54 protein-coding genes and 1 other RNA gene (2 of these 55 cut by a window edge) are annotated in these 56,491 nt (G+C 63.3%); 37 read left to right on the top strand and 18 right to left on the bottom strand.

Going from position 1 to position 56,491, the window contains the following annotated elements:
• On the top strand, window positions 1–786 hold the 3' portion of the coding sequence (locus AAF358_06920; protein MEM7705266.1) for an NAD(P)-binding domain-containing protein. 15 nt of this gene lie to the left of the window's left edge; 786 of the gene's 801 nt are visible here — the last part of the coding sequence; the start codon falls outside the window, past its left edge; its stop codon occupies window positions 784–786.
• 46 nt (window positions 787–832) lie between these two features.
• Here AAF358_06920 and AAF358_06915 read toward each other — a convergent pair whose 3' ends face one another.
• The gene (locus tag AAF358_06915) at window positions 833–1,279 is read right to left on the bottom strand and encodes a nuclear transport factor 2 family protein (protein MEM7705265.1); all 447 of its coding nucleotides are present in this window, start codon (window positions 1,277–1,279) and stop codon (window positions 833–835) included.
• Complete coding sequence (locus AAF358_06910) at window positions 1,279–1,764, bottom strand: ASCH domain-containing protein (GenBank protein ID MEM7705264.1); 486 nt, start codon at window positions 1,762–1,764, stop codon at window positions 1,279–1,281. Before AAF358_06910 ends, AAF358_06915 begins: the two co-directional genes overlap by 1 nt.
• 161 nt (window positions 1,765–1,925) lie before the next feature.
• On the opposite strand from AAF358_06910, the gene AAF358_06905 reads away from it, so the two are divergent.
• The 13 genes from AAF358_06905 to AAF358_06845 all read left to right on the top strand — a co-directional run bounded on the left by AAF358_06905 (window position 1,926) and on the right by AAF358_06845 (window position 20,761).
• Entirely contained in the window at window positions 1,926–2,870 is a 945-nt protein-coding gene (locus tag AAF358_06905; GenBank protein MEM7705263.1) for a hypothetical protein, read from the top strand.
• Between the two features lie 51 nt (window positions 2,871–2,921).
• On the top strand, window positions 2,922–3,773 hold the full coding sequence (locus AAF358_06900; GenBank protein MEM7705262.1) for an alpha/beta fold hydrolase: 852 nt from the start codon (window positions 2,922–2,924) through the stop codon (window positions 3,771–3,773).
• A gap of 104 nt (window positions 3,774–3,877) precedes the next feature.
• Complete coding sequence (gene aceE, locus AAF358_06895; protein ID MEM7705261.1) at window positions 3,878–6,547, top strand: pyruvate dehydrogenase (acetyl-transferring), homodimeric type; 2,670 nt, start codon at window positions 3,878–3,880, stop codon at window positions 6,545–6,547.
• A 10-nt stretch (window positions 6,548–6,557) separates the two neighbouring features.
• The gene (gene aceF, locus AAF358_06890; protein MEM7705260.1) at window positions 6,558–8,237 is read left to right on the top strand and encodes a dihydrolipoyllysine-residue acetyltransferase; all 1,680 of its coding nucleotides are present in this window, start codon (window positions 6,558–6,560) and stop codon (window positions 8,235–8,237) included.
• Window positions 8,234–8,746 (top strand): TIGR02281 family clan AA aspartic protease, encoded by a 513-nt coding sequence (locus tag AAF358_06885; protein MEM7705259.1) that lies wholly within the window; start codon window positions 8,234–8,236, stop codon window positions 8,744–8,746. The genes aceF and AAF358_06885 overlap by 4 nt, the downstream gene beginning before the upstream one ends.
• Before the next feature lie 22 nt (window positions 8,747–8,768).
• Window positions 8,769–10,568, top strand: coding sequence for a dihydrolipoyl dehydrogenase (gene lpdA / locus AAF358_06880; protein MEM7705258.1), 1,800 nt, complete (start codon window positions 8,769–8,771; stop codon window positions 10,566–10,568).
• Between the two features lie 13 nt (window positions 10,569–10,581).
• On the top strand, window positions 10,582–11,133 hold the full coding sequence (locus tag AAF358_06875; GenBank protein ID MEM7705257.1) for a YSC84-related protein: 552 nt from the start codon (window positions 10,582–10,584) through the stop codon (window positions 11,131–11,133).
• Between the two features lie 78 nt (window positions 11,134–11,211).
• Window positions 11,212–11,643 (top strand): DUF3429 domain-containing protein, encoded by a 432-nt coding sequence (locus tag AAF358_06870; protein MEM7705256.1) that lies wholly within the window; start codon window positions 11,212–11,214, stop codon window positions 11,641–11,643.
• Window positions 11,644–11,770: 127 nt separating this feature from the next.
• Window positions 11,771–13,933, top strand: coding sequence for a lipase (locus AAF358_06865; GenBank protein ID MEM7705255.1), 2,163 nt, complete (start codon window positions 11,771–11,773; stop codon window positions 13,931–13,933).
• 10 nt (window positions 13,934–13,943) lie between these two features.
• Complete coding sequence (locus tag AAF358_06860) at window positions 13,944–15,740, top strand: DUF1302 domain-containing protein (protein ID MEM7705254.1); 1,797 nt, start codon at window positions 13,944–13,946, stop codon at window positions 15,738–15,740.
• A gap of 12 nt (window positions 15,741–15,752) precedes the next feature.
• The gene (locus AAF358_06855) at window positions 15,753–17,102 is read left to right on the top strand and encodes a DUF1329 domain-containing protein (protein ID MEM7705253.1); all 1,350 of its coding nucleotides are present in this window, start codon (window positions 15,753–15,755) and stop codon (window positions 17,100–17,102) included.
• 69 nt (window positions 17,103–17,171) lie between these two features.
• Window positions 17,172–18,251: a YCF48-related protein gene (locus AAF358_06850; protein ID MEM7705252.1), complete on the top strand. Its 1,080-nt coding sequence runs from the start codon at window positions 17,172–17,174 to the stop codon at window positions 18,249–18,251.
• Window positions 18,248–20,761, top strand: a complete 2,514-nt coding sequence (locus tag AAF358_06845) for an MMPL family transporter (protein MEM7705251.1) — start codon at window positions 18,248–18,250, stop codon at window positions 20,759–20,761. The genes AAF358_06850 and AAF358_06845 overlap by 4 nt, the downstream gene beginning before the upstream one ends.
• A gap of 32 nt (window positions 20,762–20,793) precedes the next feature.
• Here AAF358_06845 and AAF358_06840 read toward each other — a convergent pair whose 3' ends face one another.
• Window positions 20,794–21,249 (bottom strand): Mpo1-like protein, encoded by a 456-nt coding sequence (locus AAF358_06840; protein ID MEM7705250.1) that lies wholly within the window; start codon window positions 21,247–21,249, stop codon window positions 20,794–20,796.
• 84 nt (window positions 21,250–21,333) lie between these two features.
• Window positions 21,334–22,227 carry a phosphoribosylaminoimidazolesuccinocarboxamide synthase gene (locus AAF358_06835; GenBank protein MEM7705249.1) on the bottom strand — a complete coding sequence of 298 codons (894 nt, stop codon included), beginning with the start codon at window positions 22,225–22,227 and terminating at the stop codon, window positions 21,334–21,336.
• A 151-nt stretch (window positions 22,228–22,378) separates the two neighbouring features.
• Here AAF358_06835 and djlA point away from each other — a divergent pair, with 151 nt between their 5' ends.
• The 3 genes from djlA to AAF358_06820 are packed head-to-tail and all read left to right on the top strand — an operon-like array spanning window position 22,379 to window position 24,365.
• The gene (gene djlA / locus AAF358_06830) at window positions 22,379–23,137 is read left to right on the top strand and encodes a co-chaperone DjlA (protein MEM7705248.1); all 759 of its coding nucleotides are present in this window, start codon (window positions 22,379–22,381) and stop codon (window positions 23,135–23,137) included.
• A 14-nt stretch (window positions 23,138–23,151) separates the two neighbouring features.
• Window positions 23,152–23,817 carry a ribulose-phosphate 3-epimerase gene (rpe, locus tag AAF358_06825; GenBank protein ID MEM7705247.1) on the top strand — a complete coding sequence of 222 codons (666 nt, stop codon included), beginning with the start codon at window positions 23,152–23,154 and terminating at the stop codon, window positions 23,815–23,817.
• Window positions 23,818–23,825: 8 nt separating this feature from the next.
• Window positions 23,826–24,365 (top strand): RDD family protein, encoded by a 540-nt coding sequence (locus AAF358_06820; GenBank protein MEM7705246.1) that lies wholly within the window; start codon window positions 23,826–23,828, stop codon window positions 24,363–24,365.
• Here AAF358_06820 and AAF358_06815 read toward each other — a convergent pair.
• From AAF358_06815 to AAF358_06805, 3 genes are all read right to left on the bottom strand, one after another.
• Window positions 24,343–24,993: a DUF2959 domain-containing protein gene (locus AAF358_06815; GenBank protein ID MEM7705245.1), complete on the bottom strand. Its 651-nt coding sequence runs from the start codon at window positions 24,991–24,993 to the stop codon at window positions 24,343–24,345. The genes AAF358_06820 and AAF358_06815 overlap by 23 nt on opposite strands.
• Before the next feature lie 70 nt (window positions 24,994–25,063).
• Window positions 25,064–25,663, bottom strand: coding sequence for a class GN sortase (locus tag AAF358_06810; GenBank protein MEM7705244.1), 600 nt, complete (start codon window positions 25,661–25,663; stop codon window positions 25,064–25,066).
• Window positions 25,663–27,642 (bottom strand): VIT domain-containing protein, encoded by a 1,980-nt coding sequence (locus tag AAF358_06805; protein MEM7705243.1) that lies wholly within the window; start codon window positions 27,640–27,642, stop codon window positions 25,663–25,665. The genes AAF358_06810 and AAF358_06805 overlap by 1 nt, the downstream gene beginning before the upstream one ends.
• A gap of 266 nt (window positions 27,643–27,908) precedes the next feature.
• Between AAF358_06805 and pdsR the strand changes: the two genes are divergently transcribed.
• The 7 genes from pdsR to trpC all read left to right on the top strand — a co-directional run bounded on the left by pdsR (window position 27,909) and on the right by trpC (window position 36,696).
• Window positions 27,909–28,607, top strand: a complete 699-nt coding sequence (gene pdsR, locus AAF358_06800) for a proteobacterial dedicated sortase system response regulator (GenBank protein MEM7705242.1) — start codon at window positions 27,909–27,911, stop codon at window positions 28,605–28,607.
• Window positions 28,608–28,707: 100 nt separating this feature from the next.
• Complete coding sequence (locus tag AAF358_06795; GenBank protein ID MEM7705241.1) at window positions 28,708–30,717, top strand: ATP-binding protein; 2,010 nt, start codon at window positions 28,708–28,710, stop codon at window positions 30,715–30,717.
• Between the two features lie 79 nt (window positions 30,718–30,796).
• Window positions 30,797–32,269, top strand: a complete 1,473-nt coding sequence (gene trpE, locus AAF358_06790) for an anthranilate synthase component I (GenBank protein MEM7705240.1) — start codon at window positions 30,797–30,799, stop codon at window positions 32,267–32,269.
• A 120-nt stretch (window positions 32,270–32,389) separates the two neighbouring features.
• Window positions 32,390–34,207: an EAL domain-containing protein gene (locus AAF358_06785; protein MEM7705239.1), complete on the top strand. Its 1,818-nt coding sequence runs from the start codon at window positions 32,390–32,392 to the stop codon at window positions 34,205–34,207.
• Window positions 34,208–34,249: 42 nt separating this feature from the next.
• A complete protein-coding gene (locus tag AAF358_06780; protein MEM7705238.1) occupies window positions 34,250–34,846 on the top strand; it encodes an aminodeoxychorismate/anthranilate synthase component II in 597 nt (198 codons plus the stop codon).
• Window positions 34,839–35,912 (top strand): anthranilate phosphoribosyltransferase, encoded by a 1,074-nt coding sequence (trpD, locus tag AAF358_06775; GenBank protein MEM7705237.1) that lies wholly within the window; start codon window positions 34,839–34,841, stop codon window positions 35,910–35,912. Before AAF358_06780 ends, trpD begins: the two co-directional genes overlap by 8 nt.
• A complete protein-coding gene (trpC, locus tag AAF358_06770) occupies window positions 35,905–36,696 on the top strand; it encodes an indole-3-glycerol phosphate synthase TrpC (GenBank protein ID MEM7705236.1) in 792 nt (263 codons plus the stop codon). The genes trpD and trpC overlap by 8 nt, the downstream gene beginning before the upstream one ends.
• Window positions 36,697–36,705: 9 nt before the next feature.
• On the opposite strand, the gene crp is transcribed toward trpC, so the two are convergent.
• Window positions 36,706–37,380, bottom strand: a complete 675-nt coding sequence (gene crp, locus AAF358_06765) for a cAMP-activated global transcriptional regulator CRP (protein MEM7705235.1) — start codon at window positions 37,378–37,380, stop codon at window positions 36,706–36,708.
• Between the two features lie 337 nt (window positions 37,381–37,717).
• Here crp and speD point away from each other — a divergent pair, with 337 nt between their 5' ends.
• Window positions 37,718–38,518 (top strand): adenosylmethionine decarboxylase, encoded by an 801-nt coding sequence (gene speD, locus AAF358_06760; GenBank protein MEM7705234.1) that lies wholly within the window; start codon window positions 37,718–37,720, stop codon window positions 38,516–38,518.
• A gap of 19 nt (window positions 38,519–38,537) precedes the next feature.
• Here speD and AAF358_06755 read toward each other — a convergent pair whose 3' ends face one another.
• Window positions 38,538–39,098 (bottom strand): GNAT family N-acetyltransferase, encoded by a 561-nt coding sequence (locus AAF358_06755; GenBank protein ID MEM7705233.1) that lies wholly within the window; start codon window positions 39,096–39,098, stop codon window positions 38,538–38,540.
• Entirely contained in the window at window positions 39,095–39,751 is a 657-nt protein-coding gene (coq7, locus tag AAF358_06750; protein ID MEM7705232.1) for a 2-polyprenyl-3-methyl-6-methoxy-1,4-benzoquinone monooxygenase, read from the bottom strand. The genes AAF358_06755 and coq7 overlap by 4 nt, the downstream gene beginning before the upstream one ends.
• A 93-nt stretch (window positions 39,752–39,844) precedes the next feature.
• On the opposite strand from coq7, the gene AAF358_06745 reads away from it, so the two are divergent.
• From AAF358_06745 to AAF358_06730, 4 genes are all read left to right on the top strand, one after another.
• Window positions 39,845–40,561, top strand: a complete 717-nt coding sequence (locus AAF358_06745; GenBank protein ID MEM7705231.1) for a DUF481 domain-containing protein — start codon at window positions 39,845–39,847, stop codon at window positions 40,559–40,561.
• A gap of 174 nt (window positions 40,562–40,735) precedes the next feature.
• Window positions 40,736–41,164: a 50S ribosomal protein L13 gene (rplM, locus tag AAF358_06740; protein ID MEM7705230.1), complete on the top strand. Its 429-nt coding sequence runs from the start codon at window positions 40,736–40,738 to the stop codon at window positions 41,162–41,164.
• 15 nt (window positions 41,165–41,179) lie between these two features.
• The gene (gene rpsI / locus AAF358_06735) at window positions 41,180–41,572 is read left to right on the top strand and encodes a 30S ribosomal protein S9 (protein MEM7705229.1); all 393 of its coding nucleotides are present in this window, start codon (window positions 41,180–41,182) and stop codon (window positions 41,570–41,572) included.
• 127 nt (window positions 41,573–41,699) lie between these two features.
• A complete protein-coding gene (locus AAF358_06730; protein MEM7705228.1) occupies window positions 41,700–42,761 on the top strand; it encodes a cyclic nucleotide-binding domain-containing protein in 1,062 nt (353 codons plus the stop codon).
• A gap of 25 nt (window positions 42,762–42,786) precedes the next feature.
• On the opposite strand, the gene rpiA is transcribed toward AAF358_06730, so the two are convergent.
• From rpiA to AAF358_06700, 6 genes are all read right to left on the bottom strand, one after another.
• Complete coding sequence (gene rpiA, locus AAF358_06725) at window positions 42,787–43,440, bottom strand: ribose-5-phosphate isomerase RpiA (protein MEM7705227.1); 654 nt, start codon at window positions 43,438–43,440, stop codon at window positions 42,787–42,789.
• A 6-nt stretch (window positions 43,441–43,446) separates the two neighbouring features.
• Window positions 43,447–43,908, bottom strand: a complete 462-nt coding sequence (locus tag AAF358_06720) for an EVE domain-containing protein (GenBank protein ID MEM7705226.1) — start codon at window positions 43,906–43,908, stop codon at window positions 43,447–43,449.
• A complete protein-coding gene (locus AAF358_06715; protein ID MEM7705225.1) occupies window positions 43,905–44,507 on the bottom strand; it encodes a 5-formyltetrahydrofolate cyclo-ligase in 603 nt (200 codons plus the stop codon). Before AAF358_06715 ends, AAF358_06720 begins: the two co-directional genes overlap by 4 nt.
• A non-coding RNA gene (gene ssrS, locus AAF358_06710) (6S RNA) lies at window positions 44,504–44,690 on the bottom strand. Before ssrS ends, AAF358_06715 begins: the two co-directional genes overlap by 4 nt.
• A 122-nt stretch (window positions 44,691–44,812) precedes the next feature.
• Complete coding sequence (locus AAF358_06705) at window positions 44,813–45,109, bottom strand: cell division protein ZapA (GenBank protein ID MEM7705224.1); 297 nt, start codon at window positions 45,107–45,109, stop codon at window positions 44,813–44,815.
• The gene (locus AAF358_06700; protein ID MEM7705223.1) at window positions 45,106–45,330 is read right to left on the bottom strand and encodes a TIGR02449 family protein; all 225 of its coding nucleotides are present in this window, start codon (window positions 45,328–45,330) and stop codon (window positions 45,106–45,108) included. Before AAF358_06700 ends, AAF358_06705 begins: the two co-directional genes overlap by 4 nt.
• Window positions 45,331–45,486: 156 nt before the next feature.
• Between AAF358_06700 and AAF358_06695 the strand changes: the two genes are divergently transcribed.
• From AAF358_06695 to AAF358_06680, 4 genes are read left to right on the top strand one after another with little or no spacing between them, the layout of a single operon-like run.
• Window positions 45,487–46,047 carry a UPF0149 family protein gene (locus AAF358_06695; GenBank protein ID MEM7705222.1) on the top strand — a complete coding sequence of 187 codons (561 nt, stop codon included), beginning with the start codon at window positions 45,487–45,489 and terminating at the stop codon, window positions 46,045–46,047.
• Window positions 46,044–47,339: an aminopeptidase P N-terminal domain-containing protein gene (locus tag AAF358_06690; protein MEM7705221.1), complete on the top strand. Its 1,296-nt coding sequence runs from the start codon at window positions 46,044–46,046 to the stop codon at window positions 47,337–47,339. The genes AAF358_06695 and AAF358_06690 overlap by 4 nt, the downstream gene beginning before the upstream one ends.
• Window positions 47,336–48,586, top strand: a complete 1,251-nt coding sequence (ubiH, locus tag AAF358_06685; GenBank protein MEM7705220.1) for a 2-octaprenyl-6-methoxyphenyl hydroxylase — start codon at window positions 47,336–47,338, stop codon at window positions 48,584–48,586. Before AAF358_06690 ends, ubiH begins: the two co-directional genes overlap by 4 nt.
• On the top strand, window positions 48,583–49,806 hold the full coding sequence (locus AAF358_06680; protein MEM7705219.1) for an FAD-dependent oxidoreductase: 1,224 nt from the start codon (window positions 48,583–48,585) through the stop codon (window positions 49,804–49,806). Before ubiH ends, AAF358_06680 begins: the two co-directional genes overlap by 4 nt.
• 30 nt (window positions 49,807–49,836) lie before the next feature.
• Here the strand turns inward: AAF358_06680 and AAF358_06675 are convergent, their stop codons facing one another.
• Window positions 49,837–51,162: a mechanosensitive ion channel family protein gene (locus AAF358_06675; protein ID MEM7705218.1), complete on the bottom strand. Its 1,326-nt coding sequence runs from the start codon at window positions 51,160–51,162 to the stop codon at window positions 49,837–49,839.
• 337 nt (window positions 51,163–51,499) lie between these two features.
• On the opposite strand from AAF358_06675, the gene AAF358_06670 reads away from it, so the two are divergent.
• Together AAF358_06670 and AAF358_06665 are read left to right on the top strand one after the other, a co-directional pair.
• Complete coding sequence (locus AAF358_06670; protein ID MEM7705217.1) at window positions 51,500–51,721, top strand: hypothetical protein; 222 nt, start codon at window positions 51,500–51,502, stop codon at window positions 51,719–51,721.
• A gap of 158 nt (window positions 51,722–51,879) precedes the next feature.
• The gene (locus tag AAF358_06665; GenBank protein ID MEM7705216.1) at window positions 51,880–53,400 is read left to right on the top strand and encodes an AAA family ATPase; all 1,521 of its coding nucleotides are present in this window, start codon (window positions 51,880–51,882) and stop codon (window positions 53,398–53,400) included.
• Between the two features lie 26 nt (window positions 53,401–53,426).
• Here AAF358_06665 and AAF358_06660 read toward each other — a convergent pair whose 3' ends face one another.
• Window positions 53,427–54,338, bottom strand: coding sequence for a LysR substrate-binding domain-containing protein (locus AAF358_06660; protein MEM7705215.1), 912 nt, complete (start codon window positions 54,336–54,338; stop codon window positions 53,427–53,429).
• Between the two features lie 52 nt (window positions 54,339–54,390).
• On the opposite strand from AAF358_06660, the gene AAF358_06655 reads away from it, so the two are divergent.
• Window positions 54,391–56,259, top strand: coding sequence for an alpha/beta fold hydrolase (locus AAF358_06655; protein ID MEM7705214.1), 1,869 nt, complete (start codon window positions 54,391–54,393; stop codon window positions 56,257–56,259).
• A gap of 45 nt (window positions 56,260–56,304) precedes the next feature.
• Window positions 56,305–56,491: the beginning of a tryptophan--tRNA ligase gene (gene trpS, locus AAF358_06650; GenBank protein MEM7705213.1), read on the top strand. It continues 830 nt past the right edge of the window; the window shows 187 of its 1,017 coding nt (coding positions 1–187); the start codon lies at window positions 56,305–56,307; its stop codon lies off the right edge, out of view.

Below are 56,491 nucleotides of genomic sequence, written 5' to 3'. Positions count from 1 at the left end.
AACATCTCAACACCGGCCGTCGCGGCTGGCCGTTGGCTTACCACCGCGCTGCTGCTGGTCGCCGCGGCGGCGGCTTGTTTCACAACCGGCCCGGTCAGGGCAGAGGAGAATCGCGTGATTGCAGTGCTGGGTACAGGGCGCGTCGGAAACGCGCTGGGGCCCCGTTTCGCCGAACTCGGCATGCGGGTGGTATATGGATCTCGGGATCCGCAGCGGGAGGACGTGCAGTCGTTGGTGGAGAAAACCGGCGGCGACGCGTCAGCGGCGACGACCGCTGAAGCGGCGGCCCAGGCGGATGTGGTGGTGATCGCGACACCCTTCCGGGCGATGGAGGCGGTGCTCGGTGAACTAAGCGGCCTGTCGGGAAAGATCATTATCGACGTCAGCAACGCGCTGGTTCCGACCGAAGATGGCCTGATGGCGATGGCCACCGATCGGTCAGCCGGCGAAGCGATCCAGGAGGCGTTGCCGGATTGCCAGGTGGTCAAAGCCTTTAACACCGTAGGCTTTCACGTGATGGCCAACCCGGCCGCTGCCGGTGGTTCGGTGTCGGTGCCACTGGCCGGAGACAGCGTTGAGGCAAAGGAGCAGGTGTCGGAGCTTGTTGAGAAGCTCGGGTTTGAGACGGTGGACGTCGGGCCCATTCGCCACGCCCGCTACCTCGAGGGTATGGCGGCACTCTATATCGTTCCGTATCTCCAGGGTCGGCGCGATCAGGCGTTTGAGTTTTACCTGCGTAAGGGCGCCAGCCCGAAGAAAAGTACCGGGGTCAGGGCGGCCAACTGATGTCCCTGAAGCCGGGATCTTTGGCTCACGGTGCGGGGCGCCGCCCTCAGCCGCGGGTGTTGGCCTGGTAGGCTCGACGCACAAAAGGCAGCGCGCCCAGCGGGGCCTCCACGTAGTGAATAAAGCGCCACTGACCCTCACGCTGCCGGAGTATCGAGCTGACGCGCACGTCGATGCCCAGAGGCCTCACGCCGCGGGCGGCTGAACCGGTCAGGCTGGCGTCGACGTGCATGTCGAACGTCGCAACCTGAAGGTCGTCGGCCAGCGGCTTCAGGTTCAGGCCGTCGACCCAAAGCTGCACCGACTCGACGGCGGCGGTGGTGAGGTCAAAATACTTGGAGACCTCATCGAGGCTCACCATCGGCTTTTCGAACTCTTCTGCCAGGTAATAGATCTCGGCCTCGCTGTGGTCCCAGAGCCGGAGCAGCGCCGAGAAGTTCATGGCGTTCCAGGCCTCTCGGTATGCCTCGATGGTCGACTCAGCCGTATCCATCAACGGTCTTGCGCCAGCGGCGGGTAGCACACGCGAAACGTCTCGAAGGCGATGATCGTGTCGTCGTCACAGCGCTGGTCGTAGGGTGCCAGCACGCTGTCAAACCAGCCTTTGTGGGTTGCTTGCCAGGCGTCCAGCGCTCGGACGCGGGGTCCGTCCAGGCTCGTGTGCTGTTCCGTAATCTCTCCGTAGGGAACGTCGTCGATGTTGGTGATCATTACCGCCCGGGCTGCGGCACCCTCGGCATCCTGAAAGATGATGCCGTCGCCGACCGCCGGCCTGGGCCGGTCAAGCTGCCGATAGATCTCGGGCAGGCTCACCGTACCCGTTTTGTTGCCGCTGGCAATCGCGTCCAGGATGGCCGCATTGATGGCGGGCTGGCTGCCGATCTGCCGGCAGGTGAAGGCGTCTGGCAGCTCCGGGCAGTGCCGTCGGGCCTCCTCCCAAAAGTTCTCCATGGCTTGGGTCACAGGTTGTTCGTTCAAGGCCGATCCAGGCGGTTCAATTCACCGCTGATCATACCGCAGGGCGGCGATTCTGCGAGGCCTGTGGCATAGTGCGGTGGTGATGTTTTCCTCCATTCAGGAACGACGTTTGGCGGTGCCGACCGGTTTCGCCAGCCGCTTGACGCCAGGGGTTTCGTTGCATGGCTGAGCGCCACCAGATTTTTGGTCCGGTGGTTTCCAGTTCAGACCTCGATTGGCATCTCGGGCTCTTCACCGAAGTGTTTGGGCTCGCGCTGACGCACGAATACCCGCTCGACTCGGCGACGCTGCCGCGCGCCTGGGGCGTGACGGGCGAGGGTGCCCGCGTGGCGATACTGCAAACGCCGGGCAGCAGCTACGGCGTCCAGCTGATTCAGTTCGAGCCGCAGTCCGACGCAACGATTCGTCACCGCAGTCGCGGGCTTGTCCCGGGAGCCGCCAAGGTGATCGACTTTTTTGTGACCCACCTGGAACCCGCCCTTGAGCGGGCCCGCGAGTATGGGCTGACCATCAACGACGAGATCGCCAGCTATGATTCGCCGGACGGACCGGTGCGGGAAGCGCACGCCTGGGTGCGGGACGAGGTGGTCTGCGCCATGATCGAGCCGCCTCCGGCTATGGTGAACAGGTTCTCCAGCGGTCTGGGTCGCCCGGTGTCTGAACCGCAGAGTATTTCGGGACCGACGCTGGCGCTCGAGGAAAGCGCGGCCTACTTTCGTCGGATTCTCGGCTTCGACGTGATCTACGAGTACGAGGTCAAAGACTCCAACTTTGGCCAGATGATCGGTAGCGACGAGCCGGTCCATATCCGGGCAAAAAACATCGGCTGGAATCTGAAGGCACCCTATATCGGCATGATCGACTACGGACTGGCCAAGCCGGGGGATGAGACCATCGATCCAGTGGTTCCGCCGGTGCGAGGCCTGCTGGGAGTGACCGTGCGCGTCGACGGACTACAGGCGGTGGTGCGCGAAGCGGAGAAGACTGACAGCGTAGTGGTGCCGCTGGCCAGGCAAGTCGGTGTGAAGGGTCCATGGTCCGGGACCGATAGTGCGGTGCTGCGTGCCCCGAACGGCATGCTGCTTCAGCTGGTCGGGGAGGGCTGAGCAATGCCTGTCCTCAGCCGGCGGGATTGGCTGCGCCTGGTTGGAGCCAGCGTGACCGTAGCACCTTTTGCAAAACGCCGTCTCGGCGACGCGCCGGTGACGGTCAGCCGCGGGTTTCAGCGCGTGGGATACGGGCAGCTCCATTATCGTCTGGCGCGTCCGCTGGACGCTGCCGCTGAGCGGCGCCGGCCGGTGGTGTGCTTTCACCAAACGCCGAACTCCTCGCAGGTGTTTATTGAGTTCATGGCAGAGCTGGCCGTCGACCGGGCTGTCTATGCGGTCGACACGCCAGGACTCGGAGAGTCGGACCTGCCTGCGGCAGCGCCGGAGATCGAAGACTACGCGCGCGCGATGGGTGAATTTACGGCTGCTCAAGAACTGGAAGAATTCGACGTGGTTGGCTATCACACCGGCGCTTCGATCGCCGCGGAACTCGCGCGAGCAGAAGACGCGTCGATCCACGCGATGCTGCTGGTGGGGCTGGCGCTGTTTGACGCCTCCGAACGCGAGGGTTTCTTTGATCAGCCATGGCCCAAACCCATCAGCTCGAACGGCAGCCACCTGCTGGATGAGTGGCAGCGATCACACCGGTGGCGAGGTGCTGGGCAAAGCGACCGCTCGGTCCAGCGCACCTTTATCGAAAAGATCCAGGCGGGAGATACGGCCTGGTGGGGCGCCAGGGCCGTCATGCGACATGATCTTGCCGGGGCGCTCAAGGCCATCAAGGTTCCCTTCACGGCAGTCAGCCCGGCTGATGATCTTGAAAACATCACCCCACGACTGACCGACCTGCGGCCTAAGGTGGAGCTGGTTTTGTTGCCGAAACTGGGTTTTGGCCTGTTTGAAGCAGAGCCTGAGCTGATGGCCCGGCTGGCGCGAAAAACCTTCGACCGCACGCCCTGAAGGCGCTGAAACAAGGGCTTATTTTATTTAGCTTAGCTAAGTAATGCGTTTTTAACCGACTGCCTCTACACTAGCGTTCCCACGCCACCGGTGAAGGAATGCCCATGTCATCCGACCTCCAACCCCAGACCGACCTGGATCCGCAGGAAACCCAGGAGTGGCTGGATGCCCTGTCGGCCGTGATCAACGCTGACGGCCCGGAGCGAGCTCATTATTTGCTGGAGCAGATGGTGGACCTGGCACGTCGGTCGGGGGGTTACCTGCCGTACGACGCCACCACGGCCTACGTCAACACGATTCCCCCCAACCTGGAAAAGCGCAGCCCGGGTGACGCGGAGCTGGAGTGGCGACTGCGCTGCTGGATCCGGTGGAACGCCATGGCGATGGTGGTCAGAACGAATCGTGCGGACAGCAGCCTGGGTGGGCATATCGCGAGCTTTGCGTCCGCCGCAACCCTTTACGACGTCGGCTTCAATCATTTCTGGCATGGTCCGACGGAAGACCACGGTGGCGACCTGGTTTATATGCAGGGCCACTGCTCGCCGGGGATTTATGCCCGGGCGTTTCTTGAGGGACGCATCAGCGCAGCACAGATGGATAACTTCCGGCGCGAAGTGGATGGCGACGGTTTGTCCTCCTACCCGCACCCCTGGCTGATGCCCGACTTCTGGCAGCTGCCGACCGTGTCCATGGGACTCGGGCCGCTGATGGGGATTTACCAGGCGCGGTTCTTAAGCTATCTGCACGACCGGGAGCTGGCGGACACGGCAAAACGCAAGGTGTGGGTGTTCTGCGGCGATGGGGAAATGGACGAGCCGGAGTCGCTCGGAGCCATATCGCTCGCCGGTCGGGAAAAGCTCGACAACCTGGTGTTTGTGATCAACTGCAACCTGCAGCGCCTCGACGGGCCGGTGCGTGGCAACGGCAAGATCATCCAGGAGCTGGAGGGGGTGTTTCGAGGTGCGGGCTGGAACGTTATTAAGGTGATCTGGGGATCCTACTGGGATCCGCTGCTGGCCAAGGACACCAAAGGCCTGCTGCGCCAGCGAATGGAGGAGGCGCTGGACGGCGACTATCAGAACTACAAAGCCCACGGCGGCGCCTATACGCGCGAAAATTTCTTCGGCAAATATCCGGAGCTGAAGGAAATGGTCTCGACCATGTCGGATGAGGACATCTGGCGGCTCAATCGGGGCGGCCATGACCCGCACAAGATCTACGCTGCCTACGCGGCTGCCGTGGCCCACCAAGGCCAACCGACGGTGATTCTTGCCAAGACCGTCAAAGGCTACGGCATGGGCCTGGCCGGTGAGGCGCAGAACACGACCCACCAGCAGAAAAAGATGGACGTCGATTCGATTCGCGAATTTCGGGATCGCTTCAACGTGCCGATCGCTGACGAACAGCTGGAGGAGCTGCCCTACTACATGCCGGCAGAAGACAGCCCGGAGCTCAAATACATGCGCGAACGCCGGACCGCGCTCGGCGGCTCGCTGCCGCGGCGCGACTATTACCAATCAGACCCGCTGCCGGTGCCGGATCTGAAGCCGTTCGACGCGCTCCTGAAAGATTCCGGTGAACGCGAAATGTCGACCACGATGGCATTTGTGCGCTATCTGTCGATCCTGCTGCGCGACAAGACGCTGGCGCCGCGCATTGTGCCGATCCTCTGCGATGAAGCGCGGACCTTCGGCATGGAGGGGATGTTTCGTCAGCTTGGCATTTACTCGTCGGTCGGACAGCTCTACCAGCCTGAAGACTCCGATCAGTTGCTCTTTTATAAGGAAGACGTCAAAGGGCAGATCCTGCAAGAAGGCATCACGGAGGCGGGCGCGATCTCGTCGTGGATCGCCGCCGCAACGGCCTACGCCAGCACGGGGATCCAGATGATCCCTTTCTATATCTACTACTCGATGTTCGGGTTTCAGCGCGTCGGCGACCTCGCCTGGGCGGCCGGCGACCTGCGCGCCCGCGGTTTCCTGCTGGGCGGCACGTCGGGGCGTACCACGCTCAACGGCGAGGGACTGCAGCATGAAGATGGCCACAGTCACCTTCTGGCGGGCACTATCCCCAACTGCGTGAGCTATGACCCGACCTTCGCTTACGAGGTGGTGGTGATCCTCAACGAGGGTATGCGCCGGATGTATGCCGAGCAGGAGGACGTGTTTTTCTACGTCACGCTGATGAACGAGAACTACCCGCAGCCGGCCATGCCCGAAGGGGCCGAGGAGGGCATCCGCCGGGGTCTGTACCGGATCCGTGAGGGCGGGAAGGCGGAGCTGAGAGCCCAGCTGCTGGGCAGCGGCACAATCCTTCGCGAATCAATTGCTGCGGCCGACATGCTGGCCGCCGATTTCGACGTTGAGTGTGACGTCTGGAGCGCAACCAGCCTAAACGAGCTCGGCCGTGAAGGTGCGTCGGTGGCGCGCCACAACCGGCTGCATCCATCGACAAAGCCCAAGCAGAGCTACGTAGAAAGCTGCCTGGCCGATACCGAGGGCCCGGTGATTGCAGCCACCGACTACGTTCGGGCCTACGCGGACCAGATCCGCGAATTTGTACCGCGAAGCTATCACGTGCTGGGCACCGACGGCTTTGGTCGGTCGGACACCCGGCCCAAGCTGCGGGAGTTCTTTGAGGTCAATCGCAACCACATCGCGTACACGACCATCTACGCGCTCTATCGAGAGGGGAAGGTGACCAAGCGAACGCTCAACGCGGCCCAGAAAAAGTATGACATCGATTCGGCTAAGCCCGATCCGGTAACGGTATAAGGCGCTGACCATGACAGAGCAGAACATCGTTAAGGTGCCGGACATCGGCGACTTTGAAAACGTCGAAGTGGTTGAGGTGCTGGTGGCCCAGGGTGACCAGGTCAGCGCGGAACAGTCGCTGATCTCCTTGGAAAGCGACAAGGCGACCATGGAGATCCCGAGCCCCGCCGACGGCGTGGTGGCCGAGCTGTTGGTGGCGGTGGGCGATCGCATTTCAGAGGGTGACGCGATCCTGGCGTTGGGCGCCAGCGAGGCGGCATCGCCAGCTCCGGCTGAGCCCGACCCGGTGGCCGAAGCGGCACCCGCCGCAGAAGCCGTAGCCTTGAGCGCGCCGGCCGAGGCGCCGGCGCAGCCCACGGCAGCGGCTTCGGCTGAGCCGGTACAGGTGATTGTGCCGGATATCGGCGATTTCGATGCCGTGGACGTGGTTGAGGTCCTGGTGGCGGTCGGTGATGAGGTGGCGCAAGAGCAGTCGTTGATCAGCCTTGAGAGCGACAAGGCCACCATGGAGGTCCCCAGCAGTGAGGCGGGGACCGTGCTGGAGGTTCACGTTGCCGTAGGCGAGCAGGTCGGTCAGGGAGCACCGGTGGTGACGTTGCAACCTGTCGGTGCTGCTGCAGCGCCCGCACCAGCGACGCCGGCTCCGACCCCGGAAGCGCCTGCCGCACCGGCCCCAGCGGCCGCCGCCGCGCCATCAGGCAAGCCTGAGTCGGATGCGGGTAGTCGCCGGGAGCCACCGATGGCATTCGACGCCAGCACCCAGAAACCCGGCGCTGTGCCTCACGCCAGCCCATCGGTGCGGCGCGAAGCGCGGGAGCTAGGGGTGGATTTGACGGAGGTTACCGGCACCGGTCGTAAGGGTCGGATCACCACCGAAGACGTTCGTCAGTTCGTGAAGGCGGTCATGCAGCGTAAAGGCAGTGGCACCTCCGAGACCGCCGGTGGCGCGGGCTTAAGCCTGTTGCCCTGGCCGAAGGTGGATTTTTCGCAGTTTGGCCCGGTCGAATCCCAGCCGCTGTCGCGCATCCAGAAAATCTCGGGCGCCAACCTTGCCCGCAACTGGGCGATGATTCCCCACGTCACGCAGCACGACGAGGCGGACGTGACCGATATGGAAGGGTTTCGGAAGGGCCAGGGCGAGGCCGCGAAAGCTGCCGGCGTGAAGCTGACGCCGCTGGCGTTCCTGATCAAGGCTGTGGTTGCGGCGCTCAAGCAGTTTCCTCAGTTCAACGCCTCGCTGGAAGAAAGCGGCGAGACGCTGATCCTGAAGCAGTACTTCCATATCGGTGTGGCCGTGGACACACCCGACGGACTGGTGGTGCCGGTGATTCGGGACTGCGACCAGAAGTCGCTGTTCCAGCTGGCCGGCGAGGTGGTTGAGGCCAGCGTCAGGGCTCGCGACAAGAAACTGTCGCCTAAGGACCTGCAGGGCGGCTGCTTTTCGATCTCCTCTCTGGGCGGCATCGGCGGCACATCATTTACCCCGATCATCAACGCGCCCGAAGTGGCGATTCTCGGCGTATCGAGATCTCGTCAGCAGCCGGTCTGGGACGGCAGCCAATTTGCGCCGAGGCTGATGCTGCCGCTCAGCCTGTCCTATGACCACCGTGTCATCGACGGTGCAACCGCCGCGCGCTTCACCCGTTACCTCGCGGATATGCTGACCGACATTCGTCGCCTGCTTCTATGAGCGGACGGCAACGTCGGCTGGGCCGGGGCATGATCCTGGTGGCGGCGCTGGGTGCCCTGGGACTGCTGACGCTGCTCTTCGATCAGCTGATCGCCGGGCAGCGCAACCCCAACCAGCGCCCCCTGAGCAGCACTGGCGACGGCTATGCCGAGGTTACGCTGCAGGCGAACCGCCAGGATAGCTATGTCGCGGCGGCGCTGATCAACGGCAGTGAAGCGGAGGTGCTGGTCGACACCGGGGCAACTCAGGTCGCGGTGTCCGACAGCCTTGCCCGCCGGCTCGGTCTGCCTCGCGGGGCATCGTTCACGGTGTCCACGGCGAACGGCTCGGCAACGGCTTACCAGACGCAGATCACCTCTATTCGGCTCGGCCCGATCGAGCTTCGGGATGTGTCGGCGGCGGTGGTGCCCAACATGAGGTCACCGGACGTGCTGCTGGGCATGAATTTTCTACGCGAGCTAGAGCTCGTGCAAAGCCGTGGCCAGCTCGTGCTGCGGCAGTATCAATAACCCCTCGACTTAGGAAAGGTCTATGAGCAAATCTGTCACGGTCAAGGTTCCGGACATCGGTGATTTCGCCGACGTGCCGGTGGTCGAGGTGCTGGTGGCTGCGGGTGATGAGGTGGAGCAGGAGCAATCGCTGATTTCGCTGGAGAGCGACAAAGCCACTATGGAGATCCCCGCGCCACAGGCGGGGACGGTGAGCGAGGTGCTAGTCCAGGTCGGCGATTCGGTTTCCGAAGGCACGCCGATCATCGAACTTATGGCCAGCGCGGAGGCCGGCGCAACGGACAAGGCAGCGCCAGCATCGCCGGCGAGCGCCGCGCCGCCCGCGCCGACTCCGGCCCAGAAACCAACCCAGGCACCGCCCCAGCCAGTCGGTCAGGCATCGGGCGGATTACCGGATGAAGGCGCCGACATAAGGGCCCAGGTGGTGGTGCTCGGCTCCGGTCCCGGCGGCTATACCGCAGCGTTTCGCGCCGCAGATCTGGGGCTGGAAACCGTGCTCATCGAACGGTACCCGGCACTCGGCGGCGTTTGTTTGAACGTCGGCTGCATTCCCTCCAAGGCGCTGCTGCACACCGCAGCGGTCATTGACGAGGCGGCGGCGATGGCGGAACACGGCGTCAGCTTCGGGACTCCCGCCATCGATCTGGACAAGCTTCGCCAGTTTAAAGACTCGGTGGTAGGCCAGCTGACCGGCGGCCTGAAGGGGCTGGCCAAAAAGCGCAAGGTGACGGTCATCAAGGGCTATGGGCGCTTCAGCTCTCCCAATACCATCGAGGTATCCGACGGCGAGCAGGTGACCCGGGTTGGCTTTGAGAAGGCGATCATCGCGGCGGGCTCGCAGGCGATCAAGCTGCCGGGCATGCCCTGGGATGACCCGCGGCTGATGGATTCGACCGACGCCCTGGACCTCAGCGACATCCCCGAGCGTATGCTGATAATCGGCGGCGGTATCATCGGCATGGAGATGGCCAGCGTGTACGCGGCGCTGGGCACCCGGGTGACCATCTGCGAGCTGATGGACCAGCTGATGCCGGGCGCGGATTTGGATCTGGTGAAGCCATTTCACCGCTTCGTCAAAGGCCGCTACGAAAACATCTTTCTGAAGACCCGGGTGACGACGGTGGTGGCCGAAGATGCGGGGCTCAAAGCGAGCTTTGAAGGTGATCAGGCGCCCGCCGAGGACACCTTCGACCGGATCCTCGTCGCCGTGGGGCGCAGCCCCAACGGCAAGAACATCGGTGCCGAGCTGGCGGGCGTCAACATTTCTGATCGTGGTTTTATCAGCGTGGACCGCCAGCTGCGCACCAACGTCCCGCATATCTTCGCCATCGGCGACATCGTCGGTCAGCCGATGCTCGCGCACAAGGCGACTCACGAGGGCAAGGTGGCGGCAGAGGTCTGCGCGGGCATGAAGAGCGCCTTTGAGGCGCGGGTCATCCCGTCCGTGGCCTACACCGATCCGGAGGTGGCGTGGGTTGGGCTCACCGAACTGGAGGCCAAAGAGCAGGGGATTGTGGTCGAGAAGGGGGTGTTTCCCTGGGCCGCCAGCGGTCGTGCGCTGGGGCTTGCCCGCAGTGAGGGCATGACCAAGCTGTTGTTCGATCCGCAAACCGAGCGTGTTGTCGGTGGGGGCATCGTCGGGCCGCATGCCGGTGACCTGATCGCGGAAGTCGGGCTTGCCATCGAGATGGGCTGCGACGCTGCGGATGTGGGTTTGACGATCCACCCACACCCCACCTTATCGGAAACCGTGGCCTTTTCTGCCGAAGCGTTTGAAGGCACCATTACCGACTTGTACATGCCTAAAAAGGCGGCCAACTAAGGTATTCAGAAACATGAGACAGAGACTGCATCTCCACACCGCGTTGCTTGTGCTGCTCGCCATCGCCCTGGCCGGTTGCGCCGTGTCGCCGCGGGCAGGCTATCGCGCCAACCAGCTCGATGATATGACGCAGGAAACGATCTATCGCTTCCAGGAAACCGATCCGGGCATCGAACGATTGTTCGACACCGCGGTTGGCTACGCGGTCTTTCCAACGATCGGCGCCGGCGCGGCCGGCGTCGGCGGCGCCTACGGCCGGGGGCAGGTCTACGAGCGCGGCAACTTTATCGGGTATTGCGATATGACCCAGGCGAGCGTTGGCCTTCAGCTGGGTGGCCAGGCTTACAGCGAGGTGATTTTCTTCAACTCCCAGGACGCCATGGACTGGTTCAAGTCCGGCGAGTTCAGCTTTTCCGGCCAGGCGTCTGCCGTTGCGTTGCGCGAGGGTGTGTCGGCCAATGCCAACTTTCGCAACGGAGTCGCTGTTTACACCCAGGCCAAGGGCGGCCTGATGTATCAGGCGTCGATCGGCGGCCAGAAATTCCGCTTCGAGCCAATCCGCTGAGGGTGCCCGCCACCATCGCACGCCAGCGGCGGGTCGCCACGCCGGCTGTCGACAGGCGGCTGGGGGGGCGAAGCGGCAGTGCCTGAGATTCCGGAAAACGCCCGCTGGATCGGCTATATCGGTGCGCTGCCGCTGCTCGTGTTCTCCGTCAGCTTCGTCGCTGATGGGCCGATTTTCCCGGGCTTTGCGCTCCTTGGCTTTATGATTTATTCGGGTCTGGTGCTGGCCTTTCTGGGCGGGATTCGCTGGGGTGCGGGCATGGTGCTGGACCACCTTAGAACGCGCGAACTTGTGCTCGCCATGGTGCCCGTGATGCTGGCGTTCATCGCCCTGGTGCTGGAGCCAAGGTGGGGTGTGCTGCTGCTCGGCGTGAGCTACCTGGCCGCCTGGCTGTTTGGGCTGGTTGCGGCGCCAACCGGGGCTCCGCGCTGGTATCCCATCCTGCGTACCCAGCTCACGGTTCCGGCGCTCGTTTGTCACGCGATCCTCGCTTACGGGCTGTATTTCTAAGCCGAGCAAAAAACCGGCTAAACGGCGCGCCAGCGCCGATGCAGGACTTCGCTGGTCCAGCTTGCAATAAACCTGTCACAGTTCTTATGATGGGCGCCTGACCCTCCCCGTAAAAGGACTGACCGCGATGCGCATTTCAGGGATATCTCTCGCGATGCTGGTGGTTTTGGTCGGCTGTGGCGGCGGTAGTAATGCCCCCGGCGCCGTCGACGCCCCTCCCGTAACCAACGACAACGGACAGCCAACCACCGGCGTGCTGACCGCGGTTTTTGCCCCGTCCGACGGCGTGGTTCCTCTGCCGAACAATCTGCTCTTCTTGGGCACCGGTGACCTGACGCTGAATCTACCCATCGCCGACCCCACCGATCCGGCGGCTGGGCCGCTGCTGGCGATCAACGCGCTTGACGGTTGGGGCACCACCACACCCTGGCAGGCCAGCTTCTCCAGTTCGATCGACGCCAGCACGGTGCTGCCGGGACAAACCGTCCGGCTCTTTGAGGTGGCGCTTGCACAGCCGGCCGGCCCGGTGGTGGCCGTCATCGAGGAGTTGACGCCAGGGGTCGACTTTGTCACGACCGTTTCCACCACTAATCCGCTAGAACAGTCGATTGTGATTGTGCCCATCAGGCCACTGAAAGAGATCACCACCTATATGGCCGTGATCACGCGTGGCGTCACCGACCTCGTCGGCAATAATGCGACGCCTGACCAGCAGTATTTCCTCGCCCAGCGTACCGACCCGTTGATTGACGACACCGGCGCCAGCACCGATCCGCTGCTGACCGACTCCCTGGCACAGGCGCTAGAGCCGCTGCGCCAGCTCACAAATGCTCAGGAGGCGGCGCTCGCCAGCGTGGGTATCCCGTCCGACGACGTGGTTGTGAGCTGGGTTGCCACCACCCAATCGATCACGCCGGTACTCAACGCGGTGCGCGGCACCATCAACCCGCAGCCGTCGCAGTTCGCCTTCAGCGGCCTGACCACGGCTGCGCTTGGACTGAACGGCATCGCCGATATCTACATCGGCGTTATGTCGGTGCCTTACTACCTGGACACACCAACCGCTACCAACCCAACCGCGATTCTTGGCGGCAGCTGGGAGGCGTCGCCCGGAGCTTATGTCCCGCCCTTCGACACGCTGGGGCTGGATCCCACCTCAACCAACGTGACGTTTCTCAATCCAATCCCGGTGGTGAAGTCGACCCAGACCATCCCGGTGCTGGCCACCCTGCCCAACGCGGCCAGCGGCATGTCGCGCCCGCCGGCGGGCTGGCCGGTGGTGATTTACCAGCACGGCATCACGCGAGATCGAACCGACGCGCTGGCGGTGGCCGAGGCCATGGCCGCCACGGGCTTTGCGGTGATTTCCATCGATCAGCCGCTGCACGGGATTGTGCCAAATGGCGGCCCGCTGGACGCGCTCTATGTCGAAAATACCCCCTTTGGGCCGCTCGCTGACGAACGGACCTTCGACGCGGATTTTGCCGACAACGCTACGGGAGCTCAGGGCCCGGACGGATTGATCGACGCCTCCGGGACCTACTTTATTAATCTGACGAGCCTGCTGACTTCGCGAGACAACAATCGCCAGGCGCAGGCGGACCTCAGCGTGCTTGCGGTTAGCCTCGGCAACATGGACCTCGACGGTGACGGACAGTCAGACCTCGACGATTCTCAGGTCCGGTTTGTCGGCCAGTCGCTCGGCGCGATCAACGGCATCCCCTTCCTGGCGGTGGAAGGCGCACGCTTCGACAGCGCGGTCCAGACGGGGGTGCTGTCAGTACCCGGCGGCGGCATTGTCGGGCTGCTGCTCGGCTCTCCCGCCTTCGGCCCGTCTATCCTTGCCGGCCTCGCGCAGAGTGGCATCGAGCCTGGCACCGAGGACTTCGATACATTTGTGCTCGCTGCCCAGACCGTGACCGACTCTTCGGACCCGATCAACTGGGCCGCGCTCGCCGCGGCCGTGCAGCCGGTGTTGATTCAGGAAGTGGTGGGCAGCGCGTTCAGTCCACCGGATCAGGTGATACCCAATTCGGTACCCGGCTTTCCCCTTTCCGGCACGGAGCCGCTGATTGCGGCGATGGGCCTTAACCCGATTACCCAAACCACGCAGAACCCCGACGGGATCCGCGGCGTGACCCGGTTCCTGGTGGGCGGACACGGTTCGATTCTCAGCCCGGACCCATCACCGGAGGCAACGCTCGAGATGCAAACGCAGGCCGCCAGCATGGTCGGCAGCAACGGCACGGCCGTTCAGGTTGTCGTCCCCGAAATCCTGGCAGGCAATTGAGGAGCAACTGATGAAAACGGACAATCACCATCGCTCAGCAGCCCGACTGGCCCCGGCTTTTGCCCTGGCGGCGGCAGCGTCACTCACCACCCTGCCGGCCTTCGGCTTCGAATTCAGTAAGGGGGAGCTGCAGGGTTACCTGGACACCACCATTTCCTACGGGGCGTCCTGGCGGGTCGAAGATCGCTGTCGTGACTGCGTCGGCAAAGCGGCTCTGGATCCGCTGATCGGCTTTCGGCCGATCGAAGAACAGGTTGCTGCACCCGGGCGGTTTTCCGTCAACAACGACTCCGGCAATCTCAACTATGACGATGGGGACCTGATCACCCACGCCGTCGCTCTGACCAGCGAGCTCTCGCTGACGTACCGCGATTTCGGCGGCTTCTTCCGCTTCTCAAGCTTCTACGATTTCGAAAACACGGGCAGCTTCCTGGCGCCTCGCGACGGCGCCTTCGGTGATGCGCGGGAGTTTGTCGGAGAAGACACCCGGTTGCTCGACGCTTTCCTGTTCTATGATTTCTCGATCGGCAACAACCCCGGTACCGTTCGCCTGGGCCGCCAGGTCGTGAACTGGGGCGAAAGCGCGTTTATCCAGGGCGGTATCAACATCGTGAATCCGGTTGACGTGTCGAGGCTGCGGGTCGCCGGCGCTGAGCTGCGGCAGGCGTTCCTGCCCGTGGATTCGCTGTGGGCCTCGCTCAGCCTGACCGAAAACCTCTCGGTCGAAGCGGTGGTCCAGTTTGAATTCGAGCAGATCGATCCGGATCCGTCGGGCTCGTACTTCGGCACTAACGACTTTGGCACCCCCGGCGGCGACTTTGTCATGCTGGGGTTTGGCCTATTTCCTGAGCAAACGCCGGGCCTGACCGTTCCGCGGCGCTTTGACCGCAGTCCGGATGAATCCGGCCAGTTTGGTGTGGCGTTCCGCTACTACTCACCGGAGCTGAACGACACCGAGTTCGGCTTTTACTACATGCGCTACCACAGCCGACTGCCGCTGCTGTCGGGCATTGCCGTTACAGACTCCAACGCGGATTCTGCCCGCTACTTTGTGGAGTATCCGGAAGATATCGAGATGTTCGGCCTGAGCTGGAACACGGAGATCGGCGGCTGGGCGTTTGCCGGCGAGATTTCCTACCGCGATAATCAGCCGCTGCAGATCGACGACGTGGAGCTCCTGTTTGCCGCTCTCTCGCCGCTGAACGCAGCCATCCCGGCGCCGGCTGATCGTTTCATCAGCCAGCTCGGAACCGTTGCCCCTGGACAGGAGATCCGTGGCTGGGAAGAGCACGAGTTCACCCAGCTGCAGTTCAGCCTGTCTCGCGTGTTCGGATCGACGCTGGGATCTGACCAGGCGGTGTTCCTGGCGGAGTTCGGCGTCACCCAGGTCTGGGACCTCCCCTCGCAGGACGTGCTTCGATACCAGGGTCCTGGTACCGACACCGGCGGTGGCGCTGACCTGCTTACCGGTGGCGCCCTTCGCAACCCGGTAACTCAGGCGACGGGTTTTCCGGACAAAACCTCCTGGGGCTATCGCCTCTTGGGTCGCCTGGACTACAACTCGGCCTTCGGCAGCGCGTACAACCTGTTTCCGCAGATTGCGTTCAACCACGACGTCAGCGGCACAAGCCCGGGTCCGGGCGGTGCCTTCATTGAGGATCGTAAATCGCTGACCCTGAGCCTCGGTGCCTCCTATCTGGAGAAATGGCGGGGCGACGTTGGCTACACCCGCTTTTACGGAGCCGGACTGCAAAACCTGCTGCAGGACAGGGACTTTGTGTCGGCCTCCATCAGCTATGCCTTTTAATCGGAGTTATTCATGAAAAGTCGATTGGTTCTTACCGCTCTGGCGGCCGCTTTCGCGGGCAGTGTTCTCGCCGGCGCCAAGCCTGATCAGGTAGACAGACTGGACGGTGACCTGACCCCCATGGGGTCTGAGAGAGCCGGCAACGCGGACGGAACAATCCCGGCGTGGGAGGGTGGCATCACCGAGGCGCCGGCGGGCTACAGCCCCGGCGATCATCACCCCGATCCGTTCCCGGGCGACGAGGTCATGTTTGCCATCACGGGTGCCAACGTGGGCGAGTACGAAGAGTTCCTGTCTCCGGGTCAGGTCGCGATGCTGAAGCGCTACGACACCTACCGGATGGACGTTTACCCCTCGCGGCGCAGCGCCAGCTTTCCCGAGCGCACCTACGAGATGACCAAAAAGAACGGCGCCACCGGCAAGATCGTTGCCAACGGCGAGGGTGTGGTCAACGTCGCCGAAGGGTTTCCGTTCCCTTTCCCCGAGACGCCCTACGAACTGATGTGGAATCACAAGCTCAAGTACAAGGGCACCGGGGGGTTTCGCTATAACAACCAGGTGGCGCCGACGGCCGACGGCAAATATACGGCCGTCAAGCTGCGGGAGGAGCTGCTTGGGCTCTACTACGTCGAAGGCAACACGCTGGCGGACGTCAGAAACATTCTGCTGTATTTCTACCAGGTGGTTGAGTCGCCGGCCCGGCTGGCCGGTAACGTGCTGCTGGTTCACGAGACCCTGAACCAGATTGAGCAATTCCGCCAGGCGTGGATCTACAACCCCGGCCAGCGTCGGGTTCGGCGGGCGCCCAACGTCGCGTACGACAACCCGGGCACGGCTTCCGACGGTCTGCGTACCAACGACATGACCGATATGTTCAACGGCGCTATGGACCGGTTCAACTGGGAGATGAAGGGCAAGCGCGAGATGTACGTGCCGTACAACTCTTACAAAGCCCACAAGGAAGGGCTCAGCTACGACGACTTCGTGCGGCCCGGCCATCTGAACCCCGACCTGATGCGCTACGAGAAACACCGCGTATGGGTTTTCGAAGGCACGCTGAAAGACGGCCAACGGCACATCAACAGCCGCCGGACCTACTACCTCGACGAGGACAGCTACCAGATTGTGCTGATCGACCACTACGATGGTCGCGACGAGCTGTGGCGTTTTTCCGAGGCGCACGGCGTGAACTACTACGAGGTGCCCACCTATTGGAGCACGGTTGAGGTCCATCACGATCTGCAGTCCGGTCGCTATGTGGCGGTCGGTCTGGACAACAACGACGACGTCAACGTGTTTGACCAGCCGGGCAACCCGGGGGACTACACTCCGCAGGCCCTGCGAACCCGCGGCCGGCGCTAGTGGGACGCTTGAAAAGCAAGGTGACTTCAGTCGCCAGCTGGGCATAGAGCTCTGAAGTTGCGGAAAGTGTTGTCATGGCGCAGCCTGGCCGCGCTGATGTCCACGGCCGTGCTGTCATACGGTGCGGTGCTAGCGCAAGGCGATGACGAGGCGGACGCCTCGCAGTTCAACTCCAGCGTTGCCTCATCCGAGGCAATGCCCCGCGCCGGTGAGTCCATGCTGCTCGATGTGGCCACGACCGGCAGTGGGCTGGTGGCGGTGGGCGAGCGAGGGCATATCCTGCGCTCGACCGAAGGCGAAAGCTGGGAGCAGGTGGCGGACGTTCCGACACGCTCCACGCTGACTGCGGTCTTCAGCCTGGGCGATCGGGTGTGGGCGGCCGGGCATGATCAGGTGATTGTGCACAGCGCTGACGGGGGACAGAGCTGGCAGCGCCAGTATTCGAGCCCTGACGTCTTCGATCCCGAGGCAAACAGTCCTCTGCTCGATATTTTTTTCCTCGATGAGCAGCGCGGCTTTGCCGTCGGCGCCTACGCGGTTTTCCTCCGAACTTCTGACGGTGGTCAAAGCTGGGAGGTGGCCAGCCTGGAACTCGCTGACGACGCCGCGGACGAGGAAGCTTCGGATGAGCAGGGTGCCGCTGCCAACGACCCCTATGCGTACGACGACGAATTCGATATCGGAGTTGACTATCACCTGAACGGCATGACCAAGCTTGCGGACGGCACGCTCTACATCGCGGCGGAGCAGGGCAACGGTTACCGCAGCCGCAACGAAGGGGAAACCTGGCAGGAGCTCGTACTCCCCTACGGCGGCTCCATGTTCGGTGCCCTAACGCTGGGGCAGGACCGGCTTCTGACGTTCGGCCTGCGCGGCAACGCGTTTGTGTCTGTGGACGCCGGCAGCAGCTGGCAGCAGCTCGACACCGATTCGCTCAATTCATTGAACGGCGCGGTCCAGCTCAGCAGCGGCGAGGTGGTCATGGTTGGAGTCAACGGCGAGGTGCTTGTGCTGGCCGACGATCAGATCCGCTCGCTTGAGCTCGCTGAGGGCAACGACATCGCTGCGGTGGTGATCGTCGATTCGGGCCTGGTGATGGTCGGTGAGGGCGGTAGCTGGCGCTATCCACTTGAGCAGGTGCTGCGATGAGTGTTCCACACGAAGCGGGTCACGTCGGTGGGCTGACCGGCGTCCTGGAGCGCGCCATCTTTGGCGCCCGCATGCCGATCCTGCTGCTGTTTGCAGCGATCACGGCGGTGATGGGCTTTTACGCGGCACAACTGCGGGTCGACGCGGGCTTTAAGAAGCAGCTGCCCCTGCAGCACGAGTATATGCAGACGTTCCTCGACTACGAGGCGGAGTATGGCGGTGCCAACCGGCTGCTCGTGGCGGTGATGGCCGACGACGGCAACATGTTCACGCCCGATTTTTTTGCCGCCATCGAGGGCATCACCAACGAAGTGTTCTTTGTCCCGGGCGTCAACCGGGCGAGCGTCCGATCGATCTTCACGCCCAACGTGCGATTTGTTGAGGTCGTCGAAGACGGGTTTGCCGGCGGCAACGTCATCCCGTCGGATTTCGCACCCGGTGACGAGATGTTCGAGCGGGTGCGCGGCAACATCGTGAAGTCCGGGGTGGTGGGTCGTCTGGTGGCGGAAGACTTCGGCGGCGCCATGGTCTGGGCCGATCTGATGGAGGAAGACCCGGCAACCGGCGAAATGCTCGACTACCAGCGGGTAGCGGCAGACCTGGAGAAAATCCGCGAGCAGTTTGCCACCGAAGGTCTGTCGGTTCACATCATCGGTTTTGCCAAGATTGTCGGAGATATTGCGGAAGGCGCCAAGTCCGTCATTTGGTTCTTTGGTGTTGCCCTCGTGATTACCGCAATCCTGCTCTATCTCTATTGCGGGTCGCTCAAGCTCACCATGCTGCCGCTGCTGTGTTCGGTGGTTGCCGTGATCTGGCAGCTGGGTGCCCTGAAGCTGCTGGGTTTTGGCATCGACCCGATGAATATCCTGACGCCGTTTCTGATTTTTGCGATCGGCGTTAGCCACGGCGTCCAAATGATCAACGCCTGGAGCTGCGAGGTCATGTACGGTCAGTTCGAGCCGCTGGCCCCAGGGGTTGAGCCGAAGAGCGCGAGCTCCATGACCGCTTGCCGGAAAACATTCCGCAGCCTGCTGGCGCCAGGCGCGATTGCGCTACTGTCGGACACCATCGGCTTTCTAACCATCCTGTTTATCGAAATCCGGATCATCCGGGAGCTGGCGACCACAGCCTCTATCGGTGTTGCGCTGATCATCCTGACCAACCTGGTGCTGCTGCCGATTCTGCTGTCGCTGGTGAAAATCCGCGACGTTGAGACCTGGCGTGACGCCCAGGATCGACGCAGCGAACGTCTGGATCGGCTATGGCGTGCGCTGAGCCGACTCACCGATACGCCGGTGGCCGCAACCGCGCTGCTGGTGGCCGCCGGGCTGTTTGCGTTTGGCTACATCAAGGGCCAGGACATGCAGATCGGCGACTCGCAGGCCGGCGTACCTGAGCTGCGGCCCGATTCCCGCTACAACCAGGATGCGGACGTCATCTCTTCGCGCTTTTCGCTGGGCGTAGACTCGGTGTCGGTGATCGTGGAGGCGAGCCCGCAGGCCTGCACCGAAGACTTCCTGGCGATGGAAAACATCGATCGCTTTGCCTGGCACATGTACAACGTGCCCGGCGTTCAGCAGGTGATTACGCTGCCCTGGGTGGCAAAAACGATCAACTCGGGTTGGAACGAAGGCAACATGCGCTGGCGTGTCCTGCCGCGCGATAACTTTGTGATGCGGCAGAACCTTCAGTCGATCGAGACCGATACCGGGCTGCTGAACGCTAACTGCGACGCTATGCCGGTCATCGTGTTTACCGAGGATCACAAGGCCCAGACCATCACGCGGGTGGTTGACGCCGTCAAAGACTATCGTCGCCAGTATGACGTCGGCAGCGAGAGCGAGGTGGCAGCGGGTCTCGGCAACCCGGGCCAGACCATTACGCTCTACGAACCGAAGCCCAAGGACGAGCTGGGCAAAGGCGAAGTCAACTTCCGTCTGGGAACGGGCAACGTCGGAGTGGCGGCGGCAACCAACGAGGTCGTTGGCGCGGCGCAGTTCCCGATGCTTGTGCTGGTTTATCTGGCAATCATCATCCTTTGCAGCATCACCTTCCGATCGCTGCGCGGCACCATCTGTATCGTCGTGCCGCTGGCGCTGGTGTCCGTGCTGGCTTACGCGCTGATGGCTGCTCTCGGTATTGGGCTTAAAACGAACACGCTGCCGGTGGTGGCGCTCGGTGTAGGTATCGGTGTGGATTACGGCATTTATATCTACAGCCGGCTGTCGGACTGTCTGAAGGGTGGGATGGACCTCAAAGAGGCCTACTTCCACGCGCTGAAGCAAACGGGCAAGCCCGTGGTCTTCACCGCCTTCACGCTGGCCATAGGCGTCGGCACCTGGATCTTCTCGGCGCTCCAGTTCCAGGCTGACATGGGCAAACTGCTGGCGTTCATGTTCTTCCTGAACATGGTCAGCGCAGTGGTACTGCTGCCGGCATTGGCTCGATTCCTCCTGCCGTCAAACCCGAAGGCTGCGCCCGAGACGACGCCCGTCGAACAGCCCGCATGACCGCGGCCGGTCAGCCGACCGGCCGTCAAACCTCAGTATTGATAGCCCAGCCGTCGGTAAACGAAGCCCATCAGCCAGGCTGGGCCGATCATCAGGAACTGCAAGTCTTCAAAAAACGAGGGCTTCGCGCCCTCGATCTTGTGACCGATGAACTGTCCGATCCACGCCAGCACAAAGACCACCACTCCAGCCCAGCCCAGCGAAACACTTAGGTCGGCTAACCCGCTGGCGGTGAGCACCACCACCGCGTTAAAGGCGAGGAGCCCGAGCGCCAGCGATGGTGACAAAACCAGGTAGTAAGCCTGCCCAAGCGCCATCACCACCAGGCCCCAGGTCCAGGCGTCGGGTAAGGGCCCGTTCGGCACCGCGCTCAGCAGCGCATAGACGCTCCAATAGATCAGGGGAACGCAGATCCAGTGGATCCGTTTGTTGACCGGATTCTGGTGGCTGACGCCGTATTGCTCAAACCAGGTGTGGACGGATTTCATAACGGGGTTTCCAACGCTCAACGATATCGGGAAATAAAATGGTAAAACATTCGCGGGCCGGTGACACGGCCTTGTTCCGCAGTTTCAGCTTCCGCTGAGCTGTTCCATGGCTTCGGCGTACCTGGCTGCCGTCTGGGCCGCTATCTCCGGCGGCAGCGCGGGCCCTGGCGCCGTTTTGTCCCAGTCCAACGTCTCCAGGTAGTCTCGGACGAACTGTTTGTCATACGATGGCGGACTGATGCCCGTGCGGTAGTCGCTCGCGGGCCAGAAGCGGCTGGAATCCGGGGTGAGGATTTCATCCATCAAAACCAGCTCCTGGTCTTGATTCAGGCCAAATTCAAACTTGGTGTCGGCGATGATGATCCCGCGCTCGCGCGCGTAGTCCGCCGCAAATCGGTAGAGCTGCAGGCTGACCGCTTCCAATTCTCTCGCTCGGTCTTCGCCGATGAGGTCAGCGGCCTGCTGACGGCTGATGTTTTCGTCGTGATTACCCACCTCAGCCTTGGTCGACGGCGTGAAAATCGCCTGTGGGAGCTGCTGCGCCTGGTTCAGGCCGGCCGGGAGGGGATGGCCGCAAACCTGACCGTCGCGCTGATAGTCCGCCCAGCCGGAGCCGGCGAGGTAGCCCCGGACAATCGCTTCCACCGGCAGCCCGTCGAGTCGACGGCTGACCACCGAACGGGCCACCAGCGCGGCCTGCTGCGGGTGGTCACCGATGATGTCCGCGGCCGGGTCGTTGAGCAGATGGTTTTTGATGAGGCGCTGGGTCTTGTCAAACCAGAAACGCGACATGGCGTTAAGCAACGCGCCCTTGCCGGGAATGGCGGTGGGCAGCACCACGTCGAAGGCGGAAAGGCGATCGCACGTAATCATGAGCAGTCGATTGTCCCCGGCGTCGTAGACGTCACGCACCTTGCCGCGGTGCAGCAGCGGCAGGTGGTCGAGGTGCGTCTCGAAAATCAGCTCAGCGTCGGGCATGTCGGGTCCAATAAGACAAACCGTTATTGTACAGCTCCGGGGCGTTACAACCGGCTTCCCTCGATCGCCCAGGCACCCGGCGATTCGGTCCGCAGCCCAACTCATCGGCCCGCTGTTCCCTTACAATAGGGATGGTTTTTGAGGTTGGTTGATGGCAGGTTTTTACGGAAAACTCGTGGGCGGCGGGATCGGTTTGGCGTTCGGCGGTCCCGTGGGGCTATTTGTTGGCGCCGCCATCGGTCACGCGGTGGACATGAACCTCGGGCATCTTTCCCTGTTCGACGCCAGCGCAGCCCAGCAGTCCTTTTTTCAGGCGCTATTTCTGATCATGGGACACATCGCGAAGGCGGACGGCCGGGTCTCCGAGCGGGAAATTCAGGTCGCCCAGCAGGTGATGGAGCGGATGCAGCTCACGGCGGACCAACGCCAGGTGGCGATCCGCCTGTTTAACCGCGGCAAACGCAACGAATTTAACCTTGGGATCACGCTGAGCGAACTGCGCAGCAGCGGCGGATCGCAGCCGCAGCTGGCTCGCCTGCTGATCGAGGTGTTGCTGGATGCGGGCTGTGCCGACGGAAACTTAAGCTACCAGGCCCACGCGATCGTGGAGAAATGTGCGATAGCCCTCGGTGTCAGCGCCCATGAGGTCGACCTCATGATCAACCGGCGCACGGCGGTCCAGTCGAACCGCAGCCGACGCTTTGACGACCCCTTTGAGGTCCTCGGTCTGAAGCGCGGAGCCGACGACCGGGCCGTCAAGCAGGCCTACCGCCGCCTGACCAGTCAGAACCACCCCGACAAGCTGGTCTCCAAAGGCCTCCCGAAGGAGATGCTGGAGCTGGCGAAACAGAAGACCGCCGAGATTCGGGCGGCGTACGACCAGATTCGCAACGAGCGCAACCCGCACTGATCGAAAGGATTAACATGCCGCCAGTTATTGCCCCCTCCCTGCTCTCAGCTGATTTTGCGCGTCTTGGTGAAGATGCTGCCGCGGTGCTGGCCGCCGGCGCCGACTGGCTGCATTTTGACGTCATGGACAATCACTATGTTCCAAATTTGACCGTCGGCCCGCTCGTCTGTCAGGCGCTGCGAGATTATGGGATCAGCGCACCGATCGACGTGCACCTGATGGTCGAACCAGTCGATCGCCTGATCCCGGATTTTGCCGAGGCCGGCGCCAGCTCAATCACCTTTCACCCTGAGGCCAGCCGGCACGTCGACCGAAGCCTGGCGCTGATTCGCGAGGCGGGCTGCCTTGCGGGGCTGGTTTTTAATCCGGCCACGGGCCTTGAGGCGCTGGACTACGTGCTGGACAAGGTGGACATCATTCTGCTGATGTCCGTCAACCCGGGCTTTGGTGGCCAAAAATTTATCCCCTCGACGCTGGACAAGCTGCGCCGCGCCCGTGAGCTGATCGATCGGTCGGGCTTCGAGATCAGGCTCGAGGTAGACGGTGGGGTCAAGGTTGACAACATCGGCGAAATTGCCGCGGCGGGTGCCGATACGTTTGTCGCAGGGTCAGCCATTTTTGGCACAGACGACTACGCCCAGACGATCAGCGCTATGCGCGCGGCGATCGCTGCAAGCTAGGAACTCTAGTGGAGCAACCCCAACGCCGCGTTGAGTTTGTCGGGTTCTGGTACCGGCTCGGGGCGTTGCTGTGGGATTTGCTGCTGACCGGCGTGCTTTCAGGGGTGCTGATCGCGATTCTGCTCGGAAAGAACGCGACCGAGCCGTGGGCGGCGACCATGACGACAGTTCTGCTCAACGGTGTCACTGTGTCGTACGTTGCGGCAGGCTGGCTGCTATATAGCCGCACGGTGGGCGGCTGGCTGTGTTCTCAGGAAATCGTCCGGCTAAAGGATGGCAGCCGCCCCCGCTGGTGGCAAATGCTCATCAGGCTGGTGCTGGCCATGGCGTTTCCGCCAGGCTGGCTGTGGCTGCTGTTTGATCGTCGCCGCCGGACCCTGGCGGATCTGGCGGCGGGCACCTGCGTTGTGGCGGATGGCTCCATGCGCGAGCTCTCGGGCGAGGAGCTGGTCGAACACCCGCAGGCCCTTCAGACGGTGGACTGGCGAAACCGTCGCGTCGCGCCGACCGAGCCATCGCCGAATCTCAGGTTTCCATCTGCTCGATAAATGAACGCGCCTCGCTGATCGACTCGTTCATGGCGCTAATGAGATCCTGCACGTCGCTTTCGATGCCGGTGAGCTGCGTCCGCAGCGAGGCCACCGCCCGGGCGTTGAGATTGTGCTTGAGAAACAGCACCTGATCGCGGAATCGGCTCAGCACCGGATCGATGCGCTGTTCCGCTGACTCCATGGCGCCGATCAGGCGCTGATAGCGGCGGCGCGTATCGCGAAGCGACTGTTCGCTTTGGCGACGCAGCGACGCGTCGGAGTATTGCTCCAGCTCTTCCTCCCACTCATCGAAGAGATCGCCGGCGACTTTGCGGACGGATTCCACGCGGTCGTGGACGTCCGCCGCTCGGGATTCGCTGCGCTCGAAGCTGTCGTTCAAATCTTCGTAGAGGTCTTCGAGATCACCGCCGTCAAAGGCCGTGACCGCAGAAAACTGTTCCAGCGCGTTGGCAAACTGTTCCTGCGCATCTTCCTGGCTTTCGAGTGCCTCATCGACTCGGTCGACCAGGATTTCGCGCTTGTGTACCCCAAAGGACTCTAGCGTGCCGTAGTAGGCGCTGGAGCAGGCGGACAGGGTAGCTAAAGCGGCCAGCGTGGCGGCGGCTAGCAGCAGCGGTCGTTTCATGGGGTGTCGCTCTGGGAAAAACGTCAGTTTAATGAATCGCGCTGGGCTGAACCACAGGTCAGCCCGCCCGCTACGCCGGTTTCTCCGGCCGCAGATGGACGAGGAGTCGCTGGGTACCGCCGGCGGTCAGAGCGTTTAGCGGCCAGCAGGTGACCAGAGTCAAAAGATCTGCCTCCGGGTTGAGCTGGATCGCCTGGTGCTCAAGGTCCACCACCTGACGGCTGAAAACGCGGTACCAACGTTGACCGCTCGGGTGCTCGAGCACCAGCTGATCGCCGGCCGCCAGCTTTCCGAGGAAAGCGAAATGGGTGTCCCGATGCGCGTTGACCACAACATGCCCCGGGGCGCCGGGCAGGGCGCTGGCGCCGACGTGATTCGGTCCAAACGCCATGGCTCGCGCGCTCGCGCTGGAGAGCACAATCTGGCTGACCCCGCCCGCGGGCCATCGAAGGCGCGCCACCGGATGTCCGTCCGCCCAGGGCCAGGGTGAGTGCAGGCCTCCGTCCGCTTCGGTCTTCGCCCACGCCTGCCCCAGCAGCCATTGAGCGACCTGGGCCTTGGCCGGGAGATATAGCCCCTGGGCCAGCAGCAGGAGGCCCCCGACGATGATGGTCCAACCGGCAAACCACCTGCCGGTTCGAGCCGGCTTCTGATGCTGCCGCACGACCATCAGGCGTCGTGCCGCAACCGCTGCACCACCGTGGCGCCGATGAGCAGCAGCATGAGGCCAAAGACCAGCCGCCCGGTTGCACCGGTTCCGCCGGCGGGCATCGTCAGGTTCAGGGCTGCCGACGGCAGTGGCGCCATCCGGCTGGTCGCCAAAGGCATCTCCGCCGGGCGCACGGGCGTTTTGTCTACGGCCACAAAACTGGTGTAGCGCGTGACCAGCCTATGGCTCAGGGCCGTTTTGAGCACGGCGTCCCGGATCGTAGCCGGGTCACCGCCCAGGGCGAGATCGTCCATCAGGGCTGCGACCCGGCTGCGGGCCCACAGCGTGGCGATGCCACGTCCCGGTTGGGCCTTCTTAAGATCCAGGTGCGCATTCCAGCTCGCCAGCGACGTGTCGCCGCATACCTCCGCGGCACCCTTGAGCTGCTCCGAACGGACGTGGACCATCAGCGGCTCTCCAAGATAGAGATCCGGGAGGCGGGTGGGGTACGTTTCGGCAAAGCCTGGCCAATCGAGGCAGAGATTGTTGAGGGCCGGATATTCGAGCCGACTCAGCAGGCGATCCATATTTTCTGCAACCTGTTCGGCACTCCCGATGAAGCTATAGCTGCCGCGTCCAAACTGCGCCGCCTTGCGCATAAAGTAGCTATTCGGGGCCGAACCGATCCCAACTGTGAAAAGGCGGCTATCCCCGAGCTTCTGCTCGATGAGGCTGAACAGCTCCCGCTCGTTGGCGACGCTGCCGTCGGTAATGAATACGACCTGCCGCAGAACACCTGGGTCGGGCTGGTTTTCCAGCGCCAGGTGCAAGGCAGCCCCGATATCGGTACCGCCGTCGGCTTCCAGGGCGTCAACAAACGCCAGCGCGCGGCCGATGTTGGCAGTGGTGGCGGCGACAGAGCGCGGAAATAGCTGTCGGGCCTCGCTGTCGAAGTCGATCACGTTGAGGCGGTCGCTATCGGTCAGAGTGCCGAGCGCCATTTCGATCGAGGCCTTGGCCTGCGCCATCGAATCGCCAAACATCGAGCCGGACGAATCCAGGACAAAAATCAGCTCCCGGGGCTGCTGATGAAGGTACTCAGGCTGGGGCGGCATGATCATCAGCAGCGCGTAATCCTCCCCATCATGGTGTTCGCTGAATAGAGCCGTTTGGGGGCCAGCTTTCAGCAGCGGCTCCCACACGAGCTCAAAGTCCCGGTCAGCCGCCACCGCCAGCTCGCTAAGGCCCAGCCGATAGCTGGAGCCCCGCTGCTCGATCTCTACATCGTGGTAAAGACTCTGCAGTCGGCTCAGCTCGAAGCCAGGCATGAGGTGAATTTGTAGTGTCGTCGGGTTCACCTCCGGCCGCACCGGGGTTACCTCTGAGCCAGGGGCGCGAGGGTCGAAGCGCGGCGTCACCGCCATGGGAAAGCGCAGGCGAAACTGCCCGGCGTTCCATTCGAGCGGCTGCACGTAAGCGATTTCCACCTCAATTTCCTCGCCGGGGCCGAGGTTGGCCACCCGGGAGGTGAACAGGTTGGGGCGGTTCTGGTCGAGCAGTGACGCTCGGCGACCCGACTGCACCGCCTCGCGGTAGGTTGCCTGCGCCTGAGCCTTCTCCTGAATCTCCCCGACAATCAGCCGATCGCCAATGCGCATCTGCATGGCGTTGACCGCGGCGTCGTCCGGGAGCGGAAACAGGTAGACGGCCTCCGCAAACTGACCGCTGTTGTTGCGAAAGCGCTGCACCACCGTCACCTCGGCAACCATGCCCGAAATCTCCATCGTCACGTCGGTGCTCAGCTGCGGGCCGGGCACCATTTCTCCCGGCTCACCCGTGGTGAGCATCAGCGAGCCGCTGCTGACCTCGCCAAACGGGTCGCCGATCGGATCAGCGGCAGCCCGCAGGCTCAGCGCGAGACCAAAGCCGAGCGCCAGGCACAACAGCACCCAGTCCTTGTGGGTCAGGCGGCGCAGCCAGCGCCACGGTCGTGAGTTCATCAGCTTCTTACTCCTATGATCAGCGGCGAAACCTCCGGTCCTTTGTGATGCCCCGTCCCTGGGGCGAGGCGTCTTCCTGACACCAGCGGGAGGTCTTGAGGAGCTGCCATCAAAACACCGGGTGGGGGCAGGCTCGGGCAGCGGCTGTGGACTAGCTGTGGCCATTTGTGGCATTTGTGTGGCGTCGAACCGATTGCCGCGACCGGCTTGGGAAGTTTCAGTACGATGAACATCAGCTTCAGGGATGATCAGCGGGAGGAATGTCTATGAGCCGGAAAATTGCCATCGTCGAGGATGACGCGGCCATTCGGGAAAACTACGTCAGCGCCTTCAGCCGCTACGGCTACGAGTGTGAGGGCTTTCGCGACCGCGCCAGCGCGCTTGCGGGCTTTCTTAATCGCTTGCCCGATCTGGTGATCATCGATATCGGTTTGGGAAGCGAGCCGGAGGGGGGCTTTGAGCTGTGCCGCGAGCTGCGCGGTCGCTCCCGCTCGCTGCCCATTATTTTTCTGACCGCCCGGGACAGCGATCTCGACGTCATTTCAGGGCTCAGGCTGGGAGCTGATGACTATCTGACCAAAGATATCAGCCTGCAGCATCTGCTGGCCCGGGTCGTGGCGCTGTTTCGCCGCATCGAGGCGCTGCGCTCTCCGGATCCCGAATCCTCGCAGGTGATCCAGGGCGATCTGAAGCTGGCGCTGGAAAGGATGGCGGCGCTGTGGAAAGACGCGCCGGTCCCGCTGACGGTCACCGAGTTTTGGATGGTGCATACGTTGGCCCGTTTCCCCGGCCACGTGAAATCCCGCGATCAGCTCATGGACGATGCGAACGTCGTTGTTGATGCGTCCACCATCACCTCGCACATCAAGCGTATTCGCAAGAAGTTTGTGGCGGTCGATCCGTCGTTTGACTGGATTGATACGGTACACGGGGCCGGTTACCGCTGGCGCGCGGGGCCCGAATAGCGGCGCTGACGGGCACACGGGTCAGGGGTCCATTCGGTTGACGCGCGTTCCTAATGATCTAAGGTCTCAGCACACTACCGTTTCGGAATTTAACTAGGCAATGACGCTGCGCCGACAGCTACTGGTTTTCTGCCTCGTGCTGGCGGCGCTGCCGGTTGCGGCCTGGCAGAGCGCGCGTCAGGTGGAGACTTTTTTGCGTGAGGCCCGAGGCGAAGCTCATCTGGCCACCGCGAGAGCCATTGCGGCGGGCCTCGATCAGGCGTTGCTGCCGAGCTTTAGCCCGGATGACCTGTACGTCAATCGCGTCGATCAGCCCCTGCAGGTGGACGGTTACGACGACGAATGGCAGCTGTGGAACCGCGACAGTCAGATATTCGACGGTCGTCGGGATCGATTTTCCCTCTCGCTCAGACTCGCCGCGTGGCGCCGGGAGCTGTACGCGCTGATCGAGGTGCGGGACAGCAGCCGCCAGCGCGCTTCGGAGCAGGCCGGGTCTTACCTGCCAGGCGATCACCTGCAGCTCGAAGTTCGCGACGTGCGAGGCTTCACCCGCTATCGTCTGCTGCCGAGCGTGCCTGGATCGCTGTCGCTGCTGCCGGTGGGTGTCAGCACCAACCAGCTGCCGCCACCGGTCGCCGGCAGCTGGCGGGAACTCGACGAGGGGTATCGCGTGGAGCTCGTCCTGCCGCGCGCGCTGCTGGGCGCAGGACTGGATCTGACGGCGATCGACACGGGTGAGGGTGTCGGCGAGCCGCAGCTGCTGTCGTTGGCTGAAGCCGGGGGAAGTGCTCCCCTGATCGACCTCGATCAGGGGTTGAGCGATCAGCTTGCGACATTGACCCGCTCCGGCAATCGGTCCTGGATCCTGCATCCCGGCGGCTGGGTATTGGCGTCAGCCGGCGAGCTGGTTGGCATGGCGGAAAATCCGCCCGGGGGCTGGCAGCAGGTGGCTTATCGTCTGCTGGCAGGCGATACGTTGGAGCGAACTCGCTCGCGCACCGCCGGCGTGGATCTGAGGCTGCGCGGAGCGGAAATCGACGCCGCTCGCCGCGGCGGCGAGCGAGTCTCCTGGCGCCGGGTTTCAGCGGCCAGCGTCGAAGCCGCGGCAGCCGTACCGCTGGGAGACGCCGGCGCGGTGCTGCTGCTGGAGCTGCCCGCTGACCCGCTGCTGCTGGCGACCAACCGGAGCGCGCTGCGTCTGCTCGGCCTGACGCTGCTGGTAGTCACGGTCGTGGTCCTTGGGCTCCTCGCGCACAGCACCTGGCTGTCGCTGCGCATTCGGCGTCTGCGAGATGCCTCGGAGCAGGCCCTGAGCCGCTTGGGTGAGGGGGAAGACGCTGCGCTGCCAGGATCCTCTGACGGCGATGAGATCGGCGATCTCGCGCGTAGCTTCTCCGGGCTGTTCGGCGAGCTGAGAAGTTACAACCAGTATCTCAAGTCGCTGGCGAGCAAGCTGTCGCATGAGCTCAACACGCCGCTGGCCGTCGTGCGTTCATCGCTGGAAAACCTTCGCCACGAGTCGATGTCCGAAGAGGCGCTCGCGTTTGCCTCCCGGGCTGACGAGGGGGCCAGCCGGCTGCGAAAAATCCTCAGCGCCATGAGCGAAGCGACGCGCCTGGAACACAGTCTTGAACAAACCGAGGTGGTCGATTTTGACCTCTGCGACGTAGTTTCAGGCTGTGTTGCTGGCTACCGAAATGTCTATCCCGAGCCGCGCTGGGAGGTCGACCTGCCGGCGGCGGCACCCATGACCGGCGCGCCGGAGCTGCTGGCGCAAATGCTGGACAAGCTGGCGGACAACGCGGTCGGGTTTTGTCCCGCAGGCGGTGCCATCAAGCTCAAGGTTACAGCGCTGCGGCGAGGCTGGCGGCTGGTGTTCGGCAACGACGGTCCGCTGCTGCCGGAGGCCATGCAGGTGCAGATTTTTGAATCGCTGGTGTCGGCACGATCCGACGAAGACGAACAGGTTCATCTCGGCCTGGGGCTGCATATCGTGCGACTGATCGTGCGCGCCCATGGCGGCCGGGTGGTGGCCAGAAACCGGGCAGACGGCAGCGGGGTTGAGTTTGTGATGACCCTGGCCAGCCGACGTCGTAAGCTCCAACCCTAGGGCCCGGCAGACGCTACAATGCCGGCCCAAAACCGCACCGTTCGGTAGCGGCCCAAAGTTCTGAGAAGGAGCAAGATCCATGGACGCGGCAGCATTCGCTGACCTCGCAAAGCAGGGCTTCAACCGGATTCCGGTCTACCGACAGGTGCTGTCGGATCTGGATACGCCGCTCAGCGTCTATCGCAAGCTGGCGGACGGCCCCTATGCCTACTTGTTCGAGTCGGTCCAGGGTGGCGAGCAGTGGTCGCGCTACTCCATGATTGGACTTCCCGCCAAAACCGTCTATCACGTCCGCGGCAACGAGCTGACCCGCGAGGAGTATGGTGAGGTGGTCGAGAGGCGAGAGGTGGCTGATCCGCTGGCTGCGGTGGCGGAGCTACAGGAGCAGTTCCGGGTACCTGAGTTGGATGGGTTGCCGGCATTCTGCGGCGGGCTTGTCGGCTATTTTGCGTACGAGTGTGTTCGCTACATCGAGCCGAGACTGGCCAGCCGGACGCTCGATGACGAGCTGGGGACACCCGAAATCACCCTGATGCTGTCGGAGGAGGTGGCGGTCTTCGACAACTTGCACGGGCGTCTGTTTCTGATCGCCTGTGCGGATCCCGGGCAGCGCGGAGACCTGGCGCGGGTGGAGCGGCGGCTGGATCAGCTGGTGCATCGTCTGCGTCACAGCGGGGCAGGGTATCCGGAAACCAGCGGGGCTCAAGCGCTTTCCGAGGCAGACTTCCGGTCGGGTTTCACGCGCAGCGAGTTCGTCGAAGCGGTGGCGCGGTGCAAAGAATACATCGCCGCCGGAGACATTATGCAGGTGGTGTTGTCCCAGCGGCTCAGCGTTCCCTTTAGCACCAGTCCGGTCAACGTCTACCGGGCGCTTCGCTCGCTGAACCCTTCGCCATACATGTTCCTGCTGAACCTCGACGACACCCACGTTGTGGGTTCGTCCCCGGAAGTGATGACGCGCTTAGAGGCCGGCCAGATCATGGTCCGGCCGATTGCCGGTACCCGCCCTCGGGGCGCAACGCCCGCGGCCGACCAGGCCCTGGAACAGGAGCTGCTCAACGACCCGAAAGAGCTGGCTGAGCACCTCATGCTGATCGACCTTGGGCGCAACGATGTCGGTCGGGTCTCGCAGACCGGCAGCGTCGAGCTGGCTGAGCAGATGGTGATCGAGCGCTACTCTCACGTCATGCACATCGTGTCGGAGGTGCGTGGCCGGCTGGCGCCTGAGCTCGGCCCGCTGGACGCGCTGCGCGCCACCTTTCCGGCTGGGACCCTGTCGGGCGCTCCCAAGGTGCGCGCCATGGAGATCATCGCTGAGCTGGAGCCGGTGCGTCGGAATATCTATGCCGGTGCCGTGGGGTATATCGGCTGGTGGGGCGAGATGGATACCGCCATCGCGATCCGCACCGCCGTTATCCGCGAAGGTCAGCTGCACGTGCAGGTGGGGGCGGGCATCGTGGCCGACTCCGATCCCGCCATGGAGTGGGAGGAAACCATGAACAAAGGTCGGGCACTTTTCAAAGCCGTGGCCCAGGCTGCCGAAGGGCTTTAGCGGCAAGACGTCTGGCGGCGTTTTGCTAAAGTTTGCTGCACAACCTGCCGATATTCTTCCCATCGAGGCCTGCGGCGATGCCGCTGGCTGGCCCTCAAACCCGCGTGACCGAGAGCCTGCATGGAACCATCCAAACCCGGTGTGTCGTCCGGATCCATCACAACGCCGCTGCATCTGCTGCTGGCCGCCCATCCCGAATCGGACAGCGACGCGCTGGAACACTGTCTACACCAGGCCGGTCTCAAGGTCAGGCTGAGCCGTTGCGATCGCCCCGCAAAACTGGCGGAGCAGCTGGAGGGAGCGGCGGTAGACCTTGTCCTGCTGCACGCGAGGTTTGCCGGACGCGAGACGCTCGCTGAAGTCAGCGACCTGCTGCGCCAACCGCTGAACCAGCGTCCGCCCGTGTTGCTCCTGACACACGCGCGTGATCTCGCCGGCGCACGGCAGGCGATCAGTCTCGGCGCCCAGGGCTTTGTGGCGAGCGACCTGATGAGCCCGGCAACGTTGCGGGCGTCAATCGATGTTGCGCTGGCACAGTCGACCCAGGCCCATGTGGCGGCAGGGCAGCAGCGGGCGCTGTGGCGCCAGTCCATGCAGGATGGGCTGACCGGGCTGGCCAACCGGCAGCTGCTACAGGATCGGCTGGGTCAGGAGCTTCGGCTCGCGCAGCGTAGCGATCGCACTTTCGCCGTCGTGACGCTGGATCTGGATCGGTTCAGCCTGATCAACGACAGCTGCGGCCAGCTTGCCGGGGACCAGGTGCTGCGAGAGGTTGCGAGCCGCTTGACCGAATCCCTGCGCCGTTCCGACACTCTGGCGCGCCTCGGCGGTGATCAGTTCTGCGCCCTGCTGCCGGCCATCGGTGGGCCGCTGCACGCAACTCGGCTGGCGGAGAAGCTGCGCCGCAGTCTACTGCGGCCGTACCAGGTCGACGGCTACCTCGCCGACCCAGGAGTATCGCTTGGGATTGCGCTCCACCCCCAGCATGGTGACAGCGTCAGCAACATACTGCGGCGGTCCGAACTGGCGATGTTTGCCGCCAAACGCCGCGGTGGCGGAATCGTCATCTATGCGGACCGCGAGCCGGTATCCCGCCCGGACCCCGCGGACGTGGAGCGGGCGCTGGCGCAGGCGTTGCGCGGCGGATCTCTGGCTCCCGAGATCTGGGTCCGGCCCCAGCTTTGTCTGGACTCCGGAAGCTGTGTCGGGGCTGAGGCATTCGTCCGCTGGCGTCAGCCCGGCTTCAGCGTCATGCATCCGCAGGAGCTGTTTCGAACCGCGGAGAAGGCGGAGCTCATCCGGCCGCTAACCGAGCTGATGTTCGATCGGACGTTAGCCTACCTAGCGCGACGTGAGACCCCGGGGCCCGCGCTGACCTTGAGTCCGCCGCCACAGCTTCTGGCGGAGCCGGAACTGGTCGACGTGATCGCTGCGCGCCTGGCGGCCAGCGGCATCGATCGAAGCGAGCTGCTGCTGGACTTCGACGAGGCTTCAGCCATCGCCCACGGCGGAGCGGCCAACCCGGTCCTGCGTCGACTTGTCGGGCTCGGCCTGAAAATCAGCGTCAGCGGCATCGGTGGGGCGCTCAGCTCGCTCAAGTTCCTGCGTGACTTTCCGCTCGCCGAGCTGCGGATTCATCGCGATTTTGTCAGCCGTATGGTGCAGCAGCGGCCTGACGCCCGGCTTTGCGGGGCGCTGATCCACCTCGCCGAGTGTCTGGATATCCGGGCCGTCGCGTGCGGGATCACGGACGCCAAGACCAGCCGGCGCCTCCAGGAGCTGGGCTGCCGCTTCGGTGTCGGGCCCGCAATCAGTCGGGAGATGGCGCTGGAAGACTTCGACACTTGGCGCACGGAGCTGCAGGTTTTGCCCCTGGCGCGGCGTTTCCGTCGATGTGGCGCCGAGATCGCCAGAAACTCCGGTTCGAAGGTCGGGTAGCACCGGTTCCGGGGACCTGCGGCATCGGGCATAATCCGCCCCATGCTGCTGATGATCGACAACTACGACTCCTTTACCTACAACCTCGTCCAGTATTTCGGGGAGCTAGGGGCTGAAGTGCATACCGTGCGCAATGATCAGCTGACGCTGGAGGATATCGAATCGCTTGCGCCCGAGCGGATTGTACTGTCGCCGGGGCCCTGTACGCCGGACCAGGCCGGAATTTCCAACGACGTAGTGCGGCGCTACGCCGGGCGGGTGCCGCTGCTGGGTGTGTGCCTTGGGCATCAGTGTATCGGTCAGGTCTACGGCGGTAGAGTTGTGCGGGCATCCCGCGTGATGCACGGCAAAACGTCGTGGATTCATCACGCTGACCAGGGGGTTTTTGCCGGTCTGCCCAATCCGTTTGAGGCAACCCGCTACCATTCGCTGATCGTCCAGCCCGACAGCGTACCGGACTGCCTGAGCGTCACGGCCTGGACCGAGAACGACAGCGGTAAGCGGCAGGAGATCATGGGATTGGCCCATCGAGATCTCCCCGTGCAGGGCGTGCAGTTTCATCCCGAGTCGATCCTGACCCGCTGCGGCCATGATTTGCTGGCCAACTTCCTAAGAACCGAGGTGACCGCTGATGCGTGAGCTGCTGGACAAGGTTGCCAGTCGCGAGGACCTGAGCGAAGCCGAAATGGCGGCGGCCATGAATCAGATCATGAACGGCGAAGCCACCCAGGCTCAGATGGGTGCGCTGCTGCTCGCGCTGCGAACGAAAGGTGAAACCGTCGAGGAGCTGGCTGCAGCCGCCAGCGTGATGCGGCAGCGCGCGACGCGGGTGCAAGCCTCCCGCGAGCCGCTGATCGACACCTGCGGTACCGGGGGAGATGGGGTTGGCACGTTCAACGTATCTACCGCGTGCGCCTTTGCCGCAGCGGCAGCCGGGGCGGGTGTTGCCAAACACGGGAACCGCTCGGTCTCCAGCCAATCCGGCAGCGCCGACGTGCTCGAAGCAGCGGGCGTAAACCTGGATTTGAGCGCGGACGCCGTCGGGCAGTGCATCGACGAAATCGGCGTCGGTTTTATGTTTGCGCCGGCTCACCACGGCGCGACCCGCTTTGCGGTGCCGGTGCGCCGGGAGCTTGGCGTGCGCACGCTGTTCAACCTGCTTGGCCCCATGACCAATCCCGCTTTTGTCCGGCGCCAGGTGATGGGGGTGTACTCACCCCGTTGGGTTGAGCCGGTAGCCCGCGTGTTGGCCAAGCTCGGGGCGGAGCACGTGATGGTGGTCCACGCTGACGACGGGCTGGACGAGATCAGCCCGGCGGCGCCGACGCAGGTTGCTGAATACAGGGACGGTGAGCTCACGCTCTGGACCATCGATCCAAATGACCACGGCATTGCGGTGGACTTAGCGGCGATCGCCGCCGATAGCCCCGAGCGCAGCCTTGAGCTGCTGCGCGACTCGCTGACCCGAAGCCTCGGGCCCGCGGCCGCGGTGGTGGCGCTCAACGCAGGCGCCGCAATCTACGTGGCGGGCCTCGCTGAGTCGTTTGCCGATGGTGTGGCTGCGGCCCGGCAGGTGCAGAACGAAGGTTCGGGCTGGGAGCGCCTGCAGGCGTTGGCCGCCCTGTCCTCGAAGCTGGCAGCGAGTGCCGCGGAGTCAGACCCGGTGGAGCCGTCAGTGGGCGGGAGTGACTCGACTGATGGCTGAGGACATCCTCGCGCGCATTCTTCGGCGCAAGGCGCAGGAGGTCACCGAGCGCGCGGCAGCCATCTCCCTTCGGGAACTCAGTCAGCGGGTTGAAGACTGCCCGCCGCCGCGCGGGTTTGCCGATGCGCTGGTTCGCCGCAGCGAAGCGGGTCAGCCGGGCGTCATCGCGGAGATCAAAAAAGCCTCGCCGAGCAAAGGGCTCATCCGCGAGGATTTCGACCCTGCTGCCCTGGCCCAAAGCTACGCGGCTGGCGGCGCAGCCTGCCTGTCGGTGCTCACCGACGAAGACTTCTTCCAGGGCCACGACCGTTTCCTTCAGGAGGCGCGAGAGGCCTGTGACCTGCCGGTGCTGCGCAAAGACTTTGTGCTCGATACCTATCAGGTTTATGAGTCGCGGGTTCTCGGAGCCGACTGCATCTTGCTGATTGTGGCGGCGCTGGGTGACGCGGCGCTGATGGAGCTCTCGGTGCTCGCCGCGGAGCTGGGCCTCGACGTGCTTGTGGAAGTGCATGACGGGGAAGAGCTGGAGCGGGCGCTCCAGCTGCCGTGCGGACTGATCGGCGTCAACAATCGGAATCTGCGCACCTTTGAAACAACGCTGGAGACCACCTTCAGCCTCCTGCCCAGGATTCCGGAAGGTCGGCTGCTCGTCACCGAAAGCGGCATTGCTGATCGAGATGACGTTCGCCGGCTGAAGGATGCCGGCGTCGGCGCGTTTCTCATCGGCGAGACGCTTATGCGGGCCGCTGATCCCGGCGAGAAGCTGAGAAGCCTGTTCAGCTGAACGCGGCGGTCAGACCTCGCCGAGGCCGGTCAGCACCACAATTGTCTTGCCGCTGACGTTGATCATGCCTTCCTCTTCCAGCCCCTTGAGGACCCGGCCGGCCATCTCTCGGGAGCAGCCGACGATACGGCTGATTTCCTGGCGTGAGACTTTGATCTGCATGCCGTCCGGGTGCGTCATGGCGTCGGGTTCCAGCGTCAGATCCATGAGCGTCCGCGCCACGCGGCCCTGCACATCCATAAACGCCAGGCGTCGAACTTTACGGGAGGTATGCAAAAGCCTGTCGGTCAGCTGCCGACCGATCGCGTACAGAATGTGCGGACAGTCCTGCGCGAGCTCACTCTTAAAGAGCTGACCCAGCTTGCCGTAGCTGATCTGCGCGAGTTCGCAGGGTGTCCGGGTCCGAACCATCACCTCTCGACGTTCCGGCTCCATGTAGAGACCCATCTCGCCGATGAAGTTGCCGGGATTCAGGTACGCGAGGATCAGCTCATGACCCTCCTCGTCCTCGACGCTGACGGTGACCGAACCTTCGATCACATAGTACAGCGTGTCGGCCATGTCCCCGGGCCGAATAATGGGTGTTTTGTTGGGATATTTCCGACGGTGGCAGCTCGCCAGAAAACGTTCGATGGAAGTATCGTCGAATTCAAAGAATCCTTCGTTATAACTCTTGCGGTCCAAATGTTGCGCCCCTTGGATGATCTGGCATACCCCTGCCGTCACAAGCATTCTAGCGGCCGACCGTTAAAAAATTGTGGTCCGCCCGCTGGCCTACGTCGCTGTTTTTGTTGCTTTAACGCAGCGGCCAACCATGCCTGTGAGTCGCATCTTCCCCACGCGGTCAATTTTTGCGTAAATAGTTCCGGCGTGCAAACGGATGCTCATCGAGGTCCCCCGAAACCTGCTTTGCTAGGCGCAGCGATTGATCCATAATCGGCCTCCGTCGCGGCGGACCCGCGCCGCAGTTTGCTCGGAGGTTACCTGGCGGTATGCCCATGCTCTTAAGGTCGGTACGACGGTGATCAAGCCTTTACCTCGCCTGCGTCTACACGGCTTCAACAACCTGACCAAGTCGCTCAGCTTCAACATCTACGACGTGTGTCTCGCTGCTGACCCAAAGCAGCGGGCGGCTTACATCGAGTACATCAACGAGACCTACAACGCGCAGCGGCTCACCGATATATTGACCGAAGTAGCCGGGATCATCGGTGCCACCATTCTCAACGTTGCCCGTCAGGATTACGAGCCGCAGGGCGCCAGCGTCACGATGCTGATCTCCGAGGCGCCGATGGCTGGGGCCGGGACCGATACGGTCAGCGCACAACCGGGCCCGCTGCCCGAGTCAATTGTCACGCATTTGGACAAAAGCCATCTGACGGTGCACACCTATCCGGAGAGCAATCCCGCGAGCGAGATTGCCACGTTCCGTGCGGATATCGACGTCTCGACCTGCGGCGTGGTGTCCCCGCTGCGGGCGCTCAACTATCTGATTCACAGCTTTGAATCAGACGTGGTGGTGCTGGACTATCGAATCCGTGGAGTGACCCGAGATATCCGCGGGCGCAAACATTTCAAAGATCACAAGATCAATTCGATCCAGGATTTTCTGACGAAGGACACCAAGGCGACGTTCCAGATGCTGGACGTGAACGTGTACCAGGAGAATCTATTCCACACCAAGATGATGCTGGCAGACTTCGATCTGGATCGGTATCTGTTTGGCGTGACCTCAGCGGAGCTTGCGTCGGCTGACCGACGACGCTACGAGCGCCGGCTTCGGCGAGAGATTGCGGAGCTCTACTACGGCCGCAACATGTAGCGACCGGTATGCCGACCGGTCATCCGAGCGGCGCGAGTCGATAGAGATCGACCGGCGTTTCCCGGTAGCTTGTGCTGCACCAATAGGCAAAGCCGCACTTCTCCGCCACCCGGATTGAGGCGGAATTTTCCGGCGTGATCATGCACGCCGCTTCGGAGTCCGGGATCGATTGCGCGGCCCAGCTGATGGCCGCCTTCATCGCCTCGGTCGCCAGGCCGCGGCCGTGCGCCGCCCGGCGAAAAGCCCAGCCGGCTTCGAGGTAGGGCTGAAGGCTGGGTTCGATGGTTCGTTCGAAGTTGGAGAACCCCGCGTCGCCGAGGAACTCACCGGTCTGCCCGTCGCAGACCGCCCAGTAGCCGAAACCTCGCAGCGTCCAGTGCCCGGGCGTCCGGGCAAACTTCTGCCAGGCATCGTCGCGGCTGATGGGTTTGCCGGTGATGTGCTGCATAACCACCGGGTCGGCCTGCATCGCGGCGAACAGCTCGAAGTCCTCGAGGCGATAGCCTCGCAGCAGCAGACGCTCCGTCCGCAGTTCGGGGACCGACGGCGCGCTAAGGGGGCTTACAGGAAGCGCCGTCAAAACCGATAGGCCAACACTTTCATCACCGAGGCGGTGCCGGCCATGGCGGCGCGGATCCAGCCGGGCAGATCGGCGGCGCCGGCCTCGGCCGCTTCACGCCCGTGACGCGCTTCGTCTTCCATCATCTGGGTCACGATGGCTCGGCTGCGCTGGTCGCCGGCCGGCAGCTCGTCCAGGTGTTCCGCCAGGTGGGCTTCAACCTGGCGTTCAGTTTCGACGACAAAAGCCAGACTCCACTGATCACCGGCCAGGCCGGCGGCGGTCCCGAGCGCGAAGGAGCCCGCATACCAAAGGCCATTGAGGCGGCTAGGGCGGCTGTTGAGTTCCCGGAGGCGCGCGTCACACCAGGCGAGATGCCGAGTCTCTTCGGCCGCCGCTTCAAGCAGGTGTGCTGCAACTTCCGGCTTACGGGCCACCAGCGCCTGGCCTTCATAGAGGGCCTGGGCGCAGACCTCCCCGGTGTGGTTGATGCGCATCAGGCCGGACGCATGGCGACGGTCGGCGTCCTCCAGCGGTTGTTCTTCGACGCCGACCGCCGGTGAATCCTCGACGAGGGCCGGTCTGGCAAACGTGGTACGCAGCGCCCGATCGGCCTGATCGAGGAGACGATCCAGGCTGGAAAGACGCCGCAGAGGTAGGGTTGAGCTCGTCATCCCTGCATTGTAAACGAGCGTGCGACGCGCTGGACATTTGAGCGGCTTTTTTGCCCAATACGCCCGTTTTACCCCACACATTGGAGATGACTTATGAAACTTTCACGCCTTACTGTTCTCACCGTTCTGACGCTGAATCTGGCGCCCGCGCTGGCGCAGGACGAGCAGGGCTGGTCCGGCAAGGGTGGACTGGGGATCGTATCCCAGCGCGGCAACGCCGAAACGGAAACCGTCAATATCACGGGCGAACTGGTCAACAACATGAATCAGTGGCGTCATCTGCTGGGGCTCGCCGTCCTCAACAGCAGCGAGAACGACGTCGATACCGCCAACCGATTCGAAGTTTACGGACAAAGCGACTACAAGATCAGCGATACCAGCTACTGGTTTGGATCGGTCCGCTACGAGGACGACGACTTCAGCCAGTTTGAAAATCAGGCTACGCTGGCGCTGGGTTATGGACGTGAACTTTTCGACAACGATGTCCACCGACTCAACGGTGAAGTGGGTGTGGGTTATCGACGCGCTGAGCTGCGCGCTTCCGGCGAGACGTCAACCGATCCGGTCCTGCGCGGCAAGCTCGACTACGAGTGGGTGCTCAGCGATACCGCAACGTTGTCCAACAACTTTCTGGTTGAAGCCGGTTCCGACAACACGTTTGCTAAAAACATCACGGCCCTGACCGCAGATCTGGCGGGCAATTTTGGGCTCCAGCTGGCCTACGAGATTCGCCACAATACCGACGTGGATGACCCCGCAAACAACACCGACTTTCTGACGACGGTGAACCTGGTGTACAGCCTGGACTGACACCGACGGCTTGGCCGCAGCGGGGTTTGTTCGCCGGCCGGCGGCAAACCCCGCTAAGGTTATGATTACAAAAGGATTTTCTGTGGAAGTCCAGCATGTCGGCGCGCGTCTTGCATTGCCCCGTGGCTTGCAGTAGTATCCCCGCCCTTATGTCGATTGCCGGGATCTGGTCCCATGAAAACTTTTAGCGCGAAGGCGCACGAGGTCGAGCGCGACTGGTACCTCGTAGACGCTGACGGAAAAACCCTCGGACGGCTGGCCAGCGAGATCGCGCGGCGCCTCCGTGGAAAACACAAAGCCGAATACACCCCGCACGTGGACACGGGCGATTACATCGTTGTCGTCAACGCGGAAAAGATTGGTGTGACCGGCAACAAGCTTCAGGACAAGATGTACCACCGGCACACCGGCTACATCGGCAACCTGAAGTCGGCCAACCTGCAGACCGTGCTGGATCGTAGCCCCGAGCGGGTGATCGAAACTGCGGTTAAAGGCATGCTGCCGAAAAACCCGCTTGGGCGAGCGATGTTTCGAAAGCTGAAGGTCTACGCCGGTGCTGAGCACCCGCACACCGCCCAGCAGCCTCAGGCGCTGGAAATCTAACAGGATAATTTAAGCATGGCTTCAGAACAGTATTACGGCACGGGCCGGCGCAAATCTTCCGCTGCCCGCGTTTTTGTGCGGCCGGGTCGCGGTGCCATCATGGTCAACCGCAAGCCGCTGGATGAGTATTTCGGCCGCGAAACGGCCCGGATGATTGTGCGTCAGCCGCTCGATCTCACCGGCCTCACCGACCGCTTCGACATCAGCTGCACCGTCAGCGGCGGGGGCTCCAGCGGGCAAGCCGGCGCCATCCGAATGGGTCTGACCCGCGCTCTGATGGAGTATGACGAAACGCTGCGACCTGAGCTGCGCAAAGCCGGTTTTGTGACCCGCGACGCCCGCGAGGTTGAACGAAAGAAAGTGGGTCTGCACAAGGCTCGCAAGGCCACGCAGTACTCCAAGCGCTGATCCATTCAGTGCTCGGGAGTGTGCTCCCGGCTACCGTTTCAGAAAGCCCGCCTCGAGCGGGCTTTTTTTCTGCCCCGTTGATGTTCCCTCCAGGAATGTGCATAGTTATCAATCACCTGGGGGAACAATGTCAGTAGATAGTAAGACACTCGCGCGGCTCTATCCCATGGACACGCTAGCGGACGCTCATCTGGCGATGCTGGCGCAGCACGGTGAGGTGCGCGATTACACGCGGGATGAGACGCTTTTTCGTGAAGGAGACAACGACGGGGAAAGCCTCTTTCTGCTGTCGGGCTCGGTCAGCTGTCGGTATCCCGACGGCCGCGAACGGGAGCTTCACGCCGATTCGGATCGAACGCGGTACGCCATCGGCGACTTCCAGCCCCGACGCTTTACGGCCATCGTGTCCGGTGTCGGCGCCAGGGCGGTGGTCTTCGATCGGAATTTCCTCGAAAAAGTGGTGACCTGGGACCAGATCAGCCGCTCGTCCCAATTTACGCTCCCCGATGGTACCGCCGAGTCGGCCCGCTGGGTGTTCAAGATGCTCAACAGCCAGGCCCTGCTGCGTTTACCCGCGGGCAACATCGAGCGCATGTTTGAGCGCTTTGAGCTGATAACCGTGATGCCTGATCGCCTCGTGATCAAAGAGGGAGACGACGGCGACTATTTCTATGTCATCAAGAGTGGCGACTTTCAGGTGATCAAACAGATCGATGGCCGCGAGCAGGTGGTCGCAACGCTGAGCGAAGGAGACAGCTTCGGTGAAGACGCGCTGACCTCCAACGAGCCGCGCAACGCCAGCGTCAAGGCACGGACCGCCGGACAGCTCATGCGTCTGGGTAAGTCCGACTTCAGCGAGCTGCTGAAACATCCGGTGGTCGACTGGGTCTCAGCCGGACAGGCGTCAGCCCTGATCACCGGCGGTGCCGCGCTGCTGGACGTGCGGATGAAAGAAGAACATCAGCAGCGTCATCTCGCCGGCAGCGTCAACGCGCCGTTGTTTCGGCTGCGCGAGGAAATGGCGGGCAGCAACTCGGAAAGACCTTTTGTCGTTTACTGCGAAACCGGCGAACGCAGCGCGTCAGCGGCTTTTATCCTCAACAAGCTGGGTTTTCGCGTGTTCGCGCTGCGCGGGGGGCTGTCCAGCGTTTCCCGACAGCTCATCATGCGTCAGCAGCAGTCCGCCTAACGATCGGCCCACCAGGTGTAGGCGGTTAGCGAGTCCGGATGCCTTCCGGGGCCGCCACGATGATGGTGTCGGCCGGCCGCTGCGCAAACAGCCCTACCGTCACCACCCCGGCGAGCCCGTTGATGGTCTGTTCCAGGCCGACCGGGTCGACGATTCTCAGGTTGTGAACGTCCAGCAGCTGCTGTCCGTTGTCTGTCACCACACCTGTCCGATATTCCGGGCGCCCGCCCAGCGCCGTCAGCTCGCGGGCGACGTAGCTGCGGGCCATGGGAATCACCTCGACCGGCAGCGGGAAGCGTCCTAAGACATCAACTTCCTTGCTGGCGTCGACAATGCAGACGAACCGGTCGGCACATGCCGCGACCACTTTCTCCCGGGTCAGCGCGGCTCCGCCGCCTTTGATCAGGCGCTTGTGGGGGTCGACCTCGTCGGCGCCGTCAACGTACAGATCGAGGCCGCCGACGTCGTTCAGCTCGCTGACCTCGAAGCCCGCTGCTTGAAGCCGTTCAGTCGTCGCCTCGGAGCTTGAGCATACCGCGTCGAACGACATCCCGCTGTCGACCAGTGCGTCGATAAAGCAGTTGACCGTCGAACCCGTGCCAACGCCGAGCTTCATGCCGTTGCGAAGCTCGCTCAACGCCGCCTTTGCGGCTTCCTGTTTCAGTGCGGTGAGGTCCACCACTCGCTACTCCAGACCAAGGATGAGCTTGAAGTGGGCTTTGTCCACTTCCATGACCGACAGCCGGTTGCCCTTGCGAGTCAGGGCGAAGCCGTCGAGGTCATCCCGCGCCTTCAGCTCCTTGAGCGAAATGGTGCGCTTCAGCTTACGTTTGAGCTTCACGTCGACCATAAACCAGCGTGGGTTGTCGGGGTCTGACTTCGGGTCGTAGTGTTTGTCTCCGGGGTCGAACGCGGTGTGATCGGGATACGCCTCCCGCACCACGGTGCAGAGGCCGACAATGCCCGGGATGTCGCAGTTCGAGTGGTAGAAAAAGACCTCGTCGCCTTTTTTCATGTCGTCGCGCATCGTGTTGCGCGCCTGGTAATTGCGCACGCCGTCCCAGTGTTCGGTTTGCTTCGGCATGGCGGCGAGATCGTCAATGCCGAACTCGTCAGGCTCGCTTTTGACCAGCCAATATCTTTTCATTTGCAGTCAATCCATTCCTGTTGGGTGGCAACGTGATGCAGAGGCACATCCCAGGGGTCACTGGGCAGGCGCTCGGCCTCCTGGACGGTAAACGCAACGCCGACCAGCTCCGGACCCGAGCCGGGTCGGGTGGGGAGCATAAACGAAAAGGTCCGGTCGTAGTAACCACCCCCCATACCGAGACGATCGCCGCGGCGCGTAAAAGCCAGCAGCGGCAAAAGGACGAGGTCGAGCCGTTGGGTGGATTGGACCGGAGCCCCAGATTTGGGCTGGTACGTGCCGACGCGAGACTTGATCAGCGCTCCGCGCTCCCGCGGGTCGTAGGCGGCAAACGCCATGTGCTGATCAGTCACGCGAGGGAGCCAGATTTGTTTGCCTAAGGCCTGACAGCGGTCCAGCAGGCCGCTGAGGTTGACCTCGTCACCCAGTGCCAGATAGGCGGCGATATGGGCCGCACGCTGAAAAACCGGCTGGTCGACGATGCGATCACAGATCAGCCGACTGGCGGCGTTGCGATGTTCAGCGGACTGGCTTCGGCGCAGGCTGCGCCAGCGATGGCGTTCTGCAGCTTTCGCTTCAGCAGGAGAAAGAGAGGGCATCCTCCGCCTGTGCCGTTGCGAGATTAGCGACCTTGAACCGTCGGTTCAGGTGGGGAAACGGGCTGCACCCTAGGCTTTCCGCGCAAGGCAGACATGCACACTGGTTACAACGTTGTTTCTCCGTGGTCACAATAACTAGGGTCAAGGCAAATGCAGACTCGCTATCGAACACCGCAGAGGAGCCCATACGCAAAGTATACCACGACGAGGTGAAGGAACCGCCGACTGCGTCTCCCTTCCCCTTGGTTGCGACGGGGCAGTGAAGATCGATCGTACAGCTATGGTCTGACGCCGGAAGCCCGGCGTTAGGTGAGCTCTTCGGACTCCAGTCGGTCGCGCAGCGACTTAAGGCGTTCGGCGACGTTGCCTGACATCGTTTCTTCTCGCTGCTGGACCTGGAGGAACATATTGGTGATGTTGAGGCCGGCCAGCACGGCAATTTTCTCCATCCCGACGATGTTGGCGCCGTCGCGGATAGACCGCATTTGCTGATCCAGGTAGTCGGCCGCATCGAGCAATTGGCGTCGTTCGCCCGGATCACAGGCGATCCGATACTCCCGATCCAGCACGTTGACGGTGACCGCTTCCTTGCTGCTGCTCACGTACTCTGTTCCAGAGATTTCAGGCGCGAGATCATCGCTTCCACCCGGGTTCGGGCCTGTTCGTTTTTGGCCACGAGGTTGGCGCGCTCCGCGACCAAAGACTCCTGACTGGCACGAAGCGAGCGGTTTTCCTCCTTGAGGCGCTGGAGCGCACCCAGGAGGTCTTCCATGCGGCTTTCAACCGCCAGCAGATCGTCGACTGCGTGTTCGATCTTCCCCATAACCCCAAAGCATAAATTGCGCTTAAAGCCAGGTCAATGATTGTTTTCCTAGACTGCGGATTTTGTTCACGTTTTTGCTGATTCGCCGTCGACCCGACCGGGTTGTGGCCACGCATTAGGGTTCGATGGGGCAGCGTCCCTTGGTACCATAGGGAGATGGCCGACGCCCCTCACTACGATACCCTTCGCGAGCAGTTTTCCAGCACTCCCATGGCGCTCAACCCCGCGGAGCTGCATGGCGTTTTATGTGCGCTGCTGAGTTTCGACGCCGAGACCGATCCGGAAGCCTGGCTGCGGGCGGCCCTCGGCGATTCCCTGGAAATGCACGAGCTGGACGGCGAGGTGCGCCAGTCTCTTTACTGGATGTTCGACTGGACCCGCGACAACCTGAGCGATCAAGACTTTGCCTTTTTGCTGCTGGTGCCCGACGACGAGGCGCCGCTGACCGACCGGCTCGCCGCTTTGGTTGCCTGGAGCGCCGGCTTTTCGGCCGGCATTGGTCAGCGGGCCAGCGACCTGGATCTCCTGCCGCCCGAAGTCGGCGAGTTTGTGACCGACCTGGCGGAAGTGATCCGGGCGGATACCGAGGTCGACGACGCGGATCCGGAAGCGGAAGAACAGTATTGGGAGCTGGCCGAATACGTTCGGCTCGGCGCAATGACGGTGTTTGAGTCTCTGAGTCCCGCCGGTCCCCCGGAAGGAGCGCCACTGCATTGATCGCCGCGGCTGAATTTGCTCGCCGCCGGCGCCAGCTCATGCGCACGGTGGGTGAGGGATCGCTCGTGGTTGTCCCGGGAGCCCACACGCTGCTGCGCAACGGCGACGTGGAATTTCCGTTTCGTCAACATAGCGACTTCTATTATCTGACCGGCTTCTCCGAACCGGACGCGCTGCTGGTGCTGGCGCCTGGGCGTAAAGACGGTGAGGCCATCCTGTTTTGCCGACAAAAGGACGCCACAAAAGAAATGTGGGACGGCCCGATGGCAGGTCTTAAGGGGGCCGTCGAAGAGTTTGGTATGGACGACGCGTTTCCCATGGCTGATCTCGACGACATCCTGCCCAACCTCATGGAGGGATACGAGCGGCTCTTCTATCCGCTGGGCCGCGAAACGGCCTTCGATCAGCGCGTGATGGAATGGATCGGCACCAGCCGGCAGCGCAAAGGTGCCAGGCCGCCCGAGGAGTTTGTCTCGCTAGACCATCACCTGCACGACATGCGGCTCTATAAGAGCGCTGCGGAAATGCGCTCCATGCGCCGCTCGGCACGGATCGCCAGCCGGGCGCACCTTGCCGCCATCCGCGCGTGTGCACCCGGTGTCAATGAGTATCAGCTACGCGCTGAGCTGCTCCGGATATTCCACCAGCACAACGCGTGCGAATCGTACGCGCCGATTGTCGGCGGGGGCAGCAACGCCTGCGTGCTGCACTACATCCGCTGCCAGGCGGAGCTACGGGACGGTGATCTGGTGCTGATCGACGCAGGTGCGGAGTATGACCACTATGCGTCGGACATCACCCGCACGTTTCCGGTCAACGGACGCTTCAGCCCGGAGCAGCGGGCGATCTACGAGGTGGTGCTCGAGGCCCAGGAGGCGGCGATTGAGGCGGCGCAGGTAGGCAACAGCTGGCTCGCGCCACACGACGCGGCGGTCCGGGTGATCACGCGTGGCCTGATCAAGCTCAAGCTCATCTCCGGCCGGCTGAACACCGCAATCCGGCGGCGTGCCTATGAGCGGTTTTTTATGCACAAGACCGGGCACTGGCTGGGGATGGACGTCCATGACGTGGGCGACTACGAGGTCCACGGCGAACCGCGTGAACTGGAAGCCGGTATGGCGTTTACGATCGAGCCGGGCGTCTACATCGACGGCAAGCGGGATATCCCGAAGGCTTTCCGAAACATCGGCATTCGGATCGAAGACTCGCTTGTCCTGCGCAAACGCGGTCCGGAGGTGTTGTCGGCGGACGTACCAAAAGCCGTCGACAAGCTTGAGGCACTGATGGCATGAGTGAACGTTACGACGTGGTGATCGCCGGAGCGGGCCTCGTCGGTGCCAGCCTGGCGCTGGCGCTGGCGCGCCTCAACTGGCGCGTGGCGGTGCTTGAGCGGGCGCCTTTTCGCGAGGTAGCGCCGCCGACCTACGACGACCGAACGCTGGCGCTGTCGCTCGCCTCGCGCAACATCCTCAGCGCCATCGGGCTATGGGCCGGTCTCGAGCGTCACCCGGAGGATGGTTCAACCGCCGGCGTCACGCCGATCCGCAGCGTGCAGGTGACGCAGAAAGGGGGGCCGGGCCTGGTCACCATCAGTGCGCTGGAAGAAGGGCTGGACGCCTTGGGCTACGTGGTCCAGGCGCGGCGGCTCGGTGAGCAGGTGCTCAAAACCCTGCCGGGTTGCCCCGGCGTTGACCTGCTGGTGCCGTGCGAGGTGACGGACGTTGAGGCTGACGCTGGCGACGTTCGGGTGTCCTGCTTGCTCGACGGCGTTGACACCACCATCGCCACTCAGCTGCTGGTCGGCGCGGACGGAACCGCGTCTCGTGTACGCGACGCCATCAAAATCCCCAGCGAACGCTACGACTACGACCAAACCGCCATTATCGCCAACGTCACGCCGCAGGAGTTTCACGAGGGTCGGGCGTTTGAACGGATGACCGATACCGGCCCGCTCGCCATGCTGCCGCACGTGGAGCGGCGCTGCGGCGTTGTCTGGTGCTGCCACAGCGCTGACGCCGAAGCGATTCTGGCCATGAGCGACCGCGAGTTTCTCGCCGCGGTGCAGGAGCGCTTCGGCTACCGTCTGGGCCACCTCGAGCGAGTCGGCGTGCGGGCTAGCTATCCGCTGGCCAGACTGACGGTGCCCTCGCCGGTGGCGCGACGCTCGGTGATTGTCGGCAATGCCGCTCACACCATTCACCCGGTGGCCGCCCAGGGCTTCAACCTCGGGCTCCGGGATGTCGCTGCGCTCACCGAGCTCCTGACCGAGGCTGCGGCGTCGGGTGACGACCCGGGGAACGAGACGCTGCTCCAGACCTACGCCGACTGGCGGGAGCCCGACGTCAGCCGAACGGTGGCCTTCACCGACGGCATGGTTCGGGCTTTCTCGCAATCCTTTGGCCCCGTGGCCTTTGCGCGCAGCGCTGGTCTGCTGGCGCTGCAGCTTGCGCCGGGGCTGCGCGGTGCTCTTGCGCACCGCGGCATGGGGTTTGGCGGGCAGCGCCCGCCGATGATGGCGCTGGCGGAGTCAACGCGATGAGCGAACGGTTTGACGTGGTGGTCGTCGGCGGTGGAATTGTTGGCAACGCTACAGCGCTGGCGCTGGCGCGCGACCGCTGGCAGGTGGCGCTGGTGGAGGCGGGGCCACCGCCCGCCGTGCCGTTGCCGGACGACCGGCCGACCCTGCGGGTCTCGACCCTCAACCCGGCCGCGATTGAGCTGCTGCGGCGGCTGGAGGTTTGGGACCGTTTGCCCGCGGACCGCCTCGGCTGGTTCGATCGCATGCACGTCTGGGAGTCCGATATCGATCTGGGGCTCTCCTTCAGTGCCGCCGACGCCCGCATGGCCCAGCTCGGCTGCGTGCTGGAAAACGAGCTGGTGGCGGCCGCCCTGTGGCAGGCTGGCGAGTCGCAGGTTCGGCAGTGGTCTGGGACGCAGGTGGATACGCTGGAGTTGGGTGAAGGCGGCGCAACGGTTGCGCTCGCTGACGGCACGGCGCTTCAGGCTGATCTGATTTTCGCGGCGGACGGGGCGCGCTCGAAGGTGCGCGAGCTGGCGGGCATCGGCATCAATCGACACGCTTACGGTCAGCTCGGGGTGGTGGCCACGGTGGCGGTGGAAGATCACCAGGACACCGCTTGGCAGCGGTTTTTGCCGACCGGTCCGCTGGCCTTTCTGCCGCTCGCCAACCGCCGCAGCTCAATCGTCTGGAGCCTGCCCGAAGCCGAGGCCAAAGAACTGCTGGCCTGCGACGATGAGGCCTTTTCGCAGCGGCTGGAGGAGGCCGCTCAAGGGTGCGTCGGCGAGGTAACCGTCATCGGTGAGCGCGGCGCGTTTCCGCTGAACCGCATGCACGCCACCGACTACGTCAAACGGCGGGTTGTGCTCGTGGGTGACGCCGCTCACGTGGTCCATCCGCTCGCCGGGCAGGGCGCCAACCTCGGCCTGGCGGACGCCGCGGCGCTGGCGGAGGTTGTGGCCACGGGACGTGACCTCAAGCGTCGCGCTGCTGATCCAAAAACCCTGCGCAGCTACGCGCGCTGGCGGCGCAGCGACAACGCCATCATGATCGAGGCACTGCATCAGATTGCGGGGATGTACGGACGCGATACGCCCGGCTGGCGAGGGCTGCGGCTGCTGGGCGCAAGGGCGATCAATCAGGCCGGCTGGCTGCGCGGCATGCTGATTCAGCACGCTTCCGGCTTTGGCGGCAAGGTGCCAAAGCTGGTGCAACAGCGGTCTAGTGTCCAGTCACGTTAGTTTGTTGGCTAAGCGCGGTGCTGGATCCGTTCAGGCGGGGGATTTTCCCGGAAACTCTTTGATGTAGAGATCCTGCTTGTTGTACGGAATCTCGATATCGGCCTCGTCGAACGCGCTGTACACCGCCATCAGCAGTTCGTGCGTGATCTTGCCGCGCAGCTCGGGCTCGGTAATCCAGGCCAGCAGCTCAAAATCCAGCGCTGAATCTCCAAAGGCGCGCATCCGCACCCGCGCCCGCGGCTCGCGGCACACCTCCTGGTGTCCGTCAGCGACCGTCATCAGCGTTTTGCTCACGTGCTCCAGGTCGCTGCCGTAAGCCACACCCACCTTGATTCGGATCCGCCGCTTGGTCCAGCGGCCAGCGCTTTCGTTGACGATCTTGGCGTTGGCAATCACGGCGTTGGGGATGGTGATCTCCACGTCGTCACGGGTCAGCAGGCGCGTGCTCCGCATGCCCACGTGAGTCACCATGCCGCGTTCGCCGCTGTCGAGATTGACGTAGTCGCCGAGCTTGTAGGGTGAGTCGACAAGAATAAAGACACCCGAAAAAAGGTTCGCGAGCGTGTCTTTGGCGGCAAAACCGACCGCGATACCCACCACGCCCGCCGAGGCCAGCCAGGCGGTGGCGTCGACGTCCCAGATCTGTAGCACCATGTAGCTGCCGATCAGCAGGATCAGCAGCTTGGAGGTAATGTCGAACAGCGGGATGGTGCGCGGCTGAATCAGCGGCACTCGGTCTTTGATGTTGGCCAGCGTCGAGATCACCGCCGAGCTGATCTTGAGTCCGGCGAGCATCCACACCAGGACCGTCAAGCTGAACAGGACGCGGATCAGCACGCCGGTCAGCCCGCTGCTCAGGTTCATGCTGATGACCGCCAGCGCCAGCGCCGCGTAGAGCACCGTCAGAAACACGGGTCGGGAGACGTGCCGCAGCACCTCGTCGTCCAGCGTGCTGTTGGTGCGGCCAGTCAGGCGCCCGATGGAGTTGCGTACGAGCCATCGAACCACGTAGGCCGCCACCATACCCAGCACGATGATCAGCGCAGCGCGAAGCAGCGGAAAGTCCTGCAGCATGGTCCAGGCCGGCTGCAGCTGTTCCGGGAGCCACGAGTCGGCGCTGGTCATCTGCTCGGCAAGTTGCCCCAGGGCCGTCGGTTCGGCCGGGGCGACGTCACCGGCCAGCCCGCTTTCCGTGGCGCTGGCGGGAACACTGTCGTCGACGGCGCCCTGGGTGACGGATGGACTGGTGGTCTCGGTATCCGGCGGGGCCGCGTCAGCTGCGGCTGTGTCGCCGGCGGGCGCTTCGGGCGGCGGCGCCTCGTCGGCCGTTGGCTGCTGATCTTTCTCGTTGCTCATTTCCGGCATAAGTGCCAACCCAGTCACAAAAGGCCCGTAGTCGGGCGATTTTCTTACAAGAGAAATCTGTCAGCCGGCAGGACCGGCCCGCGACAGCGTCCGTAAAATCTTATCGCAATTCCACTGAGGTACACGGTTGTTTACGTCGTTACTGACAGAGCTAAGGGATTAGGGAGACAAAACATGCGCCGATCGGTCATCGAAAGAAGAATCCGTCATCTGCAGCGCGAGATGGTGAGAACCGCCGCCGACCCTCGACAGCTGGGTTCGAATCGCGGGCAGGCATTGATCCGCGCCATGGCACAGGAGAGGCAACAGTTAAAGAGGGCCATGAATCATGAGAACACCTAAAGGGCCGGTGACCACCGAGCTGCCCGACTGGGAAGAACTGCATAGCGAGTATCTGGATCAGCAGGATCGACTCGGGCGGCTGATCGAGCAAACCGTTGCGCGCGGCGAAAACGCTGACTGGCTCCGTGATGAACTCGTCGATCTGCAAAAGCGGATCTGTGCGGTCAACCAAATGCGTGAGATCACCGCGGAGCACCGCGCCGCTTGACGCTAGAAACGCTCTCGTCGTCCTGCAGGAGTGATCGAAACGCGCGCTAGGACTTGGGTTCAGCCGTGTGTTGAGCTCTGGGCTGAGCGCGCGGATTGCGCCGCTGGATGGATTCTTCGACGCCACCGGCAACCTTTGGTTCGCGATACAATGGCGGCATGGGACAGGAACAGGATCTCGCGCTGCTGCTCAGGGCAGCGACTCCCCTTATCGTCATCGAAACCGAGGAAGAGCGGCGGGCGATCGAGCTTTTCAAGTCGGCCCTCGAACAGGCGTTGCGACCGCTGTATCAGTGGTCAGCGACCACCGGCCTGCGGCGCGTTGACCTCGATCTATCCGACTTTGGCGTCAACCATGCTGAACCCGAGCTGGTGCTGGAAAAGATTGCGCTCAACGCCGAGCCCTCGATTTACCTCCTGCTCGATTTTCACCCGTACCTGAACGACCCGCTCAACGTGCGCAAGCTGCGCGAACTGGCGCTGCGCCATCAAGGCGTTGAGCATACGATTGTGCTGATCAGCCCCAGCCTGAAGCTGCCCGACGAGCTGGAGGGTCATAGCGCGCTGATGGAACTCCATCTGCCCACAACGGCAGCGCTTGAGAAGATGGTGCGCGAGGAAGCCTTCGACTGGTCCCGGCGGCATGACGGCCAGCGGGTGCGCATCAGCCGCGAGGCGATGGGTGACCTCATGCTGAATCTTCGCGGCCTGACGCTGGCTGATGCCCGTCATCTCACCCGCAACGCTATCTTCAATGATGGCGCCATCACCGCATCAGACATCAAGAGCGTGATGGAACAGAAGTTTCAGCTGCTCAACCGGGGTGGGGTGCTGAGCTACGAGTATGACCTCGTCAGCTTTGACGACATCGCGGGCCTGAGCGTCCTCAAGCGCTGGATTCGCGATCGGCAGAAAATCTTCCTGAGCGACGAGAATCCGTACGGTCTGGAGCCACCCAAAGGGGTGCTGCTTCTGGGCGTGCAGGGCTGCGGTAAGAGCATGGCCGCTAAGGCCGTTGCAAGCGGTTTTGGTGTCCCGCTGCTGCGGCTGGATTTTGGCGCGATCTACAACAAATATCACGGCGAGACCGAAAAGAATCTGCGTCAATCGCTACGGTCTGCGGAGGTCATGGAACCCTGCGTGCTGTGGATCGACGAGATCGAAAAAGGGCTTTCGGTGTCGGACAGCGATTCGGGCACCTCGCGCCGCGTGCTGGGCACGCTGCTGACGTGGATGGCGGAACGCGACAGCCGGGTCTTCCTGGTGGCCACCGCCAACGACATCGAGGCGCTGCCGCCGGAGCTCGTGCGTAAGGGCCGCTTCGATGAGATCTTTTTTGTTGACCTGCCCAGTCCGGCGGTTCGGGCCCGGATCTTCGAGATCCACCTGGCGCGACGGCAGCAGCCGGTGGAATCGTTTGATATGGCTGAGCTAGCCCGGCGCAGCGAGGGCTTCTCGGGATCAGAGATTGAGCAGGTTGTGGTGTCCGGACTCTATACCGCGATGGCATCGGGCAAAAAGCTTTGCAGCGAGGACCTGGAATCAGCGATTGCGCAGACCCGTCCGCTCTCCGTAGTGATGGCTGAAAAGATCGAGTACCTGCGTCGCTGGGCGGCCAGCCGCACGGTCTCTGCGGACGCGCCGGAGCCCGCCGCGGCAGAGAGCACTGGCGCCGAATAACGGCGCCGTCATCGGTTGGGCCGGGCTCAGCTTCCCTCCGCGGCGAGCAGCTTCTCCGGCAGGCGCAAAAACACCTCAGAAAACTCCAGGAGAAACGACTCGAGCGCTGAGCTGTTGCGCCAGAACATGGCCAGCTTGCGGCTCGGGGCCGGCGTATCAAACGGCCGCAGGTGGATCGATTCGGTGATGGCTACCGGGGGTTTCACGGCCAGGACCGGCAGCAGCGTGAGGCCGACGCCGGCGGCGACCATCTGACGGAGGGTCTCAAGGCTGGTGGCGCGGAATCCGGGTTTTTCATTCGCCGCGGCCAGCTTGCAGACCTCCAGGGCCTGGTCACGCAGGCAGTGGCCATCTTCCAGCAGGAGCACCGTGTGGTCTCGCAGCGAGTCGATGGTCAGCGCGCCGGTTTTGTCCAGCGGGTGGCCCTCCGGCAACGCCAGCACAAAAGGCTCCTCAAACAGCTCCTGACATCGAAGCTGATCGCCGTCGACCGGCTGAGCCAGGATGGCGGCGTCGAGGCGTCCGTCGCGAAGCTGAGACAGAAGCACCTCACTTTTCTCCTCGACCAGCAGCAGCTCCAGTCCGGGATAGCGCCGGTGAATCTGCGGAATGACGTGAGGCAACAGATAGGGCCCGAGCGTGGGAAAAATCCCGAGTCGAAGCACGCCAGACTTGGGATCAGCCGCGCGGCGCGCCACCTCGCGGATCTGCTGAACATCCCTGAGCACGAGCCTCGCCCGCTCGACAACCTCTTTGCCGACCTCGGTCAGCATCACCTGCCGAGGCGCGCGTTCGATCAGCTGCGCCCCCAGCTCCTCTTCGAGTTTCTTGATCTGGGTCGAGAGGGTAGGCTGACTGACAAAACAGGCTTCTGCGGCGTGGCCAAAGTGGCGCAGGTCCGCCAGCGCCACCAGGTAAGACAGGTCTCGAATGTTCATGAGTTTTGATAGAATCTACTGATTGAAAACAGATTATCAATTAACAATTCATATGGCAAAGGCTGCGGCTGATCCGATCACGCGCACCTTTTGGGGCACCCTTGTCGTTTGTGCGGCGCTGCTGTCGGGGACTTGCGCGGCGGTTGACCTACCCCGGCAGGCGCCCAGGTTTACGGCGCTGGCCCCCGGCGGTAAAGCGCTGCTGTGGGTGGCCTCAGGTGATGGCGGCGACGCGGTGGTCTGGCAGGCGCTGGCGACGCCCAGCGACCCGCCGGACTTGCTCTGGCAGGCGGACGGATGGATCGAAGGGCTCCACTGGCTGCCGCAGGATCAGCTGCTGGTGATGGTGCGCCGGGCCAACCGCGTTCGGTGGTATCGCCTGTCGTTCCCGGCCGGTGGGCAGCAGCTCCTGCTCTCTGAATCGGTCGAGCGCCGCCTCGGTCCGCGGCTGCTTCGCGTCATGCCGGACGGTGCGCTGCTGCTGGCCAACGACCGCGATCGACCTTGGCGGTCCGACCTGCTTCGTCTCACCGCCGGCGGGCGGCGGACGCTGGTGGAACGTAACCCCGGCCAGCTGTTTCGCTGGCATCCCGCGCCGTCCGGGGAGACGCTGCTGGCCCGTCGGTGGCGCATGGATGAGGGGCAGCCGGCCTATGAGTGGGTCTGGCGCCGCGAGCCGGCGGCGCCCTGGCGGTCGTTGCGTCGTCGGACGCTGGCGGAGCCGGCCTGGCGCCTGCTCGGCTTCACCGAGGATGCCAAAGAAGCCTGGTTCAGCGAGGGGGAAGGCGGGGTCTACCGGGTGCTGGATTTTCCATCCGGGTCGCTGAACCCGCGCCCCGCCGTGCACGCGAACCCAAACACCCGCGGAGATCACGACGCGGGTGCGTTGCTGCCGGGCCTGCCTCAGCCGCAGGCGCTGGTGGTGGGCAGTCGGCTGGAGGCCATTCGCGGCCCTGACAAGCAAACCCGCCGGGCGCTGGCGGCGCTCGGCGAGCGGATTGCCGAGCGTCAGGTGTTCTGGCTTGGAGAAACCCGCGAAGGTTCGCTGTGGCAGCTGGGCCCCGATCCGGGAGGCGTTCAGCTTTATACGGTCAGCGATCGGGGCGTTCGAAGCTGGCCCGGTATGTCGCTGCCCGCAGGTCACCCGGTGAGCGTCGAGACTTTTATCAGCCGTGACAATCAGCCGGTGGAGGTGCTGGTGACCCGGCCTGCCAGCCGAGCCCGATCGATGGTGCTGTTGATCCATGGTGGGCCGTGGAGCCATGACCAGCGTCGTTGGCACGACGAGGCGCAGTGGCTTGCTGATCTTGGCTACCTGGTGCTTCAGGTCAATTATCGTGGCAGTACCAACCAGGGGGCCGCGTGGCAGTGGGCGGGGCGCCGCGAGTGGGCGGGCGCAATGCTGGATGATCTGGAGGACGCCGTGCGCTGGGCCCGTCGCAGCGGCCTGCCCGGCAGCCATCGGGGGTGCGCTATGGGCGGCAGCTTCGGCGGCTATGCGGCCCTGATGCTGGCGGCTCGCCCAGACCCGGTCACTCGCTGCACCGTGGCCCGGGCACCCGTGTCCGATCTGCCGCGGCACATCGAGGACCTCACGGCGATGGGCAACGAGCGGGGCTACCGGGAATGGCTGGAGATGGTGGGCGACCCGGCTGATCCCGCGCTGGCCGCCGCCTCGCCGGTCAATCTGGCGGCAAACATCCAGGGACCGATTCTGCTGGGGCACGGCGACCGTGATACGGTCGTGGCGTTTGATCAATCGCGCCGACTGCGGGCGCGCCTGCGAAGGGGTGATGCTGAGGCCGAGTTCACCTGGGTCCGGCTGCGTCGTCAGGCCCATGACCTCCGGGGCGCGGCGGCACGGCGGGCCTGGTACGAGGCGGTGGCGGGCTTTCTGGACCGCAGCTTGGCAGATGATTGATAATGCCGCGCTGATTCCCTAGCCAAATGGACCTTTGCGAGCAACGTGTCTAGCCAGTCTTTGCCCCGGTCGCTGACCGGTATTACCACCACCGGCACACCGCATCTCGGCAACTATGTGGGGGCGATTCGCCCGTCCATCGAAGATAGCCTGAGCGATGCAACCGACTCCTTTTACTTCCTCGCGGATTATCACGGCCTGATCAAGTGTGACGAGCCGGAACGGGTCCACC

The organism is Pseudomonadota bacterium (assembly GCA_039033415.1).
GTDB lineage: Bacteria > Pseudomonadota > Gammaproteobacteria > Xanthomonadales > SZUA-38 > JANQOZ01.
Note: the sequence above shows the minus strand (reverse complement) of the source record. Positions and strands in the feature narration are given on the sequence as shown.

Bases quoted from the DNA above. Each gene is read 5' to 3' on its own strand.
- AAF358_06700 (MEM7705223.1), bottom strand. From the start codon at position 45,330: ATGGGGAAGATCGAACACGCAGTCGACGATCTGCTGGCGGTTGAAAGC.
- trpE (MEM7705240.1), top strand. From the start codon at position 30,797: ATGGACGCGGCAGCATTCGCTGACCTCGCAAAGCAGGGCTTCAACCGG.
- AAF358_06815 (MEM7705245.1), bottom strand. From the start codon at position 24,993: ATGAAACGACCGCTGCTGCTAGCCGCCGCCACGCTGGCCGCTTTAGCT.
- coq7 (MEM7705232.1), bottom strand. From the start codon at position 39,751: ATGACGAGCTCAACCCTACCTCTGCGGCGTCTTTCCAGCCTGGATCGT.
- AAF358_06660 (MEM7705215.1), bottom strand. From the start codon at position 54,338: ATGAACATTCGAGACCTGTCTTACCTGGTGGCGCTGGCGGACCTGCGC.
- AAF358_06670 (MEM7705217.1), top strand. From the start codon at position 51,500: ATGAGAACACCTAAAGGGCCGGTGACCACCGAGCTGCCCGACTGGGAA.
- rpe (MEM7705247.1), top strand. From the start codon at position 23,152: ATGCCGCCAGTTATTGCCCCCTCCCTGCTCTCAGCTGATTTTGCGCGT.
- AAF358_06730 (MEM7705228.1), top strand. From the start codon at position 41,700: ATGTCAGTAGATAGTAAGACACTCGCGCGGCTCTATCCCATGGACACG.
- aceF (MEM7705260.1), top strand. From the start codon at position 6,558: ATGACAGAGCAGAACATCGTTAAGGTGCCGGACATCGGCGACTTTGAA.
- AAF358_06795 (MEM7705241.1), top strand. From the start codon at position 28,708: ATGACGCTGCGCCGACAGCTACTGGTTTTCTGCCTCGTGCTGGCGGCG.
- AAF358_06855 (MEM7705253.1), top strand. From the start codon at position 15,753: ATGAAAAGTCGATTGGTTCTTACCGCTCTGGCGGCCGCTTTCGCGGGC.
- AAF358_06665 (MEM7705216.1), top strand. From the start codon at position 51,880: ATGGGACAGGAACAGGATCTCGCGCTGCTGCTCAGGGCAGCGACTCCC.
- AAF358_06860 (MEM7705254.1), top strand. From the start codon at position 13,944: ATGAAAACGGACAATCACCATCGCTCAGCAGCCCGACTGGCCCCGGCT.
- AAF358_06805 (MEM7705243.1), bottom strand. From the start codon at position 27,642: ATGAACTCACGACCGTGGCGCTGGCTGCGCCGCCTGACCCACAAGGAC.
- AAF358_06745 (MEM7705231.1), top strand. From the start codon at position 39,845: ATGAAACTTTCACGCCTTACTGTTCTCACCGTTCTGACGCTGAATCTG.
- AAF358_06780 (MEM7705238.1), top strand. From the start codon at position 34,250: ATGCTGCTGATGATCGACAACTACGACTCCTTTACCTACAACCTCGTC.
- AAF358_06715 (MEM7705225.1), bottom strand. From the start codon at position 44,507: ATGCCCTCTCTTTCTCCTGCTGAAGCGAAAGCTGCAGAACGCCATCGC.
- AAF358_06785 (MEM7705239.1), top strand. From the start codon at position 32,390: ATGGAACCATCCAAACCCGGTGTGTCGTCCGGATCCATCACAACGCCG.
- lpdA (MEM7705258.1), top strand. From the start codon at position 8,769: ATGAGCAAATCTGTCACGGTCAAGGTTCCGGACATCGGTGATTTCGCC.
- AAF358_06720 (MEM7705226.1), bottom strand. From the start codon at position 43,908: ATGAAAAGATATTGGCTGGTCAAAAGCGAGCCTGACGAGTTCGGCATT.
- rpsI (MEM7705229.1), top strand. From the start codon at position 41,180: ATGGCTTCAGAACAGTATTACGGCACGGGCCGGCGCAAATCTTCCGCT.
- AAF358_06695 (MEM7705222.1), top strand. From the start codon at position 45,487: ATGGCCGACGCCCCTCACTACGATACCCTTCGCGAGCAGTTTTCCAGC.
- AAF358_06875 (MEM7705257.1), top strand. From the start codon at position 10,582: ATGAGACAGAGACTGCATCTCCACACCGCGTTGCTTGTGCTGCTCGCC.
- AAF358_06905 (MEM7705263.1), top strand. From the start codon at position 1,926: ATGGCTGAGCGCCACCAGATTTTTGGTCCGGTGGTTTCCAGTTCAGAC.
- AAF358_06810 (MEM7705244.1), bottom strand. From the start codon at position 25,663: ATGGTCGTGCGGCAGCATCAGAAGCCGGCTCGAACCGGCAGGTGGTTT.
- AAF358_06680 (MEM7705219.1), top strand. From the start codon at position 48,583: ATGAGCGAACGGTTTGACGTGGTGGTCGTCGGCGGTGGAATTGTTGGC.
- djlA (MEM7705248.1), top strand. From the start codon at position 22,379: ATGGCAGGTTTTTACGGAAAACTCGTGGGCGGCGGGATCGGTTTGGCG.
- pdsR (MEM7705242.1), top strand. From the start codon at position 27,909: ATGAGCCGGAAAATTGCCATCGTCGAGGATGACGCGGCCATTCGGGAA.
- AAF358_06885 (MEM7705259.1), top strand. From the start codon at position 8,234: ATGAGCGGACGGCAACGTCGGCTGGGCCGGGGCATGATCCTGGTGGCG.
- AAF358_06915 (MEM7705265.1), bottom strand. From the start codon at position 1,279: ATGGATACGGCTGAGTCGACCATCGAGGCATACCGAGAGGCCTGGAAC.
- aceE (MEM7705261.1), top strand. From the start codon at position 3,878: ATGTCATCCGACCTCCAACCCCAGACCGACCTGGATCCGCAGGAAACC.
- trpD (MEM7705237.1), top strand. From the start codon at position 34,839: ATGCGTGAGCTGCTGGACAAGGTTGCCAGTCGCGAGGACCTGAGCGAA.
- AAF358_06675 (MEM7705218.1), bottom strand. From the start codon at position 51,162: ATGAGCAACGAGAAAGATCAGCAGCCAACGGCCGACGAGGCGCCGCCG.
- AAF358_06845 (MEM7705251.1), top strand. From the start codon at position 18,248: ATGAGTGTTCCACACGAAGCGGGTCACGTCGGTGGGCTGACCGGCGTC.
- ubiH (MEM7705220.1), top strand. From the start codon at position 47,336: ATGAGTGAACGTTACGACGTGGTGATCGCCGGAGCGGGCCTCGTCGGT.
- AAF358_06655 (MEM7705214.1), top strand. From the start codon at position 54,391: ATGGCAAAGGCTGCGGCTGATCCGATCACGCGCACCTTTTGGGGCACC.
- AAF358_06865 (MEM7705255.1), top strand. From the start codon at position 11,771: ATGCGCATTTCAGGGATATCTCTCGCGATGCTGGTGGTTTTGGTCGGC.
- trpC (MEM7705236.1), top strand. From the start codon at position 35,905: ATGGCTGAGGACATCCTCGCGCGCATTCTTCGGCGCAAGGCGCAGGAG.
- AAF358_06840 (MEM7705250.1), bottom strand. From the start codon at position 21,249: ATGAAATCCGTCCACACCTGGTTTGAGCAATACGGCGTCAGCCACCAG.
- rplM (MEM7705230.1), top strand. From the start codon at position 40,736: ATGAAAACTTTTAGCGCGAAGGCGCACGAGGTCGAGCGCGACTGGTAC.
- AAF358_06835 (MEM7705249.1), bottom strand. From the start codon at position 22,227: ATGCCCGACGCTGAGCTGATTTTCGAGACGCACCTCGACCACCTGCCG.